Genomic DNA, 57,671 nt, shown 5'->3' with positions numbered 1-57,671 from the left:
GTGTCTTCCTGCTGGGCCCGCGGGCCCTGGTCTCGGCGCTGCGCGCGGTCCGGTCCCGCCGCCCGGCCGATCCTCCCCGTCCCGCCGGTCCCGCCGGCCCCGTCCCCTGAAAGGTGCTCCATGCTCACCGCCATCGTCCTCATCAAGACCGCCGCCGACCGGATCCCCGAGGTCGCCGAGCAGATCTCCGACATCCCCGGCATCAGCGAGGTGTACTCCGTGACCGGTGACTGGGACCTCATCGCGATGGTGCGGGTGCACCGGCACGAGGACCTCGCGGACGTCATCGCCGACCGCCTCTCGAAGATCGAGGGGGTCGTGGGCACGAACACCAACATCGCCTTCCGGACCTACAGCAAGCACGACCTCGAGGCGGCCTTCTCGCTCGGCATCGAGTGACCACCACTGCCGGACCACGATCGACCGAACCGTCCGGCGCCGGCGCGGTGACCGGGCGCGCGGACTGCAGGAGGCCGGTGGGAGAACACCGCCCGGGCCTCCGTCGTCGCCGGCCTTCCGCCGGAGGCGCGCCTCAGCGCGCGGTGTGGGCGATCCAGCGGTCCAGGACGGCGCGGGCCGCGCCGCTGTCCACCGACTCCTCGGCGCGTCGCACCGCCGCGGCCATCCGGTCCTGGAAAGGCTCCTCGGCGCCGGGGGCGAAGGCCACGAGCCCGGCCGCCGAGTTGAGCAGCACGGCGTTGCGCACATGCCCCTTCTCCCCCGCCAGGACCTGCTCGACGACGCCCGCGTTGTACCGGGCGTCCTGACCCCGGAGGTCCTCGATGGTGGCCCGGGGCATGCCGAGGTCGAGCGGCTCGAGGTCGTGGTGGTCGATCCGCCCGTCGCGGACCTCCCACACCTCCGAGGGAGCCGTCACGGTGAGCTCGTCGAGGCCGTCACCGCCCCGGAAGACGAGGGCGCGGTCGCCACGGGCCGCGAGGACGCCGGCGATGAGCGGCGCCAGAGCGCGGTCGGCCACGCCGATGGCCGAGGCCTCGACCCGGGCCGGGTTCGTGAGGGGTCCCAGGAAGTTGAAGGCGGTGGCCACGCGCAGCTGCGCCCGGGCCGCGGCGGCGAAGCGCATCGACGGGTGGAAGGTCTGGGCGAAGAGGAACGTGATGCCCACGTGCCGGGCCGCGGACTCGACCATCTCGACCGGCAGGTCCAGCCGGACCCCGAGCGCCTCCAGCACATCGGCGGAGCCCGACTTCGAGGACGACGCGCGATTGCCGTGCTTCACGACCTTCGCCCCCGCACCGGCGCACACGAGGGCCGACATGGTGGAGATGTTCACGCTGGAGAGCCGGTCGCCACCGGTCCCGACGACGTCCAGGGCCGGGCCGGGGATGTCGACCGGCCGCGCGTTGCCCACCATGGCGTCGGCCAGCCCGGTCAGCTCCTCGACCGACTCCCCCTTCGCCCGCAGGGCCACGAGGAAACCGGCGATGACGACGTCGGACACCTCGCCCGACATGATCGTGTCCATGGCCCAGTAGGTCTGGTCGCGGGTCAGGTCGGTGCCGGAGACGAGGGCGGTGATCAGGTCCGGCCACTCGAAGTGCGGTGCGGTCGTCGGTGTCGTCGTGTTCACGCTCCTGATCGTATCGCCCGCTGCCGGACCGGCCGGAACGGATTTCCGAGCGGCGCGACGACGTCCGACGAAGATCTGTGAGTGGGATCACATGCAAGCTTCGGGGGTGTGGACATCCGCGCTCTCCCGCGCCCGGGGGCACGAGGAGACAGCACGCCACGTCGGCGGCGGCCACGGGCATCAGGACACGCGAACCGCCCGATCCCCTTCGTGGTTGGTCCGCCGGGAGTTTTGGCGACATAATGTCTCTGTGACGACTGCAACCCATACCCCAGCCAAGCCGGTAGGCGGGTCGATCAACCGACCCAACCTCACCTCAGTGGGCACCATCGTGTGGCTCGCCTCCGAGGTCATGTTCTTCGCCGGCCTCTTTGCCATGTACTTCACCCTGCGCTCCACCGCCCCGGAGCTCTGGGCCGAGGAGTCCGCCAAGCTCAACATTCCGCTGGCCCTCGCCAACACCATCGTCCTGGTGCTGAGCTCGGTGACCTGCCAGTTCGGCGTCTTCGCGGCCGAGCGCCTGCAGCCACGCCGGGCCGGCGGCGTGTTCGATCTCAAACGGTGGGGAATGGTGGAGTGGTTCGCGCTGACCTTCCTCATGGGCGCGGTCTTCGTGGCGGTGCAGTCCTTCGAGTACGCCGAGCTCGTCGCCCACGGCATCAGCATCCCGGCCAACTCCTACGGCTCCGCCTTCTACATCACCACGGGCTTCCACGCCCTGCACGTGACCGGTGGTCTCATCGCGTTCCTGTTCATCATGGGCCGCGCCTTCGTCGCCAAGCGCTTCGGCCACTTCGAGGCCACCTCGGCGATCGTCGTGTCCTACTACTGGCACTTCGTGGACGTCGTCTGGATCGTGCTGTTCCTCGTGGTCTATTTCCTCAAGTAGGCCACGCGGTCCGGAGGACGAACCAAGCAAACCAACACCGAACTGAAGGAACGTTTGACGTGAAGGCACTTTCGCAGCAGCGGCGCCACCCTCTGGCAGTCCTGGTATTGATGGTCCTGGCCCTGCTCCTCAGCGGTGGGCTCTACGCAGTCGCCACCACCACCAACGAGGCCAAGGCCCAGACCGAGTCCTACACGGCGCAGGACATCGAGGAGGGCGAGAAGCTGTTCGTCGCGAACTGCTCCACGTGCCACGGCCTCGACGGGGAAGGCACGCCGTCCGGCCCGTCGCTCGTCGGTGTGGGTGCCGCCGCCGTCGACTTCCAGGTCGGCACCGGTCGCATGCCCATGCAGGCCAACGGCCCGCAGGCTCCGGACAAGGCGGTCCAGTTCAACGACGAGCAGGTCCGCCAGTTCGCCGCCTACGTGGCGACCTTCGGTGCCGGCCCGGGCATTCCCGAGGAGGAGTACCTGGACGTCACCCAGGGCAACGCCGCCAACGGTGCGAAGGTCTTCCTCGCGAACTGCGCCATGTGCCACAACGCCGCCGGTGCCGGCGGTGCTCTCACCCGCGGCAAGTACGCCCCCTCGGTGATGGACGTCGAGGAGAAGCACATCTACGAGGCCATGCAGACCGGTCCGCAGAACATGCCGGTGTTCAACGACGCGAACATCACCCCCGAGGAGAAGCGCGACGTCATCACCTATTTGAAGACCCTCGAGGACAACCCCAACCCCGGTGGCTTCGGGCTCGGCGCCCTCGGCCCGGTGTCGGAGGGTCTGTTCGTCTGGACCATCGGCCTCGCCGTCATCATCGGGTTCACCGTCTGGCTCACCTCGCGTTCCGCCTGACGTCCCGTGCCGGCAGCGGATGTCGGACCCCGAAGCTACGATCAACTGCACCAAGAGAAGAATGAGGGACCACATGGGAAGCCACAGTGACGGCACTCCCCACCAGTCGGGAACCGTTGCCACCACGGGCACCACGGCAATGGAGCGTTTCCCCGACCCCGGACTGCCCCCGCACCGCCCGCGCCTGACGGACGTCGACTCCGCGGCGGCCAAGCGCGCCGAACGGCAGGTCGTCCTGTTGTTCCTGCTCTCGATCGTCGGGTCGATCCTGTTCTTCGTCGGATACTTCGGGATCCGCGTCGACGGCCCCATCTACGACGTCACGAACACCGAGCCCACGCGCGCCCTGCAGCTGCAGAACCTCCTGCTCGGCCTCGGCGTCGCCCTGGGCATGTTCGGCATCGGTCTCGGCGTCGTCCACTGGGCCCGCACCCTCATGCCGGACCACGAGCTGGTCGAGAACCGGCACGCGGTGCGCACGGAGGAGCAGCGCGCCGAGGCGCAGAGCATCATGGCCACCATCTACGACGAGTCCGGGATCAAGCGCCGGCCGTTGCTGCGCAACACCCTCATCGGGGCGGCCGTGCTCGCTCCCCTGCCGTTCGTCGGCCTCCTGCGGGACCTCGGACCGACCGACCTGGACGTCCTCAAGGAGACCCTCTGGGACGAAGGGATCCGTCTGGTGCGTGATCCCTCCGGCGCGCCCATCAAGGCCTCCGACGTCACGCTCGGCTCCACGTTCCACGTGGTCCCCGAGAACCTCAACACCATCGGGCACAACGAGGGCTACCTCGACGAGAAGGCCAAGGCCGTCGTGCTGCTCATGCGCCTGGACCCAGGGACCGTCAACGTCTCCCCGGAGAAGGCCGACTGGAACGTCGACGGCATCTTCGCCTACTCAAAGGTCTGCACCCACGTCGGCTGCCCGGTCGCGCTCTACGAGCAGCAGACCCACCACCTGCTGTGCCCGTGCCACCAGTCCACGTTCGACCTCACCAACGAGTGCGAGGTCATTTTCGGGCCGGCCGCACGGCCCCTTCCCCAGCTGCCCATCACTGTGGACGACGAGGGCTACCTCGTGGCCCGCAGCGATTTCCACGAGCCGGTCGGACCGACCTACTCGCAGCGCGGTACCCATGTCGAGGAGATGCAGGGTGAGGCGAACTGATGTCCACGTCCACTGATTACGAGTACAAGCCCCAGACGGGCACCGGCCGCATCGCGAACTTCGTCGACACCCGTGTCGGCATGTCGCCGATGGTCAAGGAGTTCGGCCGGAAGATCTTTCCCGACCACTGGTCCTTCATGTTCGGTGAGGTGGCGCTGTACACCTTCGTCATCCTGCTGCTCTCCGGCACGTTCCTGGCCCTGTGGTTCGAGCCGTCGATGGCGGCCCTGGAGTACGAGGGCTCCTACGTCCCGATGCAGGGCGTCGAGATGTCTGCGGCCTACGCGTCCTCCCTCGACATCTCGTTCGACATCCGCGGTGGTCTCTTCCTTCGGCAGATCCACCACTGGTCCGCTCTGGTCTTCGCCGCGGCCGTGTCCGTGCACATGCTTCGCGTGTTCTTCACCGGCGCCTTCCGGCGGCCGCGCGAGCTGAACTGGCTCGTGGGCGTCGCGCTCTTCCTGCTCGCGATCGTCGCCGGCTTCACCGGCTACTCCCTTCCCGACGACGTGCTCTCCGGCAACGGTCTGCGCATCGCCGACGCGATCCTGAAGGCGATGCCCATCGTGGGCGCGTACCTGTCGATGTTCCTGTTCGGTGGCGAGTTCCCCGGGCACGACATCATCGCGCGCCTGTACATCCTCCACGTGCTCGTGATCCCGGCCATCATCCTGATGCTGATCGTGGTCCACCTGTTCATGGTCGTGGTGCACAAGCACACCCAGTTCCCCGGCCCGGGCCGCACCGAGAACAACGTCGTCGGCTTCCCCGTGGGGCCCATCTACGCGGCGAAGGCGGGCGGGTTCTTCTTCATCGTGTTCGGCATCATGGCGCTCATGGCGGGCACCACCACCATCAACGCGATCTGGAACTACGGTCCGTATGATCCCTCCCCCGTCCAGGCCGGCTCCCAGCCCGACTGGTACATGGGCTTCACCGACGGTGCCGTGCGCCTCATGCCCGGCACCTGGCCCTTCAACTGGGAGTGGACCTTCTGGGGCATGTCGGTCCCGATGAACGTTCTGCTGCCGATGGCACCCCTCGGGGTCCTGTTCGGTCTGATGGCCGCGTGGCCGTGGATCGAGCGGTGGGTGACGAAGGACGACCGGGAGCACCACATCCTCGACCGTCCCCGGAACGCGCCGTTCCGCACGGCCATGGGCGCCGCCGGCGTGACGTTCTACACGATCCAGTTGGTGGCCGCCAGCGGTGACCTCATCGCCACCCACTTCCAGCTGGCGGTCAACGACGTCCTGTACTGGCTCCGCGCCCTGTACTTCCTCGGACCGATCCTGGCCTTCGTGATCACGCGCCGGATCTGCCTGGCGCTGCAGCGCAAGGACCGGGAGATCGTCCTCCACGGCCGTGAGACCGGGCGTGTGCAGCAACTCCCGCACGGCGAGTTCATCGAGGTCCACGAGCCCCTCGACGAGTACAAGCGCTACCGACTGGTGAACATGCCGGACTACCAGGTGGAGCCGGCTCAGCCGAACGCGAAGGGCAAGATCACGCGCAGCGAGAAGGCGCGCGAGCGGGTCAGCCGGTTCTTCTTCGAGGACCGTGTCGCGCCCGTCACCCCCGCCGAGCTCGAGGCGGCGCACCACCACCACGAGGCCGACGCCCTCACGACGGGTTCCCAGGACCGGGAACTCGTGCGCTGATCAAGGAATGAGCCGGTCAGGGCCCCGAGAGGAGAGATCCTCTCGGGGCCCTGACGCATCTGCGTCCCTCCCGCTTGCCGACGAGGGTGCCAATGGCTGCGAGGCTCCGTGGCCGTGGCCTTCAGCGACCCTCTGACCGCGCCATGGCCCCCGGCGACGCCGAGAGGGAGATTGTCCTCTCGGCAGGGCCGCAGTAGCTCCCCCAGTGCCTGCTAACAGGATCCTCCGGGGCGGGCACGCTGCTCCGATGGACACCGTCGATCTGTTGCGGTCGGTTCTCGTCGGGGGTGTAAAGGGCCCATCGCCCACGCCGGCTGTGACCGGGAACCGGCCGGATCCCCACCACTGATGTGTATGGGCTCATGACATCTACGACCGGATGTCGTCGGGACATGTTTACCGGTTTCGTGGCCGGTGGGCGTTGAAGTTCCGGATCGGTTTGGCGCCTGTTCTGGCGTGGAGGGACAGCTCGGTTTGACCGTCGAGCACGCGGAAGTGGTGGTCCTCGACGACCACGGTGACGATCTTCCCGGCGTGGGTACGTCCGACTCGCAGGCGTTGCCCGGCGACCATAGTGACGCCATCGTTGGGCACGCGCCGTTGCACGCTCTGTGGCCCTGCCGGCGGAGGTGGTGGTAGCGCGGTCGCCGCGCGCCGGGTCTGGGTCAGGCGGCGCAGGTCGGTGGCCGACAGCGGATTCGGCAGGGTCTTGATCAGGTGGTGGTCGGTGATGGCGTGGAGCAGACCGCCGTCGATGCGCAGCGTGACCCGGGTTCTCGCGTGCTGCGGGCCCAGCGCGAGCTCGTGGCCCAGGAGGGTGACGATGCCGTCGCGGGTGGCGGTGCGATCGACTTCCACGGCCACCGGCGGCGTTGAGCGCGCGCCGCGCCCGATCGCGGGCAAAGCCGGCGCCGGGCGGCCGGGCCGGGCTCCGCGCATGGCCAGCCGCTGGAGGTCGGCGGTGGTCAAGCGGGAGAGGACCGTCTTGAGGATTTCGGCCTCGAGCAGGACGTGGACGCTGGTCAGATCCACCCACAGGGTCACGGTGCGTCCGGCGAAGGCTTTGCCGATCCAGACCTGCTGCGCGCCGACCAGCACCACGACACCGGAGGGCGGGACCGCCAGCTCGATCTCCAGGGCGGCGAGGTCGGTCGGGGACGGTGGTGACAGTCCGCGGTGGTGCGCCCTCTGTGGGCGTCAACTGCGGATCCGATCGGGGATGGAACAGACTGGCGGGGGTGGCCATGTCCAGGCTCTGGTGGGGGCGGGCAGTGTTGTAGGCGTGCACCCACTCGTCGATCGCGGCCTGGGCTGCCTCCACGGTGGCGAACGCGCCGCTCTCGTCGAGTAGCTCCCGGCGCAGGGTGCGGTGGAAGCGTTCGATCTTGCCCGTGGTCGTCGGGGAACGCCGCTTGGTCAACCGGGCGGTGATGCCGTGCTCGCGGCAGGTGCGCTCGAAGAGCACCTCCACCGGCAGGGGCCGGGTGAACCTGCCGGTGAACTGCTTTCCGTTGTCGGTGAGGACCTCGAACGGGACTCCCCACCGGCCCATCGCGGCGATGAACGCCTCGCACACCGCTGTCCCGGAGGGGCGTTCGAGCACCGCGGCGACCACGACGAACCGGGAGTGATCGTCGATCCCGGTGAGCATCTTGCACTCCTGCCCGCCGGTCAGCTGGATCCCGCCCACCAGATCCAGCTGCCACAGGTGCATCGGTGCTTCGCGCTGCCACCGCTTGTACACGCGCTGGTGACGCTGCTCCTGGGGGGTGATCAGCCCGTTGCGCACCAGCACCCGGTGCACCGTCGAACGCGACGGAGAACGCCCGCCCGCAAGTCGCTGGAGCTCGTAGACAATGCGCCGGGCACCCCACCGGCGGTGCTCGCGACGTAGCTCACAGATCATCGCCTCCACCTCGCCGCTGATGCGGTTCGGGCTCGAGCGCGGCCGCCGCGATTGATCGGACAGCCCTGCCAGGCCGCTCGCCTCGTAGCGTTTGCGCCAGGCGGTCACTGTCTGGCGCGAGACCCCGAACTGCTCGGCGACGTCGACCACGCTGGCCCCGTCACGCACCGCCATGACAGCGCGCAGCCGGATCTCCACGGAGATTCGAGCAGCGAGCTCGGCATCGGACTCACTTTCCTGAAACGACGACACGCTCCACCGTCACCGAACCCCGTGAACCGTCAACGATGTCCCGACAACGATCGGTCAAACAAGTCCTGAACCCGTACACCATCACCACGCGCGAGCAGCGTGCTCTCGGTTCCCAGCGCCTCCAGAGAGTGGCCCCAGAGTTCGCCTATCGCCGCGAGGGCCGGAACGGCGGATGAGCGGAAGCAGCTGCTCGTTGCAGGACCGACGTACTGGGAGCTTCACAGTCTCTCGGTGGTCACGATGGTGGGTGCTGCTCAACCGAGGACCGTGCATGGAAGGTTGTTGATCAGCTCCTCGACCGGTACGAGGTCGCCGGCGGTGTGCACGCGCAAGGTTGTCAACGACGGGGTCAGGAAAAAGCCCCTTCCTGCACCACGTCTGCGACAGCCCCTCGCCAGGCACCGAAGCTGACCCACCGAGGTCTGCTGGTTGTCACGGCACGCCTGCCGGCAGGGCGCCATCAGCGGTGCCTCACAGGCTGGGCCGGATATGTCATGTTCCCCGTGTCGTTGCCGCCTGAATACTGACCCTCGGGCGCCGGGCGGATTCAACGGTGATAAGGGGTCAATATTCGCTCGGCGTTGACACCCCGTCGCCGTTGACCCATAGCGGCACCGGGACCATCCTGACGTGACCAGGGAATACGCCGGGTGATCGCAGAGGATCACCGCAAATCGCTTCGCGACCGCACCCGCGTCAGGAGCGTAACGCCACAGTACTCACCCCATCGATCCGGGAACCGTGTGCATCCCGGGGCCTGCAGCACCGAAGGAGACGACCATGCCCCTGGAGCACCCGGTGGAAATCAAGATCACCGTCGGCGGCGATCCCACTGAGTCTCCCCCGGGCAGCGTCGACGAGGCCGTGCAGGCCCTAGAACTGCCTGACGGCCGGGCCCGGCGGATCTGGTTCCTCGAGGACCTCACCCCCGGCCTGACCCAGCACCTGCCGATGCTGGAGACCGGACAGATCTTCCGGGTCCGCCTCGACGAGAAGAAGAATGGCAGCCGGGAAGCCGACGCCACCGTGAAACTGCGCCCAGCACGCCGCACTCAACTGCCCCACCCCTGGGACCGGGCGCACTCGGCAGGCGAGGCACCAAAGGACGGCACAGACGGCTACGAGTACCGCATCGAGGAGGACTGGGCGGGGACGCGACGGTTCCTGGCTGCCTCCCTGAAGGTCGACATCGACCCTGTTCGCCTGACACCAGAGGACGCCCCCGAAGACAGTCGCCAGAGCGCGCTTCCACCCCGGGAGGTCTTCGGCGAGCACCACCAAAGGTTCCTGGCCGCCTGCGCCGATCGTCGTGTGGTCCTGGCCGCGCTCACTCCCTTGGGCCCCATCGAGGGCACCCGGTGGAAGGACGTCAAGGTCGGCAAGTTCACCACGATGGTGGAGCGATGGACCGTCGAGGGATTGGACTTCCTCGAGCTGTCGATCCAGCTCGAAGCAGGCAGCAAGGGGGATCCCCTCGAGCGTCTGATCGCTTTCTCGACCGCCGTAGCCGCCCGCGGGCTGAACCCCTTCAGCCGTCAGGAAACCAAAACCCGCCGCGTTCTCGAGCATCTCGCCCACCGCGCCGGCGCCTGAGCGCACGCCCTGGATCCCACCAGGGTCCGTGGAACCTCGGGTGCGTTCCTCACCCGGACCCCCCGATCGCTCCCCGTACAGTCATGCAGCCCACGGTGGTCACCCGATGCCCATCGCCTCCACGGCGTGGCCGCCGCACCGGAGCACGCGGCGTGCCCGGGGTGAGAAGGAAGCGCCCGGACCAACGGGCCGCGTCCAGGAGGGATCCGCCTAGCTTCGTGGGAACGGACGCCCGGGCTCAGGGGGTCTCGGTGAGACGGACGAGGGCGGTGTGCACCGCCTCAGCCTTCGGGGTCCTCATCATCTGCAGGTGCGCACAGATCACCTGGATCGTCTGCGGGTCAAGACGACGGCCCTCGACGCTGTCCCGGCACACCGTCCAGTCCACCGCGGCCGCGTAGCGGTCACTGATGACCGGCTCGTGGACGGGACAGTAGTGATGCAGCGGCGCTGCAGTCAGTTCCGGAAAGGTCGCCGCCGTCCAGGCCACCACCGGAAGGACGGTCACGGCCCACTGACCGCACCCACTCGCCTCACAGGCCATCGCCGACGTCATGGCGCTACTGTGCCGGGACGAACCGGCCCACGGATAGGTCCCGTGCAACTTCATACGTTTATGAAGCCGGTCGGTCACGGCAAACGGAGAGAAGATCACCGCCCTCGCCCCGAGCGGTGGGTGCCGGAGCGGGTGCTGACGGATCTCAGGAGGAAAGCCCGGGCGTGCGCAGCCGATCCTTACCTGGGCACCGGTGACCGTGGTGGCTCTCGCTCAGCAGCGCGCGTGGTCCTGTCGACGACGGACGAACACTGAGCAGGTGCGACAGGGTGGTTTCTCGTCATGATCGCCACACCGGGTGATCTGGGCGGAACTCCAGTATTCCGCCAGCCGCGCGGTGTCCCACGCGCCCAGCTCTGTGTCCGCCACGATCTTGAGACGGTGGTGACGTCGGCGCCGCTGCCGGGCCAGGTGCTCGGCGGTGAAGGGCCGGTAGGAGACCAGTCCGCCACGAATGCGGCGTACCTCTCGGGAGATCGTCGAGGGAGCCCGGCCCAGCAGTGCGGCGAGGCCCCGCAGGCTCGTGTCGGCACGCAGTCCATCGGCGATCATGATCCCTCACGCTGCTGTCATGGCCCAGCTTTCGGGCAGGTGTTGCGACCATGACGAGAAACCACCCCGTCGTTGACACAGGTCCGTGCCCCTCGGGAAGGACCGCCACAGGAGCCCGCTCATGGTCTCCCTCGACCCAGGCCTCCACGGACCGGCCGACTCGGCGATCTGCACGCCGCCGCTGCACCACGTGGCCGCCAGGTCATCCCACCACATCTCCTAGCCCCGGCCCAGGTCAGCGTCCGGGCCGTGCCTTCTAACCGCCGAGCCCGGCCCGCCGTTGGTACCCGGTCTCGCGCCCGTTGCCGGCGATCCGGCAGGTCCCGACCGTGCCCACGCCAGCCGGAACCAAGACCCGATTCTCGTCCTCCACAACGAATGGCCGCTTGCGCCTTCTGATCCTCATGTCCCTCCCTCCAGCGAACGGCGATGTTGGGATGAGCCCCCGGACCCATCTGCCGGTGAGGGGGGCGGTTTCCTCCCTTCGTCGACACGCGTTTGTCCGTTGGGTCCGCTGCTGCCGAACCTGCAGCTCGCAGCAGTAACGGCCTCCAGCGCGGAGCGTGGGCATGCGAGAGGCCCCGGACACCAGGGTGTCCGGGGCCTCCGTGCCGATCAGCGATCAGCAGTCCGTGTCAGTGGGCGTGCTCGCCGCGGGAGTGCTCGAAGATCAGGCCGAGCAGGCCCAGCACCGCGACGGGGACGGCCAGCCCGAGGATCCACCAGCCGATGGCCAACGCGGTGAAGGCCAAGGCGCAGCCAATGCCGAGCAGCAGGGGCCACCAGCTCCACGGGGAGAAGTGACCGTACTCGCCGGCGGACTCGACGATCTCGCCGTCGAGCTTGTCCTCCGGGAGAACGCCACCGGTGTTGCGGTCCACGAGCCACAGGTACACCGCCAGCATGAACGACATGATGCCCACGGCGAGCAACCCGGGGAAGCCCACGAGCTCGTCGAACCGGGTCAGGAAACCGTAGACCACGCCCGCCAGAAGGCTGAAGCCGCCCAGGAGGATGAACAGTTTGATGGACAGTTTCATGCTCAGCCCTTTCGCGTGGCGATGGCGCCGTCGTCGACCGGGGACTGCTGCGGGGACTCCGCGGCCAGCTCCGGGTGGTGCAGGTCCAGCGCCGGCCGCTCGGAGCGGATGCGCGGCAGCGAGGTGAAGTTGTGCCGCGGCGGCGGGCAGGAGGTCGCCCACTCCAGGGAACCGCCGAAGCCCCAGGGGTCGTCGACCTCCACCTTCGTGCCGTTGCGCCAGGTGGTGTAGACGTTCCAGAACCACGGGATCATGGACAGGCCCAGGAGCATCGCGCCGACCGTGGAGATCTGGTTCATCCAGGTGAACCCGTCTTCTGGCAAGTAGTCGGCGTAGCGGCGCGGCATGCCGTCGACACCCAGCCAGTGCTGGATCAGGAACGTCATGTGGAAACCCAAGAAGAGCAACCAGAAGTGGATCTTGCCGATCCGCTCGTTGAGCATCTTCCCGGTGAACTTCGGCCACCAGAAGTAGAACCCGGCGAACATGGAGAAGACCACGGTGCCGAACACCACGTAGTGGAAGTGGGCGACCACGAAGTATGAGTCAGAGACGTGGAAGTCCAGCGGCGGGGTGGCCAGGATGACGCCGGTCAGGCCGCCGAAGAGGAACGTGAACATGAAACCGAGCACCCACAGCATGGGCGTCTCGAAGGTGATCGAGCCCTGCCACATGGTGCCGATCCAGTTGAAGAACTTCACGCCGGTGGGCACCGCGATCATCATCGTCATGAACGCGAAGAAGCTCAGCATCACCGCGCCGGTGACGTACATGTGGTGGGCCCACACGGTCACCGACAGGGAGGCGATGGCGATGGTCGCGAACACCAGGCCCTTGTAGCCGAACAGCGGCTTGCGGGAGAAGACCGGGATGATCTCGGAGACGATGCCGAAGAACGGCAGTGCGAGGACGTAGACCTCGGGGTGTCCGAAGAACCAGAACAGGTGCTGCCACAGCACCGCTCCCCCGTTGGCCGGATCGAAGATGTGCCCGCCCAGGGTGCGGTCCATGCCCAGCGCGAACAGCGCCGCCGCCAGCGGCGGGAACACCATGATCACGAGCAGCGCGGTGATGAGAGTGGTCCAGGTGAACAGGCCCATCCGCCACACGGTCATGCCGGGGGCACGCATCGCGATGATCGTGGTGATGAAGTTGACGCCGCCCATGATGGTGCCGAACCCGGACAGGGCCAGACCGAACACCCACAGGTCACCACCGGCCCCGGGCGAGAAGGACGAGTTGGACAACGGGGTGTAGGCGAACCAGCCGAAGGAGGCCGCACCCTGAGGGGTGAGGAAGCCGGCGACAGCGATGAGGGACCCGAAGAGGAAGAACCAGAACGCCAGGGCGTTCAGCCGTGGGAACGCCACGTCCGGGGCGCCGATCTGCAGCGGGACGATGACGTTGGCGAAGCCGACGAACAGGGGGGTGCCGAACATCAGCAGCATCAGCGTGCCGTGCATGGTGAACAGCTGGTTGTACTGCTCCTTGGTCTCCAGGATCTGCATGCCCGGCTCGAAGAGCTCGGCACGGATCAGCAGCGCCATCACCCCGGCGAGAAGGAAAAAGGCGAAGGAGGAGATCAGGTACATGTACCCGATCGTCTTGTGGTCGGTGGTCGTGATCCAGTTGACGACCATCCGGCCTTTGGACCGGGGCACCACGCGCGGAGCGACAGTGGCAGCCTCGTCCCGTGAATACTCGAGTGTTGACACCGGTACTCCTTAGTTTTCGAAGGGGTTGACGGGCAGGACGTCGTCCGCGCCCGGGTAGGAGTCACGGCTGTACTCCTCGCCCAGGGCCCCGGTCTGTCCGGCGTCGCGCAAGGACTGGACGTGGGCGTCGTACTCGGTCTGGCTGACCACGTTGACGTTGAACAGCATCTCGGAGTGGTACTCGCCGCAGAACTCGGCGCACTTGCCGAAGTACTCGCCCTCGCGGCCCGTGGTGATGCTGATGTTGTTGGTGCGTCCCGGGAACATGTCCGCCTTCTCGAGGAACGCGGGGACCCAGAAGGAGTGGATGACGTCGCGGGAGGTGACCTGCAGCTCGACGTCGCTGTCGACGGGCAGGTACAGGGTGGGCACCCGCTCGGGGACGCCCTCCTCGCCGTCGAGGTGGCCCTGGATGCCGGTGTCCCAGACGTCTTCGCTCAGGTAGTTGAAGTCCCAGGCCCACTGCTTGCCGTAGACCTGGACGGTGACGTCCGGGTCGTCGTGCACGGCGGTGATCTCGGCCTGGGTGCGCTCGGTGAAGAAGAACAGGGACATGATCAGGGCGATCGGGACGATCGTGTAGAAGACCTCGAGGGGGGCGTGGTACGCGACCTGCCGCGGGTAGCCGGTCTCGTTATTGCGCCGGCGGTAGGCGATCATGCACCAGAGCATCAGACCCCAGGTGATCAGTCCCACCACGAGGGCCGCGATCCAGGACCCGATCCACAGGTCGAGGATCATGTCGGCGTTGTCGGTGGTGCCACGCTCGGTGGGCATCCAGCCGAGCTTCGCCTCTTCCGAGCATCCCGTCAGCGCGGTTGCTGCCAGGACTGCTGCCGCAGACACCTTCGCCGTACGGCGCCGGAGGCTGTCGGTTCGTGTGTGCGAACTCACAGACGGCCCTTCCTCTTCTTCTCGTGCTCGTCGTCTGCGCGCCGAAGGCCCCGATTCGAAGAGCCCGGACACAGTCAGATGGAATGTTTCCCTCCGAGCTTACCCCGTGTCGCTGACATCTGGTGACACAGTGTCAGCTTCCGCGCGGCGCTCGGAGGCCCTTCCGGAAGGCGTCCGCGGGAGGCCTCCGGAACGCCGGGAGGCCCGCCGTCCGGGCGGACGACGGGCCTCTCGGGGTGAGCGGACGGACTCAGTGGAAGGAGTCCCCGCAGGCGCAGGATCCCCCCGCGTTGGGGTTGTCGATCGAGAACCCCTGCTTGGAGATCGTGTCCTCGAAGTCGATGGTCGAGCCGTCGAGGTAGGGCACGCTCATCTTGTCCACGACGACCTCGACGCCGCCGAAGTCGCGCACGGAGTCCCCGTCCAGGATGCGCTCGTCGAAGTACAGCTGGTAGATGAGGCCGGAGCAGCCGCCGGGCTGCACGGCCACGCGCAGCCGGAGATCGGTGCGGCCCTCCTGCTCGAGCAGAGCGCGGACCTTCTCGGACGCGACGTCGGTCAGGTTGACACCGTGGGTGGGCAGGCCGTCCACTGCGGCGCCGTTCTCGGTCGTGACGCTCATGATGCTCACTTTCTGTGGAGGGGTGCCGCACGGGGTCGGGCCGGCGGCGGGTCTGTCACGGGCACAACGGATGGGGGTTCCGGTTCATTCCCGGCGTCCCTGCGCGTCACGGGCCGCGTCGTCGAGGGCGAGCAGCATGAGGGTCTCCGCGACCACCGCACGCTCGAACTCCGCCAGGTGGAGGGACTCGTTGGCGCTGTGCGCGCGGGAGTCGGGGTCCTCCACGCCCGTGATGAGGATGCCGGCGTCCGGGTAGACCTCCATGAGGTCCGCCGTGAAGGGGATGGATCCGCCGATCCCCGTCTCGACGGCGGGCCGGCCCCACGACTCCCCCAGCGCCCACCGTGCGATCCGGGCGGCCTCGGAGTCCGTGTCGGTGCGGAAGGACTGGCCCGTCTCCTCGAGCTCGAAGCGCACGTGCGCCCCGAACGGCGCGTGCTCCTCGACGTGGCGCCGGAGCGCCTCCGCGGCCTCGGCGGGGTCCTGCCCGGGCGCCGCGCGCAGGCTCAGCTTCGCCCGGGCGGAGGGGGCGATGGTGTTGGAGGCGATGTCCACGGGCGTGACGTCCATGCCGGTGACGGACAGGGCCGGCTGCGTCCAGAGCCGGGAGGCGATCGAGCCGCGGCCGGCCAGCCGGACGCCGTCCCTGACCGCGGCATCGGCCCGGAACCGCTCCTCGTCGTAGACCAGGTCGGTGCGGTCCTCGGCGAGCAGCCCCTCGACGGCGACGGCGCCGTCGTCGTCGTGCAGGGTGGCGACGAGCCGGGCCAGCAACGTGGGGGCGTCCAGGACCGGTCCGCCGTACATGCCCGAGTGGACGGCGTGCTCGAGCACGGACAGCTCCACGACCGCGCCGACCATGCCGCGCAGGCTCGTGGTGAGGGCGGGGACGCCGACCTCCCAGTTGGAGGAGTCCGCGATCACGATGACGTCGGCGGCCAGCCGGTCCCGGTGGGCCTCCAGGAAGTCCCGGAAGGACGGGGAGCCGGCCTCCTCCTCCCCCTCCACGAAGACGGTCACGCCGAGACCGAAGCCGTCCCCGCGGTGGGCGGTCGCGGCGCGCAGTGCGCCGACGTGCGCCATGATCCCGGCCTTGTCGTCGGCCGCGCCCCGCCCGTAGAGGCGGCCGTTGCGCTCCTCGGCGACGAACGGCTCCGAGTCCCACAGCTCGCGCCGGCCCGGGGGCTGGACGTCGTGGTGGGCGTAGAGCAGGACGGTCGGGTAGCCGGGCGCGGGGCGGCGGTGGGCGACGACGGCGGGGTGGCCCGGGCCGCCCCCCAGGGGCACGCGCAGGATCTCCACCTCGTCCAGCCCGGCGTCCGCGAGGACGCCGGCCACGGCCACGGCGCTGCGCTCGAGCTGCGCGGCGTCGAAGGACTCCCAGGCGATGCCGGGGATCGCGACCAGACCGACGATCTGCTCGAGGATCCGGGGCATGCCCGCGTGCACGGCCGCGCGGACGATGTCGACGGGAACGGGAACGGTCGGGGCGAAGGGCTCGCTCATGGCACCCACCCTATGTCCGGTGCTCAGCGGGGACCGGCAGGTCCGTCGGCTATCCTTGACGGGTGTTTGGACGCAAGAAGGATGCAGACCGCGCAGGGTCCACCTCGGTGACCGCTGCGCCCGCCCCCACGGAGCCGGTGGCCGCCCCGCGGCAGACGCCGGGCAAGGGCCGGCCCACGCCCAGCCGCCGGCAGCAGGAGGCGGCCCGGCGCCGGCCCCTGGTCCCGGAGGACCGCAAGGCCGCGAAGGCCCAGTCCCGTGACACCGCGCGCGAGCAGCGGATGCGGGCCCAGGCCGGCATGGCCGCCGGGGACGAGCGCTTCCTCGGTCCGCGCGATCGCGGACCGCAGCGCCGGTTCGCGCGGGACTGGGTCGACTCCCGCCTCAACGTCGGCGAGTACCTCATGGTCGTGGCGCTGCTCGCGCTCGTCATCCTGTTCTTCCCCGTCCAGGACGTGGCCACGTACGGGGTCTACGTCATCTGGGCGCTGATGGTCCTCGGCATCGTGGACGCCGTGCTGTCCACCGCCCGGATGAAGAAGGCGATGCAGGCGAAGTTCGGGACCGTGGAGCCCGGCGTGCGCTGGTACGCCGCGATGCGCTCCTTCACGATGCGCCGTCTCCGCCTGCCCAAGCCCCGGGTCGCGCGCGGTGAGCGGCCCTCCTGAGCCGCACCGTGCCCGGCTCGCGTCCGCCACGGACTCCGGGCACGGCCCCGGCAGCGCTGCCCCCGGACCCTGCGGTCCGGGGGCAGCGCTGTTCCTGCGCCCCGGCCACCGTCAGCGCAGCGCCCGACCCGCCCGGGCCAGGCCCTGGTTGACGCGCCGGGCCCAGAAGGGGCCCTCGTAGAGGAAGGCGGTGTAGCCCTGCACGAGGGTGGCACCGGCGTCGAGGCGTTCCTGGACGTCCTCGGCCGTGGTCACGCCGCCCACGGAGACCAGGGCCAGCCGGTCCCCCACGCGCTCGCGCAGCAGCCGCAGCACCTCGAGGGAGCGTCGCCGCAGCGGGGCGCCGGACAACCCGCCGGCCCCGTGGGCCTCGACCTCGCCGGGGTCGGAGACCAGCCCCAGCCCGTTCCGCGCGATGGTCGTGTTGGTGGCCACGATGCCGTCCAGTCCCAGGTCCAGGGCCAGGTCCGCGACGGCCAGGACGTCTTCGTCCGAGAGGTCCGGGGCGATCTTCACGAGCAGGGGGACGTGCCGGTCCGCGGACTCGTCGGCCGTGCGGCCCACTGCGCTCAGCAGCGGGCGCAGGCTCTCGATCTCCTGCAGCTGACGCAGTCCCGGGGTGTTGGGCGAGGACACGTTGACCACGAGGTAGTCCGCCAGCGGGGCGAGGGTCCGGGTGCTCTGCAGGTAGTCGTCCACCGCGTCCTCCAGCGGCACCGCCTTGGTCTTGCCGATGTTGACGCCGAGCACGGGACGGGCGCGGCCGCGGTGGTCCGCCTCGAGCCCGCGGCGCGCCTGGGCGAGCCGCGGGGCCACGGTCGCCGCCCCCTCGTTGTTGAAGCCCATCCGGTTGATCACCGCGCGGTCCCGGACGAGCCGGAAGAGGCGGGGCCGGGGATTGCCGGGCTGCGCCTGGGCGGTCACGGTGCCGATCTCGACGTGGCCGAAGCCGAGGTCGGTGAGGGCGCCGATCCCTTCGCCGCCCTTGTCGAAACCCGCCGCGAGTCCGAACGGGGACGGGAACCGCAGGCCCAGCGCCTCCACCTCCAGGGCGGGATCGGGCCGGGTGTACACCCGCAGTGCCGTGCTGATCCGCGCGGCCCGCGCCGCCCGGATCCCGCGGAAGCCGACCTGGTGGGCCTTCTCGGCGTCCATCCGGGAGAAGACGGCCGTGAAGAACGTAGGGTAGAGACGCATGGTCCCAGTCTTCCACAGGGCACCCCTCCGGCCGGGCGGTCGTGGAGGGGCCTCCGGGCCGGCGCCCCGACGGACCGCCCGCGCGAGGTGAGGGCATGAGCGCTCCCCCGGACCCGTGGGTCCCCGACGTGCTGGGGCCGGGCTTCCGCGCCCGGACCGTGGACCTGGACCCGGGCTCAGCACCCCACTCGACCGCCACGGTGGTCCGCTACCGGCCGGGGGACGTCCCGCCCGCGCCGGGCAGACTGCGCGGGGCCGTGCTGTACGTGCACGGCTGGTCCGACTACTTCTTCAACGCCGAGCTGGCCCGGACGTGCGCGGCGGCGGGCTACGCGTTCTACGCCCTGGATCTGCACGGCTACGGCCGGAACCTCACCGACGCGGTGCTCGCCGAGGAGGACGGCTGCCCGGGGCACACCACGGACCTCGCGGACTACGACGACGACATCGCCGCCGCGCTCGACGTGCTGGCCGAGGACGGTCTGCCCGGCCCGGAGGGGCGGCTCGTGCTGATGGGCCACTCCACCGGGGGTCTCACCGCGGCGCTGTGGGCCTCACGGCACCCCGACCGTCTCGACGGCCTCGCTCTCAACGCTCCCTGGATCGGCAGCCACGGCGCCGACGCCGTGGGCGCCGCTCTGCGCCCCCTGGTGGCCAGGCTCGCCGAGCAGCGCCCGGACCACCCCGTGCGGGCCCGGCTGCGCAGCCACTACTACCGGGTGATCAGCGAGCACGCCGAGGGCGAGTGGCCGATCGACGCCCGGTGGCGTCCCGAGACCAGCTTCGACATCACTCCGGGCTGGCTCAACGCAGTGCTTCAAGCTCAGGGTGAGGTCGCGAAAGGCCTGAACCTTCACCTTCCCGTGCTGGTGCAGACCTCCGCCCGATCGTGCATCCGCCCGTGGTGGAGCGAGCGGATGCGCTCGGCCGACACCGTGCTCGACGTCCGGCAGATCCGCCGGCACGCATCCGATCTCGGCACGGACGTGACGCTGCGCTCCTACGAGGGCGCGGTCCACGACGTCCATCTCTCCCGGGAGGCCGTGCGGCGTGCCGCGCAGCGGGATCTCGCGGCCTGGCTGCGCGGCCTGGGGCACCACCGGCCTCAGGCGGAGGCGCCGGGCCCCGCCACGCGGTCGACCGCCCCGCCGTAGCGCCGGTCCCGCCGCGCGTAGGCCTCGACGGCCTCCCACAGGGTGCGCCGGTCGACGTCCGGCCAGAGGACGTCCTGGAAGACGAGCTCCGCGTAGGCGGACTGCCACAGGAGGAAGTTCGAGATCCGCTGCTCCCCGGAGGAGCGCAGGAAGAGGTCGACGTCCGGCAGGTCCGGCTCGTCGAGGTAGCGCTGGACGGTCTTCTCGTCGATGCTGCGCGGGTTCAGGGTGCCCGCGCGGGCGTCGGCGGCCATGGCCGCCGCGGCGTCGGCGATCTCGGCCCGCCCCCCGTAGTTCACGCACATGGTGAGGGTGACGACGTCGTTGTCGCGGGTGGCCCGCTCCGCCTCCTCCAGGCGGTTGATGACCGATCGCCACAGGCGCGGCTTGCGCCCGGCCCACCGGATCCGGATCCCCCACTCCTGGAAGGTGGGCAGCTGGCGCTCCATGACGTCGGCCGTGTAGTTCATCAGGAACGTCACCTCGTCGAGGGAGCGCTTCCAGTTCTCGGTGGAGAAGGCGTAGGCGCTGACGTACGGGATGCCCATCTCGATGGCCCCGGCCATCACCTCGATCAGGGCCGCCTCCCCCGCCTTGTGCCCCTCGTTGCGCGGCAGGCCGCGCTGGTTCGCCCAGCGCCCGTTCCCGTCCATGACCACGGCCACGTGCCGGGGCACGAACTGCTCCGGGATCGGCGGGGCGCAGGCGCCGCTGGGATGAGCGGGCGGGGCGGCAAAGCCGGGCATGGTCAGCTCCGTTCCACGAGGTTCAGGGACCGGACGGCCCTCTCCAGGTGCCACTGTACGTAGGTGGCCACGATCCCGGCGGCGGCCCGGGCCGTGCGGGGCTCCACGGCGTCGATCCGCTCCCACGACCCCGTGAGCAGCGCGGAGAGGTGCGCGACGGTTGCGGGGTCGGGGGCGGCGGCCCCGGGCGGGCGGCAGGCGGGGCAGACGGCGCCGCCGAGCGGGGCCGAGAACGCCTCGTGCGGTCCGGGCGCGCCGCACCGGGCGCAGTCGGTGAAGCTCGGGGCCCACCCGGCCGTGGACACGGCCCGCAGCAGGTAGGAGTCCAGGACGGCTCCCGGTTCGTGCAGCCCGCGGGCCAGGGCGGACAGGGCGCCGACGAGGAGCCGGTACTGCTGGGCCGCGGACTCGTCGTCGTTCTCCGTGAACTTCTCCGCGGCCTCGGTCATGGCCGCGGCCGCGGTGTACTTGCCGTAGTCGGCGGCGATGACGGACCCGTAGCCGCGCTTGCCCAGCGCCTGGGAGACGATGTCGAGGTTGCGGCCGGTGACCAGCTGCAGCTCGGCGACGTTGTAGGGCTCGAGCCGGGAGCCGAAGCGGGACGTCGTGCGCCGCACGCCCTTGGCGACGGCCCGGACCTGCCCGTGGTCCCGGGTCAGCAGCACGACGATCCGGTCGGCCTCGCCGAGCTTGTAGGTGCGCAGCACGACGGCGTCGTCCCGGTAGCTGCGTGATGCGAAGGTCGTCCTGGCCACCGGCTCATTGTCCCACGCCGGGCGGACGGCGCAGGCGGACGGCACCGGCCGGGACGACGACGGCGGGCCGCCCCTCGCCCGGGGTGGCCCGCCGCCGCGCAGCGCCGGTCGGCGCTCAGTCCTGGGCGTCCCGCACGGCCCGGTTCACCGCGGAGACCACGGCCTTCAGGGAGGCGCGGGTGGTGTTCGTGTCGATGCCGACGCCCCACAGGACCCGGTCCCCCACGGCGGCCTCGACGTAGCTCGCGGCCTGGGCGTCGCCGCCGGCCGAGAGGGCGTGCTCGCTGTAGTCGAGCACGCGCACGTCCACGCCCTCGGACGCGAAGATCGCCAGCAGCGCCTCGATGGGACCGTTGCCCTGCGCCGTCCGGTGGTGCTGGACGCCGTCGACGTCCAGGCCGATCTCGAGGGTGCTCTCCCCGTCCTCCTCGGAGGTCGTGGTGATGTTGGTGATCCGGTACCGGCCCCAGCGCCCGGCGTCCCCGTCCTGGACGGTGGGCAGGTACTCGTCCGCGAACACCTTCCACAGCTCCGCGCCGGAGACCTCCCCGCCGGAGGTGTCGGTGTGCTCCTGCACCACGCGGGAGAACTCGATCTGCGCGCGCCGCGGCAGGTCGAGCCCGTGCTCGCTGGCGAGCAGGTAGGCGACCCCGCCCTTGCCGGACTGCGAGTTCACGCGGATGACGGCCTCGTAGGTGCGGCCCAGGTCCTTGGGGTCGATGGGCAGGTAGGGCACGGCCCACACCAGTTCGTCGACGCCCCGGCCCTGCTCCTGCGCGTCCCGGGCCATCCGGTCGAAGCCCTTCTTGATGGCGTCCTGGTGGGAGCCGGAGAACGCCGTGAACACGAGGTCCCCGCCGTAGGGGGCCCGCTCGGGGACGGGCAGCTGATTGCAGTACTCCACGGTCCGGCGGATGTCGTCGATGTCGGAGAAGTCGATCTGCGGGTCCACGCCCTGGGTCAGCAGGTTCAGGCCCAGGGTCACGAGGTCCACGTTGCCGGTCCGCTCGCCGTTGCCGAACAGGCAGCCCTCGATGCGGTCGGCGCCGGCGAGGTAGCCCAGCTCTGCGGCGGCCACGCCGGTGCCGCGGTCGTTGTGCGGGTGCAGGGACAGCACCGTGGCGTCCCGGTTGTAGAGGTTGCGGCACATCCACTCGATGGAGTCGGCGTAGACGTTGGGCGTGGCCATCTCGACGGTGGCGGGCAGGTTGAGGATCATCTCCCGGTCCCCGCCGATCTCGAAGGTCTCGGCCACGGCGTTGGCGATGCGAGCGGCGAACTCGAGCTCCGTGCCGGTGTAGGACTCCGGGGAGTACTCATAGGTCACGGACGTGTTCTTCAGCTGCTCCTCGTACTTCAGGCACAGCCGCGCCCCGGTGAGGGCGATGTCCACGATCCCGTCCATGTCCTGGTCGAACACCACGCGCCGCTGCAGCGTGGAGGTCGCGTTGTAGAGGTGCACGATGGCCTTGTCGGCGCCGTCGATGGCCTCGTAGGTGCGCTCGATGAGGTGTTCGCGCGACTGCGTCAGGACCTGGATCGTGACGTCGTCGGGGATCCGGTCCTCCTCGATGAGCCGGCGCACGAAGTCGAAGTCGGTCTGGGAGGCCGAGGGGAACCCGACCTCGATCTCCTTGTAGCCCATCCGCACGAGCAGCTCGAACATCTTGAGCTTGCGGTCGGAGTTCATGGGGTCGATCAGCGCCTGGTTGCCGTCGCGCAGGTCCACCGCGCACCAGCGGGGGGCCTCGGTGATGACCTGGTCCGGCCAGGTGCGGTCGGCGAGGTCGAAGGGGAACTGCTGCTGATAGGGGACGTACTTGTGGATCGGCATGCCGGAGGGCTGCTGGTAGTTGCGCATGGGGTTGGCCTGTTCTGCTCGAGACGTCTGCGGGTGGCCGGGCATCAGGAACTCCGCAACGGGAGGCCGGCCATTCGACGACGGGTCAGGCCCCGTTGCGGCACGTAAGGAGGAGCGTCCCAGTCCGCATGTGCTCAACCTATCACGGGGTGTCCGGCGTGCCGGGTCGCGTTCTCACCAGTCACCGGCCGCCTGCTGGCAGGTGTACTGCTCTGCGGTCTGCCCGTTGAGCTCCCCGGGCAGCGTCGGTCCGAGCTCCAGCCGGTCCCCCTCGCGGAAGTCCTGGCCCACCGAGACGAACACCCCCACGACGTCGGTGGTGGGCACGATCTGCGCGGCGGGGACGCCGAGCAGCTCGGCGACCTCGGCGGCCGCCTCGTACCAGCCCGGACCGAAGAAGACCTGCGTGCCCGGCAGCTCGGTGGCCTGCGGACCGGACTCGACGGCGGTGTAGCCCTCGTCCTCGAGCACGGCGGCGACGTCCTCGTCCCGGCCGTCGACGCCCGAGACGTTGGCGACCGTGAGCGGGACCGTGGCCGGGTCGACCGTCGGGGACGGGACCGCGGCGTCGGGCGACGGGGTCGCGGAGGAGGACGGGTCGTCGGTCGGCTCCGCGGACGGCGAGGTGAGCGGCCGGTCCTCGCGCAGTGCCTCGAAGAGGTGCTCGGCCGGTTCCTCGTCGAGCTGGAGCCGGTTGGGGTCCAGCTCGTAGGGCTCCGTGGGCGCGGTCACGAAGACCATTCTGCCGAGGTCGATCCCCCGGAGGGCCGTGCCGAGGCCGACCACCGTCGGGACGGAGCCGAGCCCCTCGTCGACGTGCAGGTTGCGCGTGGCGACGTCGGCGATCTCGTAGAGCTTCGGCAGGTCCCAGAGCGTGCCCTCGTCCTTGATCTTGCGGGCGAGGGACGCGAGGAACGACTGCTGGGAGCGGATCCGGCTCGTGTCCCCGCCGTCGCCGAAGGCGGCGCGGCTGCGCAGGAATGCCAGGGCCTGCTCGCCCTCCACGGACGACACTCCGGCGGGCAGCTCCAGCCCCGACTTCGGGTCGTCGACGGCCTCGTTGACGCACACCTCGACGCCTCCCACGGTCGAGGACAGCTCCTTCACGGCGTTGAAGTCGGCGAGCATGAAGTGGTCGATCTTGAGGCCGGTCATCTGGTTGACGGTCGCGACCGTGCACCCGGGGCCGCCGTTGGCGATCGCCGAGTTCAGCATCGCATCCTCCTCGGCCGGGTGGACCTCGCCCGACTCCGGGTCCGTGCACCGCGGGATGTCGGCGACCAGGTCGCGCGGCAGGGACACCACGGTCACGTCGCTGCGGTCCTCGCTCACGTGCATCAGCATCATGACGTCCGTCAGGCCGGCTCCGGCGCTGTCCTCGTCGTCGCCGTACCGGCCGTTGCCCTCGCCGTCACGGGTGTCCGTGCCCATGACGAGGATGTCGAGCGGACCGGCCTCCGGCCCCGTCCCGTCGCCCAGGTCGAGGGGGGAGGTGTCCAGGTTGGACTGGAGCCGCCAGGTCGCGGCCACGCCGGCCCCGAGGACCGCGAGCAGGACGACGACCAGCGCGACGGCGGCCCAGCGCCTCCGGGACCATCGGCGGGCGGGGTGGCGTCCGTGGGCGTCGGGGGGCGTTGAGGACACGGTGACTCTCTCCTGGCAGGCCCCGGGCGCGGAGCCCGGGGTCGGGGGACGGCGCCCGGCCGGGGCGCCGGGTGTCATGGTAGTCCCCCGCCCGGGCCTCGGGGCGGGCGACGCGGCGGGGTGCGGTCGCGCCCGTGGCTCAGAAACCCAGGCGGGAGAGCTGCTTGGGGTCGCGCTGCCACTCCTTGGCGATCTTCACGTGCAGGTCGAGGTAGACCCTCGTGCCCAGCAGCGCCTCGATGGCGGTCCGTGACCGGGTGCCGATCTCGCGCAGCCGCGCGCCGCCCTTGCCGATGATGATGGCCTTCTGCGAGGACCGCTCGACGTAGACGTTGACGCGCACGTCGAGCAGCGGGCGGTCCGCGGGGCGGCCCTCGCGCGGCACCATCTCCTCCACCACGACCGCGAGGGAGTGCGGCAGCTCGTCCCGCACTCCTTCCAGGGCGGCCTCCCGGACGAGCTCGGCGACCATCGTCATCTCGGGCTCGTCGGTCAGCTCGCCCTCGGGGTACAGGGCCGGGGACTCCGGCATCCGGCCGATGAGCAGACCGGCGAGGGACTCGACCTGGAAGCCGTCCACGGCGGAGACGGGGATGACGTCGGCCCAGCCCGGGTCGCCGGCGTCGGGACGGGGCGCGTGGGCGGCCCCGGCACGGTGGCGGGGCTTGCGGGCGGCCCGTTCGGCGCGCTCGGCCCGGACCCGGTGCTCGGCCTCCATGACGGAGCGGCCCAGCTCGGTGACCGCCAGCAGCTGCTCGGCGAGCTCGGCGCGGGAGACGGTGTCCGTCTTCGTCACGATCGCCACGACCGGCTTGTTCCCCGAGGCCGCGAGCTGCTGGGCGATGAACCGGTCCCCCGGGCCGATCTTCTCGTTCGCGGGCACGCAGAAGCCGATGACGTCGACCTCGGCGAGGGTGTCGGCCACGAGGTCGTTGAGCCGCTCGCCGAGCAGCGTCCGGGGCCGGTGCAGTCCCGGGGTGTCCACGAGCACGAGCTGGCCCTCGGTCCGGTGGACGATGCCCCGGATGGTGTGCCGCGTGGTCTGCGGCCGGCTCGAGGTGATCGCGACCTTCTGCCCGACCAGGGCGTTGGTGAGCGTGGACTTCCCGGCGTTGGGCCGGCCGACCAGCACGGCGAACCCGGCGCGGAACGGGACGGGCTCCCCGGCGGCGGGCTCGCCCGCACCGGGGAAAACGGCGGGTGTGGACTCAGACATGGTGGTGGGTCTCCTCCTCGGACTCCTGGGCGGCGGGGTCCACGGCCGTGGATCCCGGGGGGACCCAGTCGGGGTCCCGGCGGACCTCGAGCTGGCCCACCCGGTTGCGCCGGCCCTCCAGGGTGACGGCCTCGAGGACGATGCCCTCGACGGTGGCGCGGGAGCCCACGATGGGCACCCGGCCGATGGACTTGGCGAGCAGCCCGCCGGCCGTGTCCACCTCGTCGTCCTCGAGGTCGACGCCGAACAGATCGCCCAGGTCCTCGACCCCGAGCCGGGCCGAGACGCGGTAGCGGCCGTCGCCGACCTCGGCGACCTCGGGCTTCTCCCGGTCGTACTCGTCGACGATCTCCCCGAGCAGCTCCTCGATGAGGTCCTCCAGGGTCACGAGCCCCGCGGTGCCGCCGTACTCGTCGACGACGATCGCGACGTGGATCGACTCGAGCTGCATCTCGCGCAGCAGCTCGTTGACCTTCTTCGACTCGGGCACGTAGCGGACCTCCCGGGCGAGCTCGGAGAGCCCCTCGAGCCGCAGCCCGGCACCCAGGCGGTGCACCCGCTCCGCGAGGTCCTTCTGGTACAGGATGCCGAGAACGTCGTCGGCGCTCTCCCCGATCACCGGGATGCGGGAGTAGCCGGAGCGGAAGAAGAGGTTCAGGGCGTTGTCCACGGTGTCGTCGTCGTCGACGGAGACCATGTCGGTGCGGGGCACCATGACGGCCCGGACGTTGGTGTCGTCGAGGTCGAAGACCGAGTGCAGCAGCTCCGCCTCGTTGTCCTCGATGAGGTCCTGGCCCGTGGAGCGGTCCACGAACTCGAGCAGCTCCTCCTCGGTCAGGTAGCCCGGGGCGGTGCGCTCCGGGTCCCGGGCGACGGACGAGCCCAGGCGGACCAGCATCCCGGGGACCGGTCCGAGCACGAGGCGCAGCACGCGCACGAGACCGGCGGTGGCCCGGACGGTGCCGGCGGCGTGGCTGCGCCCGACCTGGCGGGGCGAGACCCCGGTGAGGACGAAGCCGACGGCGGCCATCACCACGGTGGCCAGGAGCCCGGCGAGCCAGACGTCGTCGAGGCCGTCGAACATCGCGAGGGCGACCGCCACGGCGGAGGCCGTCTCGAACCACACGCTCCAGAAGCGCAGGGCCTGCAGGTGCGCGGTGGGCGTGGCCAGAATCCGGGCGGCGGAGGAGTCGGGATCGTCCCGGACGATGGCCTCGGCGTCCGCGCGGGGCAGGTAGGTGAGGCCGGTCTCCGCGGCCGTGAGGACGAAGGCCGTGCCCAGGAACACGATCGCGGCGAGGACCAGTACGGCAGTGGTCATCATGGGGCGCTACTCCATGGTCTCGAGCGGCGCGGGCCGGCCGAGGAAGTCCGTGAGCAGGTCCCGCTGCAGGGCGAACATGACCAGCCGCTCCTCGGGCTCGGCGTGGTCGTGCCCCAGCAGGTGCAGGATCCCGTGGGTGGTGAGCAGGCACAGCTCGTCCGCGACGGAGTGCCCCGCGGCCTCGGCCTGCCGGCGCGCCACCGGAGGGCACAGCACGATGTCGCCCAGCGTCCCCTCCGCGGGGGTCTCCGGGGTTCCCGGGCGCAGCTCGTCCATGGGGAAGGACAGGACGTCCGTGGGGCCGGGCAGGTCCATCCACTCGACGTGCAGGCGCGCCATCTCCTCCTCGTCGACCACTGCGATCGACAGCTCCGCGCCGGGGTGGACGTGCAGCCGTCCCAGGACGTGCTCCGCGAGACGGCCCAGGAGCTCGACGTCGACCGCGTCGTAGGCCGCGCGCTCCTCGGCGGGGAGGTCCCGCGGGTCGACCTGCAGATCGAACTCGACGGCCATCAGGCCTCGACCTCGTCCGGACCGGCCGGCGCGGTGTCGCGTCCGGCACGGGTGTCGTCCTTGCGCCGGCGCCGCTCGTTGCGGTGCCGGTTGGTCGTGTCGAAGGCGTCGTAGGCGCTGACGATCCGGCTGACGAGCTCGTGGCGCACCACGTCCTCCGCGGTCATCTCCGTGAACGCGACGTCCTGGACGCCGCCGAGCACGTGCTGGACCTGGCGCAGGCCGGAGGACGCGCTCCCCGGCAGGTCCACCTGGGTGACGTCCCCGGTGACGACCATCTTGGAGCCGAAGCCGAGCCGGGTGAGGAACATCTTCATCTGCTCGGGCGTGGTGTTCTGCGCCTCGTCCAGGATGATGAACGCGTCGTTGAGGGTGCGGCCGCGCATGTAGGCGAGAGGAGCGACCTCGATGGTGCCCGCCTCCATGAGGCGGGGGATCGAGTCCGGGTCCATCATGTCGTGCAGCGCGTCGTAGAGCGGGCGCAGGTACGGGTCGATCTTCTCGCTGAGCGTCCCGGGGAGGAAGCCGAGCCGTTCACCCGCCTCCACGGCCGGGCGCGTGAGGATGATCCGGGACACCTCCTTGGCCTGCAGCGCCTGGACGGCCTTGGCCATGGCCAGGTAGGTCTTGCCCGTGCCGGCGGGGCCGATGCCGAAGACCACGGTGTGCTCGTCGATGGCGTCGACGTAGGTCTTCTGGTGGAGCGTCTTGGGGCGGATCTTGCGACCGCGGCTGGAGAGGATGTTCTGGGTCAGGGCGCCGCTGGGGCGGGCGGTGAGGTCACGGCCGATCAGCTCGAGCAGCTGGGTGATGACCTGGGGGGTGACCGCGGTCTCGCGGCCGGCCAGGACCTTCAGCTCGTCGAAGAGCGTGGCGACGATCTGCACGGGCCCGCTCGGGCCCTCGATGCCGAGCTCGAGACCGCGGGGGCTGGTCGTGAGGCCCGGGAACGCCGTCTCCACCTGGCGCAGGGTGTCGTCCCCGGAGCCGAGGCACCGGACCATCGTCTCGCGGTCGGGGAAGGTGATGACGGTGCGGGCCGTCAGGGGGTGCGTGGTGCCGGGCAACGTCTCAGTCATGGGTTCGGCCGCGCGGGCCGTGCTCTCGCTCTCTTGTGAGGTGCCGTGGAAGGAACAGCGGACGGAACTCGTCCTCTCCCCAGAGTACCGCGCGGCTCCGGTGCCGGCGGCCGCCGGCCGCACATTCCGATTTGGTATCGGTCACGGCCACCGGGGCACCTCGGTTGGGGGTGTCCACGGCCGCTGTGCTGGAATGGTCCGGTCCTCCGGCAGGGGGACAGGTGCGGCCTCCCCCGGTGCCGGCACCGCCCCCATCAGATCCCGGAATGCCGAGGTGAGCGTCCCCCCATGGCCACAGCCCGCTCCCGGTCCGCCCGCGGCCGGCGCCCCGTGCTCGCGCTGTCCGCGGTCGGCGTCCTCGTCCTCGGCGCGTGCGGCACGGGACCGGAGCCCGCCCTCGACGACACCGTCACCACGTCGGCCACGTCGGCCACGTCGGCCACGGCGCCGGCCTCGTCCCTCGCGGCGAGCACCGCGGACGGCGGCAGGGTGGCCACCACCAGGCTGCCCGTCTACTGGGTGGGCCGCGCGGACGGCGAGGAGCGGCTGTTCCGGGAGTTCCGGGACGCCTCGGAGGCGGCCGCGGCCGTGGACCCTATCGCGGCGGCGGCGGCGCTGATGACCGGGGCGACCCCGGAGGACCCGGACTACCGGACCCTGTGGACCCCCGTGGACCGGGTGGGTGCCTCGACGTCCCCGGATGGGACCATCACCGTGGACCTGCCGTCCGAGGCCTTCCGCCCGGACCTGGACGACCGCGAGGTCCGGCTGGCCCTCCAGCAGCTCGCGCACACCGTGACCGCCACGGCGACCACGGCGGGGCTGCTGCCCGAGGGCTCCGCGGCCCAGGTGGTGGTGCTCGTGGACGGCCGGCCCGACGAGGAGGTCTTCGGGTCCGTGCGCCTCGACGGCCACCTCACCCCCGACGAGACGATGGAGGCGCCGATCCGGCTCGACGAACCGCGGCAGGACGAGCGGACCGAGGGGTCCCTCACCCTCTCGGGCCGGGCGCTGGACGGCGTCCGGGGCTGCCGGTGGACCGTGGCCCGACCCGGCGGGGAGCGCGTCTCGAGCGGTGCGGCCGCCGAGGTCCCGCGGAGCGACGGGACCGTCGCGTTCCGGGCGGAGCTCGAGCTGGAGCCGGGCGACTACGTGGTGACGGTCCTCGGCAGGGACGCCGAGGGCAGGACCGTGCGCGACGACAAGGACGTCGAGGTCCTCCCCGGCTGACCCGGCCGCACCCACCGCGTCCGGCTCAGCGGGACCCGGACGCCCAGCGGCCCAGTGCGGTGCTGAGCACCGCCAGCGCGGCCGGCCCGGCGGTGGAGCTGCGGAGCACCTCCGGGCCGAGCCGGACCGCGAGGGCCCCCGCACCGCTCAGGACGTCGAGCTCCGCCGGGGCGATGCCCCCCTCGGGGCCCACCACCAGGACGATCCGCTCGGCGCCCTCCCACGGTGCACCCGCGGCGCCCGACAGATCCGCGAGGGAGGCGTGCGCCTCCTCGTGCAGGACCAGACCGCGGGTGCCCGGCGCGCCCACCAGGCGGACGAGCTCGCGGGTGGTGCACAGGGCCAGCACCTCGGGCCAGGCCGCCCGCCGGGACTGCTTCGCGGCGGCCGCGACGGTGTGGACCCACTTCTCGTGGCTCTTGGCGGCGCGCTCCTTCTTCCACCGCACGATCGAGCGGTCGGCCTGCCAGGGCACCACGGCGTCGACGCCCAGCTCGGTGGCCGTCTCCACGGCCAGCAGGTCCCGGTCGCCCTTCGCGAGGGCCTGGGCGAGGACGACACGAGGTGTGCGGGTGGGCTCGGCGGTCACCGAGACGACGCCGACCTCCATGCTGTCCCGGTCCCCCGCGCGCAGCTCCACGGTCGCCCGGGTCCCCGCGCCGTCGACGAGCTCGAGCCGCTCACCGGGCGCGAGACGGCGCACGGTGACGGCGTGCCGGGCCTCCGGGCCGGTGACTGTGAGCGCCGCTCCGGGGCCGAGGCCGTCGAGCCGGCCCGGGGCGACCTTGAAGACCGGCAGGCTCACAGGTCGGAGAACCGGTCCTTGAGCCGGGAGAAGAATCCGCCGGAGCCGGCCGGGGAGTTCAGGGTGGTGCCGGTGGACTGGTCCTCGCCGCGCAGCCGGGACAGCTGCTCGAGCAGCTCGCGCTGCTCGTCGTCGATCGCCGTGGGGGTCTCGACCTCGAGGTGGACGAACAGCTCGCCCCGGCCGCCGCCGCGCAGCCGCGTGGCCCCGAGCTCGTGCAGGGTCACGGTGTGGCCGGTCTGCGTGCCGGGGCCCACCGGCACCTCGCGCTCGCCGTCGAAGGTCTCGAGGGTCACGGTGGTGCCGAGGGCCGCCGACGTCATGGGCACCCGGACGCGGGCGTGCAGGTCGTCGCCCTGGCGCTCGAACGTCGGATCCGGGTCGACCTTGAGCTCGACGTAGAGGTCACCGTTCGGCCCGCCCGCGGTGCCGGCCTCGCCCTGCCCCGAGAGGCGGATCCGGTTGCCGGACGAGACGCCGGCGGGGATCTTGACGGTCAGCGGGCGGCGGTCGCGCACGCGGCCCTCGCCGTAGCACTCGTGGCACGGGTGCTTGATGACGGTGCCGAAGCCCTGGCAGGTGGCGCACGGCGCCGCCGTGACCACGGTGCCGAGGATCGACTGGACCTGGCGCTGCACCTGGCCGGATCCGTGGCAGACCTCGCAGGTCTCGGGCTGGGTGCCGGGCTGGCAGCAGGTGCCGTCGCAGGTGGGGCAGACCACGGCCGTGTCCACGGTGATCTTCTTCTCGGTGCCGAAGACGGCGTCCTTGAGGGAGACCCGGACGTTGATCAGGGCGTCCTGGCCCTGGCGCGTGCGGGACGCGGGACCGCGCCGGCCGGCGCCGGCGCCGCCGGCGCCCTGGAAGAAGGTGTCGAAGATGTCGGCGAAGCCGAAGCCCGTGCCGGGGAAGCCCCCGCCGAAGCCGGTGTCGGTGCCGTTCTCGTTGCCGGTCGCGTCGTAGACCCGCCGCTTCTCGGGGTCGGAGAGGACGTCGTTGGCGTGGGAGAGGCGCTTGAAGTCCTCGGCGGCCTCCGGGCTGGGGTTGACGTCCGGGTGCAGCCGGCGGGCCTTCTTGCGGTAGGCCTTCTTGATCTCTTCCTGGCTGGCGTCCCGGGACACGCCCAGGGTCTCGTAGTGATCGCTCACCGTGGTCCGTTCTGTCGAGAGGTCTGTGGTGGGTTTCGCTGGAGGGCCCCGGGGAACGGGGCCCGCGGGGGCTCAGCCCCCGAGGATACGGGAGAGGTAGCGGGCGACGGCGCGCACGGCGGCCATCGTGGACGGGTAGTCCATGCGCATGGGGCCCACGACCCCCACCTTCGACTGCGGCCCGTAGCCGGTGGCGACGACGGCGGCCTCGGACAGCGGGCCCTCGGCGTTCTCCGTGCCGATCCGCACGGCGACCCCGCGGGCGTCCTGCTCCATCTCGGAGAGCAGCCGCAGCATCACCACCTGCTCCTCGAGGGCCTCGAGCACCGGGCCGATGCTCAGGTGGAAGTCGCCCGTGGCGCGGGCGAGGTTGGCGGTGCCGGCCATGACCATGCGGTGCTCGGCCCCACCCGCGGCGAGGGCGCCGACAGCCTCCCCCACGGCGGCCGCGGCCGGCTGCATCGGCGGGGCGGTGCCCGCGGTCATCACCGCGAGGGCGTCCGGCACGGCGGCCAGGGAGCGCCCGACCACGGCGGCCAGCACCCGGGCGCGCAGCTCGAGCAACTGGGCCTCCTCGAGGGGTGCCCGCAGCACGGCGACGCGCTGGGCCACCCGCCCGTTGGTCGGGATGAGCACCACGAGCACCCGTCCGGCCCCGAGGTCCACGACCTCGACGTGGCGCACGGTGACCCCGGAGGCGTGCGGGTACTGCACGACGGCGACCTGCTGCGTGAGCTGCGCGAGGAGTCGCACGGTGCGCTCCATGACGTCGTCGATGTCCGCGGCGTCGTCGAGCAACCGCTGGATGGCCCGCCGCTCCGGGCCCGAGAGCGGCTTGACGGCCGCGATCTGGTCGACGAACGTGCGGTAGCCCTTGTCCGTGGGGATCCGGCCCGAGCTCGTGTGGGGGGCCGTGATCAGGCCCTCCTCCTCGAGCGCGGCCATGTCGTTGCGCACGGTGGCCGAGGAGACGCCGAGCCGGTGCCGGTCCACCAGCGCCTTCGAGCCCACGGGCTCGCGGAAGTGCACGTAGTCCTCCACGATGGCCTGCAGGATCTGCAGTCGTCTCGGATGGTTCACGTCGCTCCTTCCCACTCCGTCCCGGCCCCCGCGCCGTCCTGGCACTCGGGCGGCCACAGTGCCAGCGCAGTCCAGTGTAGCCCCCGCGTGCGACGGCCGGTCCGCCGCCCGTGGTTTGGTACGCTTCCGGCTGATCCGCGCCGGACGCGCGGCACCGCGACCCGGGAGGACCACCATGAGCGACCACGGCTGGGGGCCGCGCAGCCTCGACGACGCCGACCTCGCCCGCCGCCGGCCGGTCTCCGCGGAGGTCCCGGTCGCCCCGGGAATGCTCCTGGAGGACGTCACGACCGGCTGGGTCGGCGCCGTCGTGTCCCTGGAGACCATCGGCGGGATGCGCGTGATGGGCCTCGAGGACCGGAGGGGGCGCGTCAAGGCGTTCCCCCTGGGACCGGGCTTCCTGCTCGAGGGCGAGCCCGTGGTCGTCGTCGAGCCCCGCCGGGCCCCCGCCGTGAAGAAGCCCTCCCGCACGCGCTCGGGCTCCGTCGCCGTCGAGGGGCTGCGCGCGAGCACCGCGAAGGCCTCCCGCGTGTGGGTCGAGGGCTACCACGACGCCGAGCTGGTGGCCAAGGTGTGGGGCCACGACCTGGCGGTCGAGGGCATCGTCGTGGAGCCGCTGCACGGCATCGACGACCTGCCCGCCGCCGTCCAGCAGTTCGGGCCGGGGCCCGGGCGGCGGCTCGGCATCCTCGTCGACCACCTCGTGGCCGGCTCCAAGGAGTCGCGAATCGCCGCCGAGACGATGCGCCTGCCCGGCGCCGCGGGCAACGTCCTGGTGCTGGGCCACCCGTACGTCGACATCTGGCAGGCGGTCAAGCCGCACGCGCTCGGCGTCGACGCCTGGCCCGTGGTCGCGCGCGGCACCGACTGGAAGACCGGCACCGCCGCCGCCCTCGGGTGGCCCCACCGCACCCCCGGGGACCTGGGACGGGCCTGGCAGCACATCCTCTCCCGCGTGGACAGCTACGCCGATCTCGAGCCGTCCCTGCTGGGCCGGGTCGAGGAGCTCATCGACTTCCTCACCGCGCCCGGGGCCTGATCCCGTCCCCGCGCCCGGAGCGCGACCGGCGCACGACCGGCGCAACGTCACAAAGGCACACGTGCGCGGGCGCGATCCCGCGCCGACCGGGCCGGTCGGTAGGATGGTCGTGTCCCACCCACCGCCCGCGGCACCGCCGCGGTCCCACCGCCGAAGGACATCCGTGCCCGTGCAGACCGACCCCCGATCGAGCCGCGACCACGCCGGGGCCCCGTTCGAGGGCCTCTCCCCCGTGGCCCAGCCGCTGACCGTCACCGAGGATCACCAGTGGGCGACCCTGGCACACTTCGGCGGCGTCGTCGGCTTCCTCCCCTCGTTCCTCGTCCACCGCGTCTTCCGGGGGCGGGGCCCGTTCACCGAGCAGGAGTCGATGGAGGCCATGAACTTCACGCTGCTGCCGACCCTCGTGGTGGTGGCCGGGATCCTGCTCGCCCCGGTGCCGTTCATCGGGTGGTTCTTCGCGCTCGCGGCAGCCGCCGCGTGGCTGCTGCTGGCCGTCGGCTCCCTGATCGGCGGGGTCCGGGTCAACGGCGGCGAGCCGCACCTCTACCGCTTCAACACCCGGCTCTACGACCGGCTCGCCGACCGCCTCCGCGAGCGGTCCCGGGAGCGCGCCGCGCGCGGCTGACACCTCGCCCCGCCGGGGCCGCTCCTGACCGGGGCGTTCGGTCCCCGTGCAGGCGTTCCAGGGCGCGGTGCCCACTTCAGGCGAGCAGCCGCCGCACCACGGCGTCGCCAAGGAGCCGGCCCCGCAGGGTCAGCACCACCGAGCCGCGCAGCGCGGCAGCGGGCTCCACCAGCCCGTCGGCGATCAGCCCGGCCACCGCGGTGCGCCCTCCACCGGCGAGGGCGGCCGCGGGCAACCCGTCGCGGATCCTGGCCTCCAGCATCACGCGCTCGAGGTGCCGGGTGTCCGCGTCGAGGATCTCGCGCCCGGCCGCGGGCGACTGCTGCGCGCGCACCCGGTTCGTGTAGGGCACGGGGTGCTTGAGGTTCCACCAGCGCGTCCCGCCCACGTGCGAGTGCGCCCCGGGGCCGATCCCCCACCAGTCCTGGTTGCGCCAGTACGCGAGGTTGTGCCGGCTGCGGTGGGCCCCGGCGTGCGCGCCGTCGGCGGGCCGGGCCCAGTTGCTGACCTCGTACCACTCGAAGCCGGCCTCGGCGAGGACCCGGTCCGCGAGCTCGTACTTGTCCGCCTGGTCGTCCTCGTCGATGGGCGGGACCTCCCCGCGCCGCATCCGCGCCGCGAGCTTCGTGCCGTCCTCGACGATCAGCGAGTACGCGGAGACGTGGTCGGGCTCGTAGCCCACCGCCGTGCGCACCGAGTGCTCCCAGTCGGCCAGGGACTCCCCCGGAGTGCCGTAGATGAGGTCCACGCTCACGCCCAGGCCGGCCTCGCGCGCCCACCGCACGGCGCGCGGCACGTTGTCGGGGTCGTGCGTGCGGTCCAGGACAGCGAGCACGTGCGGAACCGCCGACTGCATCCCGAAGGACACCCGGGTCACCCCGGCCGCCGCGAGCACCGCCAGGGACTCCGGCGTCACGGAGTCCGGGTTGGCCTCGGTGGTCACCTCCGCGCCCTCGGCGAGCCCGAAGCTCTCCACGGCCTGTGCCAGGACCGCGGCGAGGTCCTGGGCGGGCAGCAGCGTGGGGGTGCCGCCGCCGAAGAACACGCTGTGCAGCGGGCGGGGGGCCGTCCCGGAGTCGTCGAGCACCCGGCGGGCCCAGCGGACCTCCGCCGCGGCGTCGCCGGCGTAGGCGTCCTGGGACACCCCGGGGCCGAGCTCCACGGCCGTGTAGGTGTTGAAGTCGCAGTACCCGCACCGGACCGCGCAGAACGGCACGTGCACGTAGAGGCTGAGCGTGCGGTCGGCGGAGCCCACCGCGGCGGAGGGCGGCAGCAGTCCGTCGATCGGGCCGGGCAGGCCCTCCGGCTGGGCGGGGGCCACTACTTCTTCTTGTCCTTCGCCGCGGTCTCGTCGGAGGACAGCGCCGCGACGAACGCCTCCTGGGGGACCTCCACGCGGCCGACCATCTTCATCCGCTTCTTGCCCTCCTTCTGCTTCTCGAGCAGCTTGCGCTTGCGCGAGATGTCGCCGCCGTAGCACTTGGAGAGCACGTCCTTGCGGATCGCCCGGATGTTCTCGCGGGCGATCACCCGGGACCCGATGGCGGCCTGGATGGGGACCTCGAACTGCTGGCGCGGGATGAGCTCGCGCAGCTTGCCGGTCATCATCACCCCGTAGGCGTAGGCCTTGTCCCGGTGGGTGATCGCACTGAAGGCGTCCACGGGCTCGCCCTGCAGGAGGATGTCGACCTTCACCAGGTCCGCGGCCTCCTCGCCCTCGGCCTTCCAGTCCAGGGACGCGTAGCCCTTCGTGCGCGACTTGAGCTGGTCGAAGAAGTCGAAGACGATCTCGGCCAGGGGCAGCCGGTAGCGCAGCTCCACCCGGTCCTCGGAGAGGTAGTCCATGCCCTTGAGCTGACCGCGCTTGGACTGGCACAGCTCCATGATCGCGCCGATGAACTCGGACGGGGCCAGCACCGTCGCGGCGACCATGGGCTCGCGGATCTCGGCGATCTTCCCCTCCGGGAACTCGGACGGGTTCGTGACCACGCGCTCGGAGCGGTCCTCGAGCGTGACGTTGTAGCTCACGGAGGGCGCCGTGGAGATCAGCTCGAGGTTGAACTCGCGCTCGAGGCGCTCCCGGACGATCTCGAGGTGGAGCAGGCCCAGGAACCCGCACCGGAACCCGAAGCCCAGGGCCGCGGAGTTCTCGGGCTCGTAGACCAGGGCGGCGTCGTTGAGCTGGAGCTTGTCCAGGGCGTCGCGCAGGACCGGGTAGTCGGAGCCGTCGATGGGGAACAGCCCCGAGAAGACCATCGGCTTGGGGTCCTCGTAGCCGCCCAGGTTCTCGGCCGCGGGCCGCTGGTGGTTGGTCACGGTGTCCCCGACCCGGGACTGGCGCACGTCCTTGACCCCGGTGATGAGGTAGCCCACCTCACCGACGCCGAGGCCCTTCGTGGGCTTCGACTCGGGCGAGATGACCCCGATCTCCAGCAGCTCGTGCTGCGCGCCGGTGGACATCATCCGGATCCGCTCGCGAGGGGTCAGCCTGCCGTCGACCACCCGGATGTAGGTGACCACGCCGCGGTAGGTGTCGTAGACGGAGTCGAAGATCATGGCCCGCGAGGGCGCGTCCGCGTCCCCCTGCGGGGCGGGGACCAGCTCCACGATCCGGTCGAGCAGGGCCTCGACGCCCTCGCCGGTCTTGCCCGAGACCCGCAGCACGTCCTCGGGGTCCACGCCGATGAGGTTGCCGAGCTCCTGGGCGTACTTCTCGGGCTGGGCCGCGGGCAGGTCGATCTTGTTCAGCACCGGGATGATCGTGAGGTCGTTCTCCATGGCCAGGTAGAGGTTCGCCAGGGTCTGCGCCTCGATTCCCTGCGCGGCGTCCACCAGCAGCAGGGCCCCCTCGCAGGCCGCCAAGGACCGGGAGACCTCGTAGGTGAAGTCCACGTGCCCCGGAGTGTCGATCATGTTCAGCGCGAAGTCCGTGCCCGCCACGTTCCAGGGCATCCGCACCGCCTGGGACTTGATGGTGATCCCGCGCTCGCGCTCGATGTCCATCCGGTCCAGGTACTGGGCCTTCATCTCCCGCGTGGTGACCACGCCGGTGGCCTGCAGCATCCGGTCCGCGAGCGTGGACTTCCCGTGGTCGATGTGGGCGATGATGCAGAAGTTGCGGAGGATCGACGGGTCGGTCGAGGCGGGAACCGGGGCATTGACGGCCAGCGGGGACACGGGCGGTCCTTTCTCCGGGAGAACGTCGCTTCCGGCAGGTCCTGGGGCTACCGGCGGGTGGACCGCGCCGGGGATTCAACTGCCCAGTTTCCCACGTTCGGTCATGGAGAGCCATTTCGGCCCGCACGGGCCCGACGACGCCGCACGGCCCCTGGCTAGAGTGGGCGCATGAAGCTGAACCTCGGCACTCTGGCCCGGCTCGCAGCCCGTGCCGTGGTCGCCGGTCAGCGCTCCGGGCCGCACCGCCCGGAGCGCGTCCGGCCGGGTGGACGCGCCTCCTCCTCCGGGCGGCCCCGGCCCACCGTGCCGCCCAGGGCCGGCGACGGCCGGGCCGAGGGGCTCTCGCGGCCCTACCCCGGGGACTGGAAGGGACCGGTCCGGCCCGCCTACCGCCCGCTGTCCGACGGCGAGGCCGATCCCGGCGAGATCGTGTGGACGTGGGTGCCCTTCGAGGAGGACCACCGTCGCGGGAAGGACCGGCCCGTGCTCGTCGTGGACCGGGCCGGGGACCACCTATTGTGCCTGATGCTCACCTCGAGGGACCGCAGCAACGGCCTGGAGCAGGATCCCGACTACGTGGACATCGGGACGGGGCCGTGGGACTCCCGGGGCCGGCCGTCCGAGGTCAAGCTCGACCGCGTGGTCCGGGTGCTTCCCGCGGACGTCCGGCGGGAGGGCGCCATCCTGCCCGAGCACCTCTTCGACCGGGTGGCGGGACGGCTCCAGCGCCTGCGCGGCTGAGCACGCGGCCCCGATCGCGCCGTGTCGGTGCCGTCCGGTGGCGGGGCGCGGTCTGCTAGACTTTTCTGCTGTGTGTCCGCGCTGGTCGTCGGGCACTGCAGGGCGGTCGCCACACGGGCGTCCCCACTCCCACTCAGTCACATGGCTGTCCTGTTTGCCCTCACTGACCGAATTCCGCACCCATCGCCAAGGAGTGACACGTGGCCAACATCAAGTCCCAGAAGAAGCGCAACCTCACCAACGAGAAGTCGCGCCTGCGCAACAACGCGTACAAGTCCGAGCTGAAGACGCTGGTCCGCCGCGTCGACGAGGCCGTCAGCGCCTCCGACAAGGAGACCGCCCAGGACGCTCTGCGCGTCGTCTCCCGCAAGCTCGACAAGGCCGTCAGCAAGGGCGTCCTGCACAAGAACAACGCGGCCAACAAGAAGTCCGGCCTGGCCAAGCTGGTCGCCAAGATCTGATCCCGGTTCCCCGCGAACCGCGCCCGCCCCACCGGCGGGCCGCACGGAGGCCCCGTCCCGGACAGGGACGGGGCCTCCGTCGTCCCCGGGCGAACCGGTCCGGTCGCGGCCGGTCAGCGCTCGGCGACGGCCGGACAGTTCTCGGCTGCGGCCGGACAGCGCTCAACCGCGGCCGGACAGGGCGATGGTCGTGATGGCCCGTTCCACCGCGTAGGCGGGGTCCCGGCCCTCCCCCTTGACCTGGGCGTCGGCCTCGGCCAGCGCCCGCAGCGCCCGCACGAGGTCCTCCTCGGAGAAGCGCCGGGACTCGTCCTGCGCCCGCTCCACCTGCCACGGGGCCGCCCCGATGCGCTGGGCGAGCTGGCCGGCGCCGCCGCGGGTCCCGTGCACCTGGGCGATCGTGCGCAGCTTGGCGGCCAGCGCCCCGACCATCGGGACGGGGTCCACCCCGGTGTCAAGGGCCTGGCGCCACAGCTTGAGGGCGCTCTCGGCGCGTCCGGCCAGCGCGGCGTCCGCGACCTTGAACGCGGTGGCCTCCACCCGCCCGCCGTAGTACTTCTCGACGTCGTCGAAACTGATGTTCTCGGGCCCGTCGGAGAGCAGCTGGGCGCACGCGGCGGCCAGCTCCGCCGTGCTGCTGCCCACGGCCGCCGCGAGGGCGCGGGCGGCGTCGGGGTCGATGCGGCGCCGGTGGGTGCGGAACTCCGTGACGATGAAGTCGGTCTTGTCGCGGTCGTTCTTGAGGGGCTTGCACTCGACGACCGCGGCGCCGGCGGCCTTGAGGGCGTCGAGGAGCTTCTTGCCGCGGTTGCCGCCGCTGTGCTCCCAGAGCACGACAACGTCCGGATCGGGCGCCTGGACATAGGCCAGGCCGTCGGCGAGGCAGTCGTCGTTCATGGCGGCGAGATTGGTGACGTGGATGAGTTTGGCGTCGTCGAACAGGGAGGGGCTGGCGAGCGCCGCGAGCTGCCCGGGGGCGTAGGCGGCGGCGTCGACGGTGGAGAGCTCGACGGGGCCGCGCTGGTCCTTGAGGGCCGTGCGGACGACGTCGCGGGCGCGGGCGGCGAGGTAGTCCTCGGGGCCGGTGAGCAGGATGAGCGGAGTGGGCTCGACGTCGCGCCAGCTGGGTCCTGCGGTGGGTGCGGGGCGCCTCGGTGGATTCATGGCCGCGTCCTCCTGTTGTGGCGGCCGGGTCGGGCCGCGTGCTCCGGTGGGGTCCAGCTTCTCACGGCGTGGGGACACCAGCCGGCCCGGTACTCCGGGCGGCGCACGTGGCGGGACGGCGCCGGGACTCGCCGGCCCGGGGGACAGTGGAACGGACCGCCGGCCTCCTGTACCGTCGGGAACGGCATGTGAGACCCGTCACCCCCCGAAGGACGCCCCCATGACCGTGCTTCCCCGCCTCGCCGTCCCTGCCCTTGCCCTGGGCGTCCTGGGCATGGCCGTCTTCCCCGCGGCGGCCGGCCAGACCGGGCCCGCCGCCGGGTCCGTCACCGAGACCGCGCCCGCCGCCGCGTCCAGCGCTCCCGGCTATGCCGTGGCCGGGGCGGGCGTGCTGGCCGTGGTCGGCTCCGCCGTCGTGGCCCGGCGCCGCAGCGGCCTCCACTGACGCACCACCTCGGCAGGTCCTCGCGGCTCAGCCACCGGTGACGTGCCGTCCGGCGGTTCCGTCGGTGAGGTGCCCACAGCGGCGGGGCGCACGGAACGCGCGGACCGTCACGTGCGGCGCCACGGAGCCGCAGCTCCGCCGGTGCCGACCGCTTTCCGGTCCGGACGGGGCGGGCAACCGGTGCCGGCACAGGGCTGTCCGGCACCGTCCGGCTGCGATCAACGACGCTAGTCTGGGGGCACTGTCGAGCTAGCGAGGCCGCCGTGAGTATTCCCTGGCACACCCGTCCCGCCGCGGACGTCACCGGAGTTCTCGGCGTGGATCCGGCGCAGGGGCTGTCGAGCGGGCAGGTCGCGGAGCGAGCCCGGCGCCACGGCCCCAACGTGCTGGCCGAGGCCGCCAGGGTGCCGGTCTGGCGCAAGGTCCTGGGCCTGCTCTCGGACCGGATGACGATCGTGCTGCTGGTCGCGGCGGTCGTCTCCGCTCTCGTGTCCCGGGAGTGGAAGACGCCGGTGGTGATCCTGCTCGTGGTCGGTTTCAACACGGTGCTCAACTACGTCCAGCAGGCGCGGGCCGAGTCCTCCCTGGCCGCGCTGCGCACGATGTCCGTCATCACGGCGCGGGTGCGCCGGGACGGGCACGACGCGCAGGTGGACCAGGCCGACCTGGTGCCCGGTGACATCGTGCTGCTGGAAGCCGGGGACCTCGTCCCGGCCGACGCCCGGGTGCTCCAGGCGGCACAGCTGCAGGTCGCCGAGGCGGCTCTGACCGGGGAATCCCAGCCGGTGGACAAGAACGCCGCCCCGGTGCCCGACCCGGACGTGCCTCTCGGAGACCGGTCCAACCTGGTGTTCATGGGCACCGAGGTCACCCGCGGGCGCGGCGTCGCAGTGGTCACCGACACCGGTGCGGCCACGCAGATGGGGTCGATCGCCGGGATGCTCGAGGCCGCCGGTGAGGCCCGGACGCCGCTGCAGCGCCGGATCGACCGCCTGGCCCGCCTGCTGACGGTCATCGCCTTCGTGGTCGTGGGCATCGTCGTGGTCCTGGGCCTGCTGCGTGGGCAGCCCTGGACCGAGCTGATGCTGACGGCCGTGTCCCTGGCAGTGGCCACCATGCCCGAGGGCCTGCCCGCGGTCGTCGCCTTCACCCTGGCGATGGGCGCCCACCGTCTGGCCCGGCGCGGGGTGATCATCAAGCAGCTGGCGGCCGTGGAGACCCTGGGGTCCACCACGCACATCGCCACGGACAAGACCGGCACGCTCACCCTCAACGAGATGACGGTGCGGACGCTGCTCGTGGAGGGCACTGCGTACCGCGTCACCGGTGAGGGATATTCCACGGAGGGGTGCATCATCGGTCCCGACGACGCCCCGGCCCGGTCGTCTCCCGACGTCTACCTCGCGATGGCGCTGTGCAGCAACGCCACTGTGCGCGACGGGCAGACGATGGGCGATCCCACGGAGGGCGCGCTGGTCGTGCTGGCCGCCAAGGGAGGCGTGGACGTCGAGGCGGCACGCCGGCGGCATCCGCGCGTGGCGGAGGTGCCCTTCGACTCCGACTACAAGTTCCACGCCACCTTCCACGAACAGACTCCCACCCCCGGGACGACCGCGACGACCGGCTACCGGATGTTCGTCAAGGGCGCCCCGGGCGTGCTGCTGGACCGGGCCGGCTCCATCCTCACCCCCGAGGGTCCCCGGCCGCTGACGGCCGAGGACTCCACCAGCATCCTTGCCGGCGTCGACGAGCTGGCCGGGCAGGGGCTGCGCACCCTGCTGATCGCCGGGGGCCGCCTGGACGGCAGTGGACCGGGCGCGCGTGCGCTGCCCGACGACGGGGAGCAGCTGCGTGACCTCGTGGGGAGCCTGACCCTGTACTGCCTCGTGGGCATCATGGATCCACCGCGGCCGGAGGCAGCCGATGCCATCGCCGCGGCCCACGGCGCGGGCATCGCCGTGCACATGATCACCGGGGACCACCTGCGCACCGCCGCGGCCATCGCCGATTCCCTCGGGATCCCCGCACAGGCCGTGTCGGGAACGGACCTCGACATGATGGACGACACCGAACTGGCCGACCGCGCCTCCGGGTACGGGGTGCTGGCCCGGGTCGCCCCCGAGCACAAGATCCGCTTCGTCAAGGCCCTGCAGTCCGGCGGGGAGGTGGTGGCGATGACCGGCGACGGGGTCAACGACGCCCCGGCCCTGAAGCAGGCCGACATCGGCATCGCCATGGGCATCACCGGCACCGACGTGGCCAAGGGCGCGGCCCGGATGATCCTCACCGACGACAACTTCGCCACCATCGTGGCCGCTGTCGAGGAGGGACGTGGGATCTACGCCAACATCCTCAAGTTCGTGCGCTTCCAGCTCTCCACGACCTGGGGATTCGTCATGATCTTCCTGATCTGCGGGGTGACCGGGATCGCCGGCGGGGCACCGTTCACGGCCCTGCAGATCCTGTGGGTGAACATCATCATGGACGGTCCCCCCGCCCTGGCCCTGGGCGTGGATCCGACCGATCCGGAGGTGATGCGCCGGCCTCCGCGCCCGCCCGGGGAGGCCCTCCTGACCAGGGGGCGGGTGGTGCGCATCCTCCTGGCCGCCACCGTGATGACCGCGGGCACCCTGTCGGTGCTGCTGCTGGACGACGCGTGGTTCCCCGGCATCTCCGCAGCCGGCGCCACGGCCCTGGCGTTCACCACCTTCGTCTTCTTCCAGGTCTTCAACCTGCTCAACGTCCGCTCGGAGACCCGCACCGTGTTCAGCCGGCGCACGTTCACCAACCGGGCCGTCTGGGTGGCCCTGGTCGCGGTCGTGGTGCTGCAGGCCGCCGTGGTGCACGCCCCGTTGCTGCAGGGCATCTTCGACACCACCGACCTGACCGGCGCCCAGTGGCTCGTGGCCGTGACCGTCGGCTCGACGGTCCTGTGGGCCGAGGAGCTGCGCAAGCTCATCGGGCGGACACGACACTGATCGCCGGCGTGCCGACAGGGTGGTGCGCCGGCTCGACCGGTGCAGCGGCGCCCCCTATCGCAGGGGCACGGCGAGCAGGCGATGCTCCCGCTGGACGAGCGCCACACCGCCGTGCTCGTCGGTGCGCAGCAACGGCACGCCGCTGCGCTCGAGATGGGCGAGGATCGACGGGTGCGGGTGACCGTAGTCGTTGTCCCGGCCCGTGGAGACGACGGCCAGCCGGGGACCGGCGGCGTCGATGATGGCGGTGCCACCGTTGCGGGCACCGTGGTGGGAGACCTTGAGGACGTCGACGTCGACGAGCGGGCCGGCGCTGCGCAGGAGGGCACGGGCGCCCTCCTCCTCGAGGTCCCCGGTGAGCAGCCAGGAAGTGGTCACGCCGTCCTCGCCGGTGAGCTCGGCGCGCAGCACGAGGGAGGCGTTGTTCTCGTCGGAGGAGGACGGGTTGCTCCAGCGCCCCGGTGCGGTCGGCTGCGGAGCGAGGACGGTCAGCCGCAGTCCGCCCAGGGTCCGGGTCTCCCCCGGGGCGGGGCGCCGGGCCGGGGTCCCGGGCAGGGCCTCGGTCAGCTCGTCCGGCGGTGCCGCGGCCGCCGTGGCGTACCAGACCTCGCCGATCGGCCCGTGCCGGGCCAGGGCGGGCACGCCGCCGGTGTGGTCGGCGTGGGCGTGGCTGAGGACCACGAGGTCCAGGTGCTCGACCCCGCTGCGACGCAGGCACCGTGCCAGGGCTTCCGGGTCGGGGCCGGTGTCCACGAGGACGGCCCGCCCCGGGGCGGTGCGCAGGAGGACGGCGTCCCCCTGGCCCACGTCGCACAGGACGGCCTGCCACGCCGGCGGCGGGCGGCGAGCATCCACGACGGCGCGGACGGCGAGCAGCGCGACGACGACCAGCACGGCCGCGGCGACGGCCGTGCGCCGGCTCCGGCGCCGGCGTGCCTGCACCCGCCAGTGCTCCTCCGGGGCAGGGGCCGGCGCGGGGCCGTGGTGCAGGGTTCCTGCGGTGGGTGCGGGGCGCCGGCGTCGCGCGTCGAGGGCGTGCACCGTGAGCAGGGCCGCCGCGCTCGCCAGGGTCATCAGCAGCACGCCCGGCAGGCCCTGGGGCCACGGGGCCAGTGCCCCCGGGGCCCCGGCCAGCGCCCGGGCGGTGCCGGCGACCAGCCGCGTCCCGAGTGCGCCCACGCCCAAGGGCAGCAGGGCCGCCGTGGCTCCCGTGCCGTCGGGCAGGTTCAGCAGCAGCAGGCCCGCCAGGCCGCACACGGTCACCGCCGGCACCAGCGGGGCGGCGAGGACGTTGGCCGGCAGCGAATACAGGGGCACGGCGGGCTGGAGGAGCACGAGCACCGGGGCGCACCACAGCTGGGCGGCCGCCGGGATCGCGACCACCATGCCGAGCACGTCCGGGACCCGGGTGCCCAGCCACCGGGTCAGGGGCCGCCCGCTGACCACGATCCCCGCGGTGGCCAGCACCGAGAGCACGAAGCCGTACTCGGCGGCGAGCGCCGGCCGGACGACGACGAGGGCCATCACGGCGCCCGAGAGGGTGGCCAGCGACACGGCGGTGCGTCCCGTGAGGAGGCTGAGGGCGGCGAGTGCTCCCATCACCGCGGCGCGCAGCACGGACGGGTCGGGGCCGACGAGGAGCACGAACGCCGTCAGGGCGCCGAGGCCGGCGGCGAGGCAGGTGCGCCGTCCGGCGCCGAGGCTCAGGGCCGCGTGCCCGGCCAGGGCCGTGACGAGGGCGCAGTTGGCGCCGGAGACGGCCGTCAGGTGGGTCAGCCCGGTGTCCCGCATGGCCTGCTCGAGCTCGGGTCCGATGCCGGCGCGCTCGCCGAAGGTCATCCCGGGCAGCAGCCCGGCGGCGTCGGGGCCCAGTCCGGCCGTGACGAGCACGAAGCGCTCCCGGATCTGCTCGCGCCGGCCGGGCTCCCGCGCCGGGAGGTCCGCGGGCGGGGCGGCGGCGCGCAGCACCGGGGGTCCGGGGGACGGCGGGCCGGTGGTGAGCACCGCGGCGATCCGCCGGCCCGGGACCAGCCCGGCCCACGCGGGCCCGTCCGCGAAGACCGTGGCCGTGACGTCGACGGGTCCGCCACGGCCCTCGTGGGTGACGTGTTCGAGGCGCAGCTCGAGGACCACGCCGGTGCGGTCCTCGTCCGCGTGGGCGGTCGCGGGCGCCGCCCACGGCCGGGGCCGCTCCACCACCTCGGCCGTGACGGCCATCGTCCCGTCCTCGGCGAGGGCCGCCCCGAGCGGGCCGCGGGAGGTGTCGCGCAGGGCGGCCGTGCTGCTCAGGAGCACGGCCGTGACGGCGAGGGCGCTCAGGGCCACGGCCGACCACGGCAGGGCCCGCCACAGCCCGGGGGCGCGAGGCGGCCCGGGCCGGAGCTTCTCCCGCCGGAGGGCACGGGCCGCGACCAGGACCAGGGCGGCGCCGAGGACCAGCGCGGCCAGGTAGAGCGCCGCGGCGGCCGCGACCCGTTCCGGGGGCAGGTGCACGGTGAGCAGGCCGGTGAGCCACGCGCCCAGGGCTGCGGGCACGAGCCGCAGGTCCCACGTGCGGCCCGGGGCACGGGCGTCGCGGTGCTCCTGGTGCTCCAGGGCGCCGGCCCACCAGTCGGCGGGGTGCCTCACACGGTCACCAGCGGTCCGATGGCCTCCATCAGGGCGGGGCCGATCCCCGGCACGGCGTCGAGGTCGGCGACGGCGGCGAATCCGCCGTGCTGCTGCCGGAACGCCACGATCCGGCCGGCCAGCACCGGCCCGATCTGCGGGAGGGTCTCGAGCTCGGCCGCGGTGGCCGTGTTGAGGTTCAGCGTCCCGCCCGGGACCGCGCCGTCCAGGTCCCCGGTGCCGGTCGGCGCTCCCGGTACTCCGGGCGGCGCCGCAGCTCCGGGCGCGGCCGGGGCCCCGGGACCCGGGACGGGAGCGGTTGCGCTGTCGGGGACGAGCACCTGCTGCCCGTCCGTGACGGGGGCGGCCAGGTTCACGGTGTCCGTCACGGCGGCGTCCGTGAGCCCTCCCGCGGCCTCGACCGCGTCGACGACCCGGGCCCCGGCCTCGACGGACACGACGCCGGGTCGGGCCACCTCCCCCGTCACGTGCACGTACAGGGTCGCTCCCGCCGAGGGCGGCGGCGCGGTGGGCGGCCCCGGCGGAACCGTCCCGGGTCCGGTCCCGGCACCCGGGTCCTGACCGGTTTCCGCACCGGCCACGCCACCGTGCCCGGTGTCGTGCCCGCCTCCTGGCACGGCGTCCCGCTCGGTGTCGCCGCCCAGCCCCGCCTCGGCGAGCACGGGCCGGCCGGCGGTCTCCGAGACCTCGCCGCCCTCCCCGGACCCCAGGACCGTCCAGGCGAGGACGGCGAGTGCGGCCAGGGCGAGCAGCAGCAGCGAGGCCGGGACCCGGGTCCGGGCGGCGACCTGCCGGCGGTGGGCCGGGACCGCGCCCGGACGGCGGTCCGCGAGCGCGGGCACCTGCCCGGGGTCCGTGGGGTCGGAGCCGGCCTCCGCCAGTAGCGCCGCGAGCCGTTCGGCGGGCGGCGGAGCACCGGGCGGCGTGCCGCTGGGGCCGGGCGCCGTGGCGGGCGCGGGCGGGGTGGTGGGTGCTCGCCGTCGGGCGCGCGGCACGGTAGCGGTCATGGACCCAGCTCACCTCGGCCGGGCGGTGTCGTGTTCCGGCCGGAGCCGCCCTGGGGACGCGCGCGGACCCGGTGGTGCGTGTGGAGCCCGGACACCGGCCCGGCCCCCGGCCCGTGTCCCGGCCGGGACACGGGCGGCGCTCGGGTCCGGAGCGCCGGGGCGTCGTCGTCGGGCTCCCTGCGGCGGGAGCGGCGGGTCAGGCCACGATGTTGACGAGCTTGGGCGCGCGCACGATCACCTTGCGGATCTGGGCGTCGCCCAGCTGGCGGCGGATCGTCTCCGAGCCCAGGGCGAGCTCGCGCAGGGCGTCCTCGCCGATGTCGGCGGGCACCTCGAGCCGGTCCCGGACCTTGCCCTTGATCTGCACCACGGCGGTGACGGTGTCGTCCACCAGCAGCTCCGGGTCGACCTCGGGCCAGCCGGCGACGACGACGGAGTCCTCGTGGCCCAGCGCGTGCCACATGTCCTCGGCCGTGTACGGGGCGACCAGCGACAGCAGGACCGCGACGGCCTCGACGGCCTCGCGCACGGCAGCGTCGGCGGGCCCGCAACCGGAGTCGATGGCCTTGCGGACCACGTTGACCAGCTCCATGGTCTTGGCGATCACCACGTTGAACTTCGCGGCGTCGAGCAGCTGGGCGGAGTCGTCGACGGCCCGGTGGGTCGCCCGGCGCACGGACAGCTCCCCGGCGGACGGGTCGGCCCCCGGGGCGCAGGCCACGTCCTGGGCCAGGCGCCAGGCCCTGGCCAGGAACTTCTGGGAGCCCTGCGGGGAGACGTCCGCCCAGTCCACGTCGTCCTCGGGCGGGGAGGCGAAGACCATGGTCAGGCGCACGGCGTCCACGCCGAACCGGTCGAGCTGCTCGCCGAGGTCCACGCCGTTGCCCAGCGACTTGGACATCGCCCGGCCCCCGTTGAGCACCTGGCCCTGGTTCAGCAGCGCCTTGAACGGCTCGGTGAAGTCCACGAGCCCCAGGTCGAAGAGCACCTTGGTGAAGAACCGCGAGTAGAGCAGGTGCAGGATCGCGTGCTCCACGCCGCCCACGTACTGATCCACGGGCAGCCACTTGCGGGTCTCCTCGAGGTCGAACGCGGTGGTCTCGTCGTTGGGGGAGGCGAAGCGCAGGTAGTACCAGGAGGAGTCCACGAACGTGTCCATGGTGTCGGTGTCGCGCTGGGCGGGACCGCCGCACGCGGGGCACTCGACGTTGACCCAGTCCTCGGCCGCCGCGAGCGGGGACCGGCCCTTGGGCGCGAGCTGCTCGCCGCGCAGGTCGTCGGGCAGCCGCACCGGCAGCTGCTCCTCGGGCACCGGCACCTCGCCGCACGCGGGGCAGTGCACGATCGGGATGGGCGCCCCCCAGAAGCGCTGCCGGGACAGCAGCCAGTCGCGCAGCCGGAAGTTGACCTGGCGGTTGCCCGTCCCGGCGGCCTCGACGAGGCCGATGGCGCGGTCGACGGCCTCGGTCTTCTCCAGCCCGGAGAGCTCGCCGGAGTTGATCAGGGTGCCCTCGCCCGTGGTGGCGGTCCCGGTGACGGCGGGGTCCTCCTCCCCGGTGTCCAGCACCGCGCGCACGGGCAGGCCGAAGGTGCGGGCGAAGTCGAGGTCGCGCTGGTCGTGGGCGGGCACGGCCATGATCGCGCCCGTGCCGTAGTCGGCCAGCACGTAGTCCGCGGCCCACACGGGCAGCTTCTCGCCGTTGAGCGGGTTGACGGCGTGGCGGCCCAGGAACACCCCGGTCTTCTGCCGGTCGGTGGCCTGCCGCTCGATGTCGGAGAGCGCCTTGACCTGCTCGCGGTAGGCCGCCAGCTCCTCGGCGTGCTCCGGGGCGACGATCTCCCCAGCCAGCTCCGCGTCCGCGGCGACCACGAAGAACGTGGCGCCGTAGAGGGTGTCGGGGCGGGTCGTGAACACGGTGACCTCGCGGTCCGTTCCGCCCTCGCCGGCGCCCTCGATGGCGAAGCGCACGTGTGCGCCCTCGGAGCGCCCGATCCAGTTGCGCTGCATGGCCAGCACCCGTTCGGGCCAGTGCCCCTCCAGCTGCGCCATGTCCTCGAGCAGCCGGTCGGCGTAGTCGGTGATCTTGAAGTACCACTGGTTCAGGGCCTTCTTCGTCACCGGGGTGCCGCAGCGCTCGCACGCCCCGTTGACGACCTGCTCGTTGGCGAGCACCGTCTGGTCCTTGGGGCACCAGTTGACCGGCGAGTTCTTCCGGTACGCCAGGCCCTCGCGGTGGAACTGCAGGAACAGCCACTGCGTCCACCGGTAGTACTCGGGATCGGAGGTGTGGATCTCCCGGGACCAGTCCGCGCTGATCGCGTAGCGCTGGAAGGACGCCTTCTGGGTCTCGATGTTCGCGTAGGTCCACTCCGCGGGGTGCGCGTCGCGCTTGATCGCCGCGTTCTCCGCCGGCAGCCCGAAGGAGTCCCAGCCGATCGGGTGCAGCACGTCGTAGCCGCGCTGGCGCCAGTACCGGGCCACCACGTCGCCCATCGCGAAGGCCTCCGCGTGCCCCATGTGCAGATCGCCCGAGGGGTAGGGGAACATGTCCAGGACGTAGCGGCGCTCCCGCGAGCCGTCGTCGACGGGCGCGTAGACCTGCTGCTCCGCCCAGAACGACGGCCACGCCGCCTCGATGGCGCGGAAGTCGTACCCGGTGGTCTCGGTCGTGTGCTGCTGTTCGGTCACGGTCCTCGCCTTCGCGGTGGTGGACCGCCGCCGGCCACGGAACGGGCGGCGCGCGGTCGCGTGGGCGGCACCCGGGCATCACGGATGCCCGGCGGTGCGCCGACGGTGGTGGAATCCGTCCCATCCTAGCCCAGGGCCGCCCGGCGTCCCGGCCCGCAGGCGCTAGCATCGACAGCGGGCCGGGGCGCACCGGGCGCTTGCCGGGCCCGCAGGGAGGAACCATGGCGGCAGCGGCCGGCGCACCGGACGGCGGCGGGCCCTCCGGCACGGGGCACGACGACGACGTGCCCGGCAGCGCGGTGCACAACCCCTGGGCCGAGCGGCGCAGCCTGGTCCTGGAGGGGCACAAGGTCCGCTACTGGTTCTACGACGTCGACCCGGCCCCCAAGCCCCTGCTCGTGCTGGTCCACGGCTTCCGCGGCGACCACCACGGCCTGCAGCTGATCGCCGACCGGCTGCGCGAGCGCTACCACGTCGTCGTCCCCGACCTGCCCGGCTTCGGCCGCTCCGAGCCCTTCCCCGACCGGCACCACGACATCGCCGGGTACGCGGACTTCCTGCGCGACCTCGTCGAGGCCCTCACGGACGGCGCGGTGCACGACGGCTCCGCGCACGGGGTGGCCGTGCTGGGCCACTCCTTCGGCTCCGTGGTCGCCGCGCACTTCGCCGCCGCCCACCCGGCCATGGTCGAGCGGCTGGTGCTCGTGAATCCGATCAGCGAGCCCGTCCTGGAGGGCGAGTCGGCGCTGCTGAGCCGCCTGACGGTGGGCTACTACCGGCTGGGCCGGGCGCTGCCCCGGCGGCTGGGCCACCGGCTGCTCTCCAGCTGGCTCGTCACGGACGCGATGAGCGGGGTCATGACCAAGTCGCAGGACCCCCGGGTCCGCGGCTACGTGCGCCACCAGCACCGCGCGTACTTCTCGGCCTTCGCGGACCGGGACGTGCTGCTGGAGGCCTACGAGGCCTCGATCTCGCACACCGTCGCGGAGGTGGCGATGCAGCTGACCATGCCGACCCTGCTGGTCGTGGGCGCGCAGGACGAGCTGGGCTCGCTCGCCGCGCAGCGGACCATGGCCTCCTGGATCCCCCGCCACCGCCTCGAGGTCCTCGACGGCGTGGGGCATCTCATCCACTACGAAGCCCCCCGGCGCACCGCCGAGCTGGTCCACGACTTCCTCTCCTCCCCCGCCCCCGAGCCCACCCCGGGGCCGGCTCCCGGGCCGGACGGCGAGCCGCCCGTGCTGCACACGCAAGCGCCCCCCACCGACGTCCCCGCGCCCGACACCGCCCCGTTCACCGGGCTGCAGCGCATCGTGCGCCGAGGACACCGCGGGCTCCAGGAACACCGCCGAGGACGTCGCCGGTGAGACTGCTCCTGGACGCCCGCTACACCCGCCTCGACCGCCACGACGGGATCAGCCGCTACGGGGCGAGCCTGGCCGAGGCCGTGGCCGGTCTCGCCGGCCGGACCCCGGGCCTGGACGTGGCCGTGCTCGTCAGCGACCCCCGCCAGCTCGCCCTGCTGCCGGACCTCCCCCACGTCACCGGCCCCTCCCCGGTGTCGGCCGCCGAGGCCGCCACCGCCCTGGTGCTCAACCGGTACGCACCCGACGTCGTGTTCTCCCCCATGCAGACCATGGGATCCGCGGGCCGCCGGCACGGGCTGATCCTCACCCTGCACGACCTCATCTACTACGACCACCCCGAGCCGCCCGCGGACCTGCCCGCCGCCGTGCGCGCGGGATGGCGGCTCTACCACCGGGCCCGGTGGCCCCAGCGGGTCCTGCTGGACCGCGCCGACGCCGTGGTGACCGTCTCGCACACCACCCGCGAGCTCATCGCCGCCCACCACCTCACCCGCCGCCCCGTCCACGTGGTGCCCAACGCCCCCCAGCCCGGCTCCGTGCTCCCCGCCACGGAGGTGCTGGAGCGGCTGCCCCTGCGCGGCCGGAAGCTGCTCTACATGGGCTCCTTCCTGCCGTACAAGAACGTGGAGACCCTGCTGCGCGCGGCCGGGCGGCTCCCGGACCACGAGCTGCACCTGCTCTCCCGGATCTCCCCCGCCCGCCGCGCCCAGCTGGAGGCCCTCGTCCCGGAAGGAGCGCGGGTCGTCTTCCACGACGGGGTGGACGAGGCCGAGTACACGGCCCTGCTCGCCGAAGCCGCCGCCCTGGTGCACGCCTCACGGGCCGAGGGCTACGGGCTGCCGCTCGTGGAGGCGCTCGCGGCGGGCACCCCCGTGGTGTGCAGCGACCTGCCGATCTTCCGGGAGGTCGCCGGGGGCGCCGCCGCCTACGCCGCGCCCGACGACGACGCCGGGTTCGCCGCCGCCGTGCGCGCGCTGGAGGACCCGGTCCGGGCCCGCGCCCAGGTGCTGGACGGCCTGGCCCGCGCCCGGTCCTACTCGTGGGACGACTCGGCGCGGGAGCTGCTGGCGGTCGCCCGCGGGGTGCACGAGGGCCGCACTCGTCGCCGCTGACCTCAGCCGGGCCATGTGGAGGCCCGCCCACCCGGTCCGAGACGTTCCGGCCGGGCCTGCGGGTGACCGGCTTCACGCAGCACTGCAGCGGGCGGAAGAAGGACCGGGCCGCAGGGCGCGGCGTCCCGACGTCGTTTTCCTGCCGGGTCGCTGTCCTGGTGCCCCTGCCGGTATCGGTTTCGCACCACCTGCTCGTCGGCGTCTTCCTCCAGAACCGGACCCAGCCTAGGGTTCCTGAGCATGGGGGCCTTCGAGCGCGGTGCCGTGACCACCTCTGACGCCGGCGCGGCCGCCGAGGCGTTGGGCGGACTCGTGCGCCGCGCCCAGGTACAGGCCCCCGAGGCCGGGGGCTTCGAGCTGACGATGAACTGGACCATGGCTGGGCCCTTGAGCATTTTCCAGGCCCGAGTCAGTGCGTCCTCGTATCTGCGAATAGGCATCGATCCGCCGGAGAACCTGGGCCTGGCGCAGGTCACCAGGGGCCGTCTGGTGGTTGAGTCGGGCCGCCACCGATTCCAGGTCACGACCCTGCCACGCCTGCTGCCCGAAGGACGTTTCGTGTCCACCATGGAGGGCGCCGACCTGACCATGCTGACCCTGGAGGCCGCCTGGACCCAGGACTTCGCCGCCGAGCTGCTCCAGCGCGAGGACTTCCGGCTGCGTTTCCGTGAGATCACCCCGCGCAACGAGGACGCCGCCCGGTACTGGACGGACACGGTGAACCACCTGCGCCAGGACGTGCTGGGCAGTGACGAGGCGATGCGCTTCCCCTTGATCCGCGACGAGGCGCTGCGCCGGGCGGCCACGGCCCTGCTGTGGAGCTTTCCCGGCACCTTCCACGACTACGATCCGCCCGGGGAGGGAGACACCGTCCTGCCCGGGCCCGTTCACCGCGCGGTGGTGTTCATCGACGAGCACCTCGCCCAGCCCCTGGGTCTGGCCGAGATCGCCGCAGCAGCCCGACTGTCCCCGAGCCAGCTGGTCATCGCCTTCCGCCAGCATCTGGGCACCACCCCGGGCGCCTATCTGCGGGTGACCCGTCTGGACGCCGCCCACCAGGACCTGCTGGCCGCGGACCCCACTCAGGGAGTGACCGTCGCCGCGATCGCCCACCGCTGGGGCTTCACCGACCTGCCCCGGTTCACCACCGAGTACCGCCACCACTACGGGTGCTCCCCCACCAGCACACTGACCTCGTAGTCGGCCTCCCCGGGACAGCCAACTCAGACATCACCGGATGGCGCGGCTGCCCCGAACGCCCCTCCGTGTCCATGGAGTCGCATGCATGGACTCTGTTCAGCGCGACTTCATGACCACGTGGCTCACTGAGTGGATCCGTGGCGTGGACGAGTACACGGCCGGCCACGGTCCCGCTCGTCAGGCAACCGAGGACCGCGCTCGAGAACCGGTGCTCCGAGTGCTGGCCATCATCCAGAAGGAACGCCCCGATGTGGAGGCCCTCTCCGCGATCAGCTCCTTCGGCGGAACCTCGGATCTCAAGATCGGGCGGCGGGTTGCCCTGGAGGTTCGAGGTGCAGTCCGCGCGAAAGAATCAACTGAGTTCCATCCGGGAGACAGCGCGCCCAGACGGTCGATCCGATCCACCGTGGCACACGCGTTGTGGTGAGTCTGCGCTGGCTTCCGCTGGGATGACGGGCATCGTGTGGCGCCCCTTTCAGCCGGACGGTGAACGCAGTGGGTTCACCTCGAGGAGGCGGTGTGTCCGAGCGCTTCGCTGGCTCGAGCTGCTGTCCGGCGCACGATCGGCCCGAGGTGGGGTACGTCGGCGGGTCCGACCCGTTGGGTGGGGAAGCCTAGCCCCAGGACGCCGGCCAGGTCTCCGGCGTGGTCGAAGACGGGGGCGCTGATGGAGCCGACGTCCTCGTGGCGTTCGCCGAAGGCGGCGTAGAAGCCTTGCTCCCGGGCTGCAGCAGCCTGCTGCCGCAGGACCTCGAGGCTGTCCGGGGTGGCGGGGGCGAACTTGGTCAGCGGTGCGTCCTCGAGGGCCTGCCACGCTTCGGGGTCGTAGGCAAGGAAGATCTTGCCCGGGGCTCCGGCGTGTATGGGCATGACCTGGCCGACCATGAACGGGCGCATGACCACGTGGCGGGTCTGGGCGACCGCCACGACGGTGCGGAACGCCCCGTCGCGGGTGTAGAAGCACGCGCTCTCACCGGTGTCGTCGCGCAGCCCTTGCAGAATCGGGCGCACCAGGCGGACGACGTCGAGGCCCACCGTGCCCGGAGTCGCCCAGCGGACGAGTCCGATGCCGATCCGGTAGTGGTCGCCGTCGCGGTCCAGGAAACCCTCCCGGACCATGTTCTGGACCAATCGCTGGCAGGTGCTGGAGGGCAGGCCCGTTTTTCGGATCAGCTGCTGCAGGGTCGGCTCCGGCTCCTCGACGGAGAAGCAGTCCAGGACCTGGGCCACTTTGTGCAGCACGAGAATCGGAGCCGCCGCCGTGCCCTGCTTCGTTTCCACTGCTTCTCACCACACCTTCCCGCCCACTGACCCGTTTCGGTGAGCGCCCTCATGGTAGCCAATGCGCCCGCCGCCGAGGTGGGAGTCTCTCGGGGTGGCCGGAGTCACGCAGTGTGACGCAGTTGACACTCCGGTCTTGTCACCCACATACTGGGTTCGTGACCCACGAAGCGGGTTACAACACATCCTGTCGCTTCCGACTCCTTGGAGAAACTGTGAGCCTGTCTGACATCACCAGCGAGACCGCCCCCGAGCCGAAGGGCGCGAAGACGTCGCGGATCGGTCTCATCGTCCCGAGCTCGAACACCACCATGGAGACCGAGCTTCCCGAACTGTTCCGCCGCCAGTCCGAGTCCACCGGCCAGCACTACACCTTCCACTCCGCCCGGGCCGCGTTGAAGAACGTCAACCGCGAGGAACTGCTGGCCATGGTGGACAAGGCCGGGGACTGCGCCCGGGCGGTCTCCGACGCCGACGTCGACGTGATCGCCTACGCCTGCCTGGTGGCTGTGATGGCCCAGGGCCCCAACGCCCACGAGGAGTCCGAGAAGGTCATTGCCGCCGCCGCTGAGGACAACGGCCACCCCGCAGCAGTGGCCAGCAGCGCCGGGGCGCTGGTGCGCACCCTCCAGGACATGGGTGCCCGCAAGATCGCCATGGTCGCCCCGTACATGAAGCCGCTGACCCAGATGGTGCGCGAGTACATCGAAGGAGCCGGCATCGAGGTGCTCGACGCCATCAGCCTCGAGGTCGACGACAATCTCGCCGTCGGTGCCCTCGACCCGGAAAAACTGCCCGAGATCGCCCAGGGCCTCAAGCACGAAGGCGCCGACGCGGTGATCCTCTCGGCCTGCGTGCAGATGCCCTCCCTTCCGGCGGTCCAGAAGGTCGAGGACCAGCTGGGGCTGCCGGTCATCACCGCCGCCACGGCCACGACCTACGAGGTCCTCAAGGCCCTGGGCCACGAGCCGGCGATCCCCGGCGCCGGCAGGCTGCTGTCCGGGACCCACACCACTGCCGCCGCGCAGCGTGGCTGACCAGGAGGAACCATGTCCCTGTCACTGATCGCGTTCCTCGTCCTCATCGGGGCCTTCGCCCTCGGCTCCTTCACCCGCATCAACGCCGGGCTGGTGGCCACGGTGGCCGCCTTCGGCTTCGGCGCGCTGGTCGTCGGAATGCCCGTCAGCGAGGTGATCGCCCAGTTCCCGTCCGGTTTGTTCTTCATCCTCGTCGGGGCCACCCTGCTGTTCGGCATCGTGCGGGTCACCGGAACGATCGACCTGATGGCCTACTGGGCGGAACGCCTCGCCGGGCGCCGGCGGCTGCTGGTGCCGGTACTGATGTTCCTGCTCACCGCCATCCTGGCCTCGGCCGGCGCCTTCACCCCGGCGGCGATCGCCATCGTCGCCCCGGTCGCCCTGGCACTGGGCACCCGATTCGGGATCAGCACCCTGGCCATGGGCCTGGTCATCGTCCAGGGCGCCAACGCCGGGGCGTTCTCCCCGGTCAACCCCTTCGGCGTACTGGCCAACGTGATGCTCGACGACGCAGGGGCCGGTCCCGAGGACACGCTCAAGCTGTACCTCTACTGCTTCATCTTCAACGCCATCCTGGCCGTGATCGCCTACGCCACTGTCCAGGCGATCATGCGCCGCCGCAAGACCACGTCCACGCCCCCCGACGGGGAGGAGCACCACGAGTCCGAACGCGTGGCCGAGAAGGCCATGAGCGCCGCCCAGGAGGAGACCACGGCCGCCGGTGATCAGACCGGCGTCCTCCTGGCCCCCACCCGATCGGGAACGGCCACCGGGACACTGGCCTGGGAGCACCCCGTGAAAGTCGACGTGACGCCCATGCGTGTGCTCACCCTGGCCGGGCTGGCGGCCCTGCTGGTGCTGACCACCGCTTTCGGCCTGGACGTCGGTGTCGCCTCCCTGGCGATCGCCGTGGCGCTGATCTGCGTCAAGCCAGCCGTCCAGAAACCGGCCGTGGAAGGCATGCCCTGGTCAGCGATCATCCTGGTCACCGGCATCGTCACCTACGTCGGGATGCTCGAGGCCATGGGCGCCCTGGACGAGCTGCAGGCCGGCATCGCCAGTCTGGGCAACAGCTCCGTGGCCGCGCTCGTCACCAGCTACGTGATCGGCATCGTCTCCGCCTTCGCCTCCACCACCGGCACGCTCAGCGTGATCAGCCCCATCGTCACCCCGATCGCCGCCGACCCGCTGCTGACCCCGATCGGCGTCGTCACCGCGATCGCCATCAGCTCCTCCGTCGTGGACGTCAGCCCCATGTCCACCAGCGGGGCACTGCTCATGGCCAGCGCCCAGCCCAAGGACGAACGACTCTTCTTCCGCGCTCTACTGCTGTGGGCCATCGCCATGATCGGCGTGGTACCGCTGCTGGTGTGGTTCATCTTCGTCCAGCTCGGACTCGGATAACCACCGGGCCCACGACGCGCAGGGCGCCCCCGTTACCTTCTTCATAGCCCGTCCGTCCACCAGGATGAAGGGGTGCTGACCGGTCGGTCCTCGGCAT

49 protein-coding genes and 1 pseudogene (1 of these 50 running past the window's edge) are annotated in these 57,671 nt (G+C 71.8%); 22 read left to right on the top strand and 28 right to left on the bottom strand.

The window, feature by feature from the left end; genetic code table 11:
* A protein-coding gene (locus tag ACFYE1_RS12600) for a DUF3054 domain-containing protein (RefSeq protein ID WP_387743242.1) crosses the window boundary here: on the top strand, positions 1-110 show its 3' end. 346 nt of this gene lie to the left of the window's left edge; only the last 110 of its 456 coding nucleotides appear in the window; its start codon lies beyond the left edge, outside the window; its stop codon occupies positions 108-110.
* Positions 111-120: 10 nt separating this feature from the next.
* The gene (locus ACFYE1_RS12595) at positions 121-399 is read left to right on the top strand and encodes an Lrp/AsnC family transcriptional regulator (protein ID WP_387743240.1); all 279 of its coding nucleotides are present in this window, start codon (positions 121-123) and stop codon (positions 397-399) included.
* 133 nt (positions 400-532) lie between these two features.
* On the opposite strand, the gene trpD is transcribed toward ACFYE1_RS12595, so the two are convergent.
* On the bottom strand, positions 533-1,591 hold the full coding sequence (gene trpD / locus ACFYE1_RS12590) for an anthranilate phosphoribosyltransferase (protein WP_387743238.1): 1,059 nt from the start codon (positions 1,589-1,591) through the stop codon (positions 533-535).
* Positions 1,592-1,841: 250 nt separating this feature from the next.
* Between trpD and ctaE the strand changes: the two genes are divergently transcribed.
* From ctaE to qcrB, 4 genes are all read left to right on the top strand, one after another.
* Entirely contained in the window at positions 1,842-2,480 is a 639-nt protein-coding gene (ctaE, locus tag ACFYE1_RS12585) for an aa3-type cytochrome oxidase subunit III (RefSeq protein ID WP_387743236.1), read from the top strand.
* Between the two features lie 59 nt (positions 2,481-2,539).
* Positions 2,540-3,331, top strand: a complete 792-nt coding sequence (gene qcrC, locus ACFYE1_RS12580; RefSeq protein ID WP_387743235.1) for a cytochrome bc1 complex diheme cytochrome c subunit — start codon at positions 2,540-2,542, stop codon at positions 3,329-3,331.
* 73 nt (positions 3,332-3,404) lie between these two features.
* Positions 3,405-4,499: a cytochrome bc1 complex Rieske iron-sulfur subunit gene (qcrA, locus tag ACFYE1_RS12575; RefSeq protein ID WP_387743233.1), complete on the top strand. Its 1,095-nt coding sequence runs from the start codon at positions 3,405-3,407 to the stop codon at positions 4,497-4,499.
* Positions 4,499-6,160, top strand: a complete 1,662-nt coding sequence (qcrB, locus tag ACFYE1_RS12570; protein ID WP_387743231.1) for a cytochrome bc1 complex cytochrome b subunit — start codon at positions 4,499-4,501, stop codon at positions 6,158-6,160. Before qcrA ends, qcrB begins: the two co-directional genes overlap by 1 nt.
* A gap of 396 nt (positions 6,161-6,556) precedes the next feature.
* On the opposite strand, the pseudogene ACFYE1_RS12565 reads toward qcrB, so the two are convergent.
* Positions 6,557-8,270 (bottom strand): annotated as a pseudogene (locus ACFYE1_RS12565) (IS481 family transposase).
* Positions 8,271-9,098: 828 nt separating this feature from the next.
* On the opposite strand from ACFYE1_RS12565, the gene ACFYE1_RS12560 reads away from it, so the two are divergent.
* Positions 9,099-9,911, top strand: a complete 813-nt coding sequence (locus ACFYE1_RS12560; RefSeq protein ID WP_387743229.1) for a hypothetical protein — start codon at positions 9,099-9,101, stop codon at positions 9,909-9,911.
* Between the two features lie 238 nt (positions 9,912-10,149).
* On the opposite strand, the gene ACFYE1_RS12555 is transcribed toward ACFYE1_RS12560, so the two are convergent.
* From ACFYE1_RS12555 to ACFYE1_RS12525, 7 genes are all read right to left on the bottom strand, one after another.
* Entirely contained in the window at positions 10,150-10,467 is a 318-nt protein-coding gene (locus tag ACFYE1_RS12555) for a hypothetical protein (protein WP_387743227.1), read from the bottom strand.
* 213 nt (positions 10,468-10,680) lie between these two features.
* Positions 10,681-11,019 carry a helix-turn-helix domain-containing protein gene (locus ACFYE1_RS12550; protein ID WP_387743226.1) on the bottom strand — a complete coding sequence of 113 codons (339 nt, stop codon included), beginning with the start codon at positions 11,017-11,019 and terminating at the stop codon, positions 10,681-10,683.
* A 635-nt stretch (positions 11,020-11,654) separates the two neighbouring features.
* Entirely contained in the window at positions 11,655-12,059 is a 405-nt protein-coding gene (locus ACFYE1_RS12545; protein WP_387743224.1) for a cytochrome c oxidase subunit 4, read from the bottom strand.
* 2 nt (positions 12,060-12,061) lie between these two features.
* Positions 12,062-13,774 carry an aa3-type cytochrome oxidase subunit I gene (gene ctaD / locus ACFYE1_RS12540; RefSeq protein WP_387743222.1) on the bottom strand — a complete coding sequence of 571 codons (1,713 nt, stop codon included), beginning with the start codon at positions 13,772-13,774 and terminating at the stop codon, positions 12,062-12,064.
* Positions 13,775-13,783: 9 nt separating this feature from the next.
* Positions 13,784-14,668 (bottom strand): aa3-type cytochrome oxidase subunit II, encoded by an 885-nt coding sequence (gene ctaC, locus ACFYE1_RS12535; protein WP_449274640.1) that lies wholly within the window; start codon positions 14,666-14,668, stop codon positions 13,784-13,786.
* A gap of 250 nt (positions 14,669-14,918) precedes the next feature.
* Positions 14,919-15,290 (bottom strand): HesB/IscA family protein, encoded by a 372-nt coding sequence (locus ACFYE1_RS12530; protein WP_387743219.1) that lies wholly within the window; start codon positions 15,288-15,290, stop codon positions 14,919-14,921.
* 84 nt (positions 15,291-15,374) lie between these two features.
* Positions 15,375-16,796 carry a dipeptidase gene (locus ACFYE1_RS12525; RefSeq protein WP_387743217.1) on the bottom strand — a complete coding sequence of 474 codons (1,422 nt, stop codon included), beginning with the start codon at positions 16,794-16,796 and terminating at the stop codon, positions 15,375-15,377.
* A gap of 107 nt (positions 16,797-16,903) precedes the next feature.
* Here ACFYE1_RS12525 and ACFYE1_RS12520 point away from each other — a divergent pair, with 107 nt between their 5' ends.
* A complete protein-coding gene (locus ACFYE1_RS12520; protein WP_387743215.1) occupies positions 16,904-17,464 on the top strand; it encodes a DUF3043 domain-containing protein in 561 nt (186 codons plus the stop codon).
* 111 nt (positions 17,465-17,575) lie between these two features.
* On the opposite strand, the gene ACFYE1_RS12515 is transcribed toward ACFYE1_RS12520, so the two are convergent.
* Complete coding sequence (locus tag ACFYE1_RS12515) at positions 17,576-18,661, bottom strand: quinone-dependent dihydroorotate dehydrogenase (protein ID WP_387743213.1); 1,086 nt, start codon at positions 18,659-18,661, stop codon at positions 17,576-17,578.
* 95 nt (positions 18,662-18,756) lie between these two features.
* Between ACFYE1_RS12515 and ACFYE1_RS12510 the strand changes: the two genes are divergently transcribed.
* Entirely contained in the window at positions 18,757-19,815 is a 1,059-nt protein-coding gene (locus ACFYE1_RS12510) for an alpha/beta hydrolase (RefSeq protein WP_387743211.1), read from the top strand.
* On the opposite strand, the gene ACFYE1_RS12505 is transcribed toward ACFYE1_RS12510, so the two are convergent.
* The 8 genes from ACFYE1_RS12505 to ACFYE1_RS12470 all read right to left on the bottom strand — a co-directional run bounded on the left by ACFYE1_RS12505 (position 19,767) and on the right by ACFYE1_RS12470 (position 28,953).
* A complete protein-coding gene (locus ACFYE1_RS12505; protein ID WP_387743209.1) occupies positions 19,767-20,561 on the bottom strand; it encodes an isoprenyl transferase in 795 nt (264 codons plus the stop codon). The two genes, ACFYE1_RS12510 and ACFYE1_RS12505, sit on opposite strands and share 49 nt — an antisense overlap.
* 2 nt (positions 20,562-20,563) lie before the next feature.
* A complete protein-coding gene (gene recO / locus ACFYE1_RS12500; RefSeq protein WP_387743207.1) occupies positions 20,564-21,316 on the bottom strand; it encodes a DNA repair protein RecO in 753 nt (250 codons plus the stop codon).
* Positions 21,317-21,431: 115 nt separating this feature from the next.
* Entirely contained in the window at positions 21,432-23,177 is a 1,746-nt protein-coding gene (gene leuA, locus ACFYE1_RS12495; RefSeq protein ID WP_387743296.1) for a 2-isopropylmalate synthase, read from the bottom strand.
* Positions 23,178-23,351: 174 nt separating this feature from the next.
* Positions 23,352-24,821 (bottom strand): LCP family protein, encoded by a 1,470-nt coding sequence (locus ACFYE1_RS12490; protein ID WP_387743205.1) that lies wholly within the window; start codon positions 24,819-24,821, stop codon positions 23,352-23,354.
* A gap of 139 nt (positions 24,822-24,960) precedes the next feature.
* A complete protein-coding gene (locus ACFYE1_RS12485; RefSeq protein ID WP_387743203.1) occupies positions 24,961-26,037 on the bottom strand; it encodes a GTPase Era in 1,077 nt (358 codons plus the stop codon).
* Positions 26,030-27,361 (bottom strand): hemolysin family protein, encoded by a 1,332-nt coding sequence (locus ACFYE1_RS12480; RefSeq protein WP_387743202.1) that lies wholly within the window; start codon positions 27,359-27,361, stop codon positions 26,030-26,032. The genes ACFYE1_RS12485 and ACFYE1_RS12480 overlap by 8 nt, the downstream gene beginning before the upstream one ends.
* A 6-nt stretch (positions 27,362-27,367) precedes the next feature.
* A complete protein-coding gene (ybeY, locus tag ACFYE1_RS12475) occupies positions 27,368-27,874 on the bottom strand; it encodes an rRNA maturation RNase YbeY (RefSeq protein ID WP_387743200.1) in 507 nt (168 codons plus the stop codon).
* Positions 27,874-28,953 carry a PhoH family protein gene (locus tag ACFYE1_RS12470; protein ID WP_387743199.1) on the bottom strand — a complete coding sequence of 360 codons (1,080 nt, stop codon included), beginning with the start codon at positions 28,951-28,953 and terminating at the stop codon, positions 27,874-27,876. The genes ybeY and ACFYE1_RS12470 overlap by 1 nt, the downstream gene beginning before the upstream one ends.
* A gap of 288 nt (positions 28,954-29,241) precedes the next feature.
* On the opposite strand from ACFYE1_RS12470, the gene ACFYE1_RS12465 reads away from it, so the two are divergent.
* Positions 29,242-30,183, top strand: coding sequence for a GerMN domain-containing protein (locus ACFYE1_RS12465; protein ID WP_387743197.1), 942 nt, complete (start codon positions 29,242-29,244; stop codon positions 30,181-30,183).
* Between the two features lie 25 nt (positions 30,184-30,208).
* On the opposite strand, the gene ACFYE1_RS12460 is transcribed toward ACFYE1_RS12465, so the two are convergent.
* From ACFYE1_RS12460 to hrcA, 3 genes are all read right to left on the bottom strand, one after another.
* Positions 30,209-30,988: a 16S rRNA (uracil(1498)-N(3))-methyltransferase gene (locus ACFYE1_RS12460; protein WP_387743195.1), complete on the bottom strand. Its 780-nt coding sequence runs from the start codon at positions 30,986-30,988 to the stop codon at positions 30,209-30,211.
* Positions 30,985-32,136, bottom strand: coding sequence for a molecular chaperone DnaJ (dnaJ, locus tag ACFYE1_RS12455; RefSeq protein WP_387743193.1), 1,152 nt, complete (start codon positions 32,134-32,136; stop codon positions 30,985-30,987). The genes ACFYE1_RS12460 and dnaJ overlap by 4 nt, the downstream gene beginning before the upstream one ends.
* A 72-nt stretch (positions 32,137-32,208) precedes the next feature.
* Positions 32,209-33,216 carry a heat-inducible transcriptional repressor HrcA gene (hrcA, locus tag ACFYE1_RS12450; protein WP_387743191.1) on the bottom strand — a complete coding sequence of 336 codons (1,008 nt, stop codon included), beginning with the start codon at positions 33,214-33,216 and terminating at the stop codon, positions 32,209-32,211.
* 175 nt (positions 33,217-33,391) lie between these two features.
* Here hrcA and ACFYE1_RS12445 point away from each other — a divergent pair, with 175 nt between their 5' ends.
* Positions 33,392-34,255, top strand: a complete 864-nt coding sequence (locus ACFYE1_RS12445) for a DUF3097 domain-containing protein (RefSeq protein ID WP_387743189.1) — start codon at positions 33,392-33,394, stop codon at positions 34,253-34,255.
* A gap of 163 nt (positions 34,256-34,418) precedes the next feature.
* Complete coding sequence (locus ACFYE1_RS12440; protein WP_387743187.1) at positions 34,419-34,883, top strand: DUF4870 domain-containing protein; 465 nt, start codon at positions 34,419-34,421, stop codon at positions 34,881-34,883.
* 76 nt (positions 34,884-34,959) lie between these two features.
* Here ACFYE1_RS12440 and hemW read toward each other — a convergent pair whose 3' ends face one another.
* Positions 34,960-36,204, bottom strand: a complete 1,245-nt coding sequence (gene hemW / locus ACFYE1_RS12435) for a radical SAM family heme chaperone HemW (RefSeq protein ID WP_387743185.1) — start codon at positions 36,202-36,204, stop codon at positions 34,960-34,962.
* Positions 36,204-38,060, bottom strand: coding sequence for a translation elongation factor 4 (lepA, locus tag ACFYE1_RS12430; RefSeq protein ID WP_387743183.1), 1,857 nt, complete (start codon positions 38,058-38,060; stop codon positions 36,204-36,206). The genes hemW and lepA overlap by 1 nt, the downstream gene beginning before the upstream one ends.
* Positions 38,061-38,228: 168 nt before the next feature.
* On the opposite strand from lepA, the gene ACFYE1_RS12425 reads away from it, so the two are divergent.
* Positions 38,229-38,801, top strand: a complete 573-nt coding sequence (locus ACFYE1_RS12425) for a type II toxin-antitoxin system PemK/MazF family toxin (RefSeq protein ID WP_387743181.1) — start codon at positions 38,229-38,231, stop codon at positions 38,799-38,801.
* Positions 38,802-39,001: 200 nt separating this feature from the next.
* Positions 39,002-39,262, top strand: a complete 261-nt coding sequence (gene rpsT, locus ACFYE1_RS12420; protein WP_387743180.1) for a 30S ribosomal protein S20 — start codon at positions 39,002-39,004, stop codon at positions 39,260-39,262.
* A gap of 162 nt (positions 39,263-39,424) precedes the next feature.
* Here the strand turns inward: rpsT and holA are convergent, their stop codons facing one another.
* The gene (holA, locus tag ACFYE1_RS12415) at positions 39,425-40,426 is read right to left on the bottom strand and encodes a DNA polymerase III subunit delta (RefSeq protein WP_387743178.1); all 1,002 of its coding nucleotides are present in this window, start codon (positions 40,424-40,426) and stop codon (positions 39,425-39,427) included.
* A 220-nt stretch (positions 40,427-40,646) separates the two neighbouring features.
* Between holA and ACFYE1_RS12410 the strand changes: the two genes are divergently transcribed.
* Together ACFYE1_RS12410 and ACFYE1_RS12405 are read left to right on the top strand one after the other, a co-directional pair.
* Positions 40,647-40,871: a hypothetical protein gene (locus ACFYE1_RS12410; RefSeq protein WP_387743177.1), complete on the top strand. Its 225-nt coding sequence runs from the start codon at positions 40,647-40,649 to the stop codon at positions 40,869-40,871.
* Positions 40,872-41,134: 263 nt separating this feature from the next.
* Positions 41,135-43,849, top strand: coding sequence for a cation-translocating P-type ATPase (locus tag ACFYE1_RS12405; protein ID WP_387743175.1), 2,715 nt, complete (start codon positions 41,135-41,137; stop codon positions 43,847-43,849).
* Positions 43,850-43,903: 54 nt separating this feature from the next.
* Here ACFYE1_RS12405 and ACFYE1_RS12400 read toward each other — a convergent pair whose 3' ends face one another.
* From ACFYE1_RS12400 to leuS, 3 genes are all read right to left on the bottom strand, one after another.
* On the bottom strand, positions 43,904-46,477 hold the full coding sequence (locus ACFYE1_RS12400) for a ComEC/Rec2 family competence protein (RefSeq protein WP_387743173.1): 2,574 nt from the start codon (positions 46,475-46,477) through the stop codon (positions 43,904-43,906).
* A complete protein-coding gene (locus ACFYE1_RS12395; protein WP_387743171.1) occupies positions 46,474-47,484 on the bottom strand; it encodes a helix-hairpin-helix domain-containing protein in 1,011 nt (336 codons plus the stop codon). Before ACFYE1_RS12395 ends, ACFYE1_RS12400 begins: the two co-directional genes overlap by 4 nt.
* Before the next feature lie 196 nt (positions 47,485-47,680).
* Complete coding sequence (gene leuS, locus ACFYE1_RS12390; protein WP_387743170.1) at positions 47,681-50,173, bottom strand: leucine--tRNA ligase; 2,493 nt, start codon at positions 50,171-50,173, stop codon at positions 47,681-47,683.
* Positions 50,174-50,394: 221 nt separating this feature from the next.
* On the opposite strand from leuS, the gene ACFYE1_RS12385 reads away from it, so the two are divergent.
* The 4 genes from ACFYE1_RS12385 (at position 50,395) to ACFYE1_RS12370 (ending at position 54,279) form a co-directional block, all read left to right on the top strand.
* Positions 50,395-51,540 carry an alpha/beta fold hydrolase gene (locus ACFYE1_RS12385; RefSeq protein ID WP_387743168.1) on the top strand — a complete coding sequence of 382 codons (1,146 nt, stop codon included), beginning with the start codon at positions 50,395-50,397 and terminating at the stop codon, positions 51,538-51,540.
* Complete coding sequence (locus ACFYE1_RS12380) at positions 51,537-52,652, top strand: glycosyltransferase (protein WP_387743166.1); 1,116 nt, start codon at positions 51,537-51,539, stop codon at positions 52,650-52,652. Before ACFYE1_RS12385 ends, ACFYE1_RS12380 begins: the two co-directional genes overlap by 4 nt.
* Positions 52,653-52,916: 264 nt before the next feature.
* Positions 52,917-53,852, top strand: a complete 936-nt coding sequence (locus tag ACFYE1_RS12375; RefSeq protein ID WP_387743164.1) for a helix-turn-helix transcriptional regulator — start codon at positions 52,917-52,919, stop codon at positions 53,850-53,852.
* An 85-nt stretch (positions 53,853-53,937) separates the two neighbouring features.
* On the top strand, positions 53,938-54,279 hold the full coding sequence (locus ACFYE1_RS12370) for a hypothetical protein (RefSeq protein WP_387743162.1): 342 nt from the start codon (positions 53,938-53,940) through the stop codon (positions 54,277-54,279).
* Positions 54,280-54,353: 74 nt separating this feature from the next.
* On the opposite strand, the gene ACFYE1_RS12365 is transcribed toward ACFYE1_RS12370, so the two are convergent.
* On the bottom strand, positions 54,354-55,133 hold the full coding sequence (locus tag ACFYE1_RS12365; protein WP_387743160.1) for an IclR family transcriptional regulator: 780 nt from the start codon (positions 55,131-55,133) through the stop codon (positions 54,354-54,356).
* Between the two features lie 215 nt (positions 55,134-55,348).
* Here ACFYE1_RS12365 and ACFYE1_RS12360 point away from each other — a divergent pair, with 215 nt between their 5' ends.
* Both ACFYE1_RS12360 and ACFYE1_RS12355 read left to right on the top strand, forming a co-directional pair.
* On the top strand, positions 55,349-56,170 hold the full coding sequence (locus ACFYE1_RS12360; protein WP_387743158.1) for a maleate cis-trans isomerase family protein: 822 nt from the start codon (positions 55,349-55,351) through the stop codon (positions 56,168-56,170).
* A 12-nt stretch (positions 56,171-56,182) separates the two neighbouring features.
* Positions 56,183-57,574 (top strand): SLC13 family permease, encoded by a 1,392-nt coding sequence (locus ACFYE1_RS12355; RefSeq protein ID WP_387743156.1) that lies wholly within the window; start codon positions 56,183-56,185, stop codon positions 57,572-57,574.
* Positions 57,575-57,671: the final 97 nt, after the last annotated feature.

It is taken from the genome of Kocuria nitroreducens (assembly GCF_042879195.1).
In the GTDB taxonomy this organism is placed as follows: domain Bacteria; phylum Actinomycetota; class Actinomycetes; order Actinomycetales; family Micrococcaceae; genus Kocuria; species Kocuria nitroreducens.
Note: the sequence above shows the minus strand (reverse complement) of the source record. Positions and strands in the feature narration are given on the sequence as shown.

Coding starts and splice junctions, on each gene's coding strand:
- ACFYE1_RS12550 (WP_387743226.1), bottom strand. CDS start 11,019: ATGATCGCCGATGGACTGCGTGCCGACACGAGCCTGCGGGGCCTCGCC.
- ACFYE1_RS12355 (WP_387743156.1), top strand. CDS start 56,183: ATGTCCCTGTCACTGATCGCGTTCCTCGTCCTCATCGGGGCCTTCGCC.
- ACFYE1_RS12410 (WP_387743177.1), top strand. CDS start 40,647: ATGACCGTGCTTCCCCGCCTCGCCGTCCCTGCCCTTGCCCTGGGCGTC.
- qcrA (WP_387743233.1), top strand. CDS start 3,405: ATGGGAAGCCACAGTGACGGCACTCCCCACCAGTCGGGAACCGTTGCC.
- ACFYE1_RS12525 (WP_387743217.1), bottom strand. CDS start 16,796: ATGAGCGAGCCCTTCGCCCCGACCGTTCCCGTTCCCGTCGACATCGTC.
- qcrB (WP_387743231.1), top strand. CDS start 4,499: ATGTCCACGTCCACTGATTACGAGTACAAGCCCCAGACGGGCACCGGC.
- ACFYE1_RS12395 (WP_387743171.1), bottom strand. CDS start 47,484: ATGACCGCTACCGTGCCGCGCGCCCGACGGCGAGCACCCACCACCCCG.
- ACFYE1_RS12385 (WP_387743168.1), top strand. CDS start 50,395: ATGGCGGCAGCGGCCGGCGCACCGGACGGCGGCGGGCCCTCCGGCACG.
- ACFYE1_RS12510 (WP_387743211.1), top strand. CDS start 18,757: ATGAGCGCTCCCCCGGACCCGTGGGTCCCCGACGTGCTGGGGCCGGGC.
- ACFYE1_RS12530 (WP_387743219.1), bottom strand. CDS start 15,290: ATGAGCGTCACGACCGAGAACGGCGCCGCAGTGGACGGCCTGCCCACC.
- ACFYE1_RS12465 (WP_387743197.1), top strand. CDS start 29,242: ATGGCCACAGCCCGCTCCCGGTCCGCCCGCGGCCGGCGCCCCGTGCTC.
- ACFYE1_RS12515 (WP_387743213.1), bottom strand. CDS start 18,661: ATGCGTCTCTACCCTACGTTCTTCACGGCCGTCTTCTCCCGGATGGAC.
- ACFYE1_RS12555 (WP_387743227.1), bottom strand. CDS start 10,467: ATGACGTCGGCGATGGCCTGTGAGGCGAGTGGGTGCGGTCAGTGGGCC.
- ACFYE1_RS12595 (WP_387743240.1), top strand. CDS start 121: ATGCTCACCGCCATCGTCCTCATCAAGACCGCCGCCGACCGGATCCCC.
- ACFYE1_RS12445 (WP_387743189.1), top strand. CDS start 33,392: ATGAGCGACCACGGCTGGGGGCCGCGCAGCCTCGACGACGCCGACCTC.
- ACFYE1_RS12505 (WP_387743209.1), bottom strand. CDS start 20,561: ATGCCCGGCTTTGCCGCCCCGCCCGCTCATCCCAGCGGCGCCTGCGCC.
- holA (WP_387743178.1), bottom strand. CDS start 40,426: ATGAATCCACCGAGGCGCCCCGCACCCACCGCAGGACCCAGCTGGCGC.
- ACFYE1_RS12480 (WP_387743202.1), bottom strand. CDS start 27,361: ATGATGACCACTGCCGTACTGGTCCTCGCCGCGATCGTGTTCCTGGGC.
- ACFYE1_RS12485 (WP_387743203.1), bottom strand. CDS start 26,037: ATGTCTGAGTCCACACCCGCCGTTTTCCCCGGTGCGGGCGAGCCCGCC.
- ACFYE1_RS12545 (WP_387743224.1), bottom strand. CDS start 12,059: ATGAAACTGTCCATCAAACTGTTCATCCTCCTGGGCGGCTTCAGCCTT.
- ACFYE1_RS12560 (WP_387743229.1), top strand. CDS start 9,099: ATGCCCCTGGAGCACCCGGTGGAAATCAAGATCACCGTCGGCGGCGAT.
- ACFYE1_RS12425 (WP_387743181.1), top strand. CDS start 38,229: ATGAAGCTGAACCTCGGCACTCTGGCCCGGCTCGCAGCCCGTGCCGTG.
- ACFYE1_RS12470 (WP_387743199.1), bottom strand. CDS start 28,953: ATGACTGAGACGTTGCCCGGCACCACGCACCCCCTGACGGCCCGCACC.
- leuA (WP_387743296.1), bottom strand. CDS start 23,177: ATGCGCAACTACCAGCAGCCCTCCGGCATGCCGATCCACAAGTACGTC.
- ybeY (WP_387743200.1), bottom strand. CDS start 27,874: ATGGCCGTCGAGTTCGATCTGCAGGTCGACCCGCGGGACCTCCCCGCC.
- ACFYE1_RS12370 (WP_387743162.1), top strand. CDS start 53,938: ATGGACTCTGTTCAGCGCGACTTCATGACCACGTGGCTCACTGAGTGG.